Source organism: Pseudomonas sp. SWRI111, from assembly GCF_014268555.1.
GTDB classification, from domain to species: domain Bacteria; phylum Pseudomonadota; class Gammaproteobacteria; order Pseudomonadales; family Pseudomonadaceae; genus Aquipseudomonas; species Aquipseudomonas hamedanensis.
Genome location: NZ_JABWQQ010000010.1, coordinates 1 through 57,671, shown reverse-complemented (window position 1 = coordinate 57,671; position 57,671 = coordinate 1). Strand labels below are relative to the sequence as shown.

42 protein-coding genes and 1 other RNA gene (1 of these 43 running past the window's edge) are annotated in these 57,671 nt (G+C 60.8%); 25 read left to right on the top strand and 18 right to left on the bottom strand.

Features of this window, described 5'->3' with window-relative positions; translation table 11 throughout:
• Positions 1 to 634, top strand: the final stretch of a protein-coding gene (gene prpD / locus HU755_RS13710; protein ID WP_186633421.1) for a 2-methylcitrate dehydratase. It extends 851 nt beyond the left edge of the window; the window shows 634 of its 1,485 coding nt (coding positions 852–1,485); its start codon lies off the left edge, out of view; the stop codon is at positions 632 to 634.
• On the opposite strand, the gene HU755_RS13705 is transcribed toward prpD, so the two are convergent.
• Positions 612 to 1,556: a DMT family transporter gene (locus HU755_RS13705; protein WP_186633418.1), complete on the bottom strand. Its 945-nt coding sequence runs from the start codon at positions 1,554 to 1,556 to the stop codon at positions 612 to 614. The two genes, prpD and HU755_RS13705, sit on opposite strands and share 23 nt — an antisense overlap.
• Before the next feature lie 90 nt (positions 1,557 to 1,646).
• Between HU755_RS13705 and HU755_RS13700 the strand changes: the two genes are divergently transcribed.
• Complete coding sequence (locus HU755_RS13700; RefSeq protein WP_186633415.1) at positions 1,647 to 3,056, top strand: PLP-dependent aminotransferase family protein; 1,410 nt, start codon at positions 1,647 to 1,649, stop codon at positions 3,054 to 3,056.
• A gap of 121 nt (positions 3,057 to 3,177) precedes the next feature.
• Here HU755_RS13700 and HU755_RS13695 read toward each other — a convergent pair whose 3' ends face one another.
• On the bottom strand, positions 3,178 to 3,996 hold the full coding sequence (locus tag HU755_RS13695; protein WP_016773826.1) for a pyruvate, water dikinase regulatory protein: 819 nt from the start codon (positions 3,994 to 3,996) through the stop codon (positions 3,178 to 3,180).
• Between the two features lie 174 nt (positions 3,997 to 4,170).
• Here HU755_RS13695 and ppsA point away from each other — a divergent pair, with 174 nt between their 5' ends.
• The 8 genes from ppsA (at position 4,171) to HU755_RS13655 (ending at position 12,413) form a co-directional block, all read left to right on the top strand.
• Positions 4,171 to 6,546 (top strand): phosphoenolpyruvate synthase, encoded by a 2,376-nt coding sequence (gene ppsA, locus HU755_RS13690; protein ID WP_186551575.1) that lies wholly within the window; start codon positions 4,171 to 4,173, stop codon positions 6,544 to 6,546.
• A gap of 185 nt (positions 6,547 to 6,731) precedes the next feature.
• Complete coding sequence (locus HU755_RS13685; protein ID WP_186633412.1) at positions 6,732 to 7,721, top strand: alpha/beta fold hydrolase; 990 nt, start codon at positions 6,732 to 6,734, stop codon at positions 7,719 to 7,721.
• Between the two features lie 221 nt (positions 7,722 to 7,942).
• Positions 7,943 to 8,434: a ribonuclease E activity regulator RraA gene (gene rraA / locus HU755_RS13680; RefSeq protein WP_186551573.1), complete on the top strand. Its 492-nt coding sequence runs from the start codon at positions 7,943 to 7,945 to the stop codon at positions 8,432 to 8,434.
• Positions 8,435 to 8,455: 21 nt separating this feature from the next.
• Positions 8,456 to 9,451, top strand: coding sequence for a zinc transporter ZntB (locus tag HU755_RS13675; protein ID WP_186551572.1), 996 nt, complete (start codon positions 8,456 to 8,458; stop codon positions 9,449 to 9,451).
• 63 nt (positions 9,452 to 9,514) lie between these two features.
• A complete protein-coding gene (locus tag HU755_RS13670; protein WP_008076827.1) occupies positions 9,515 to 9,763 on the top strand; it encodes a hypothetical protein in 249 nt (82 codons plus the stop codon).
• 2 nt (positions 9,764 to 9,765) lie between these two features.
• On the top strand, positions 9,766 to 10,590 hold the full coding sequence (locus tag HU755_RS13665) for a mechanosensitive ion channel domain-containing protein (protein WP_095138641.1): 825 nt from the start codon (positions 9,766 to 9,768) through the stop codon (positions 10,588 to 10,590).
• Between the two features lie 90 nt (positions 10,591 to 10,680).
• The gene (gene sigX, locus HU755_RS13660) at positions 10,681 to 11,271 is read left to right on the top strand and encodes an RNA polymerase sigma factor SigX (RefSeq protein ID WP_016773832.1); all 591 of its coding nucleotides are present in this window, start codon (positions 10,681 to 10,683) and stop codon (positions 11,269 to 11,271) included.
• Between the two features lie 107 nt (positions 11,272 to 11,378).
• Positions 11,379 to 12,413, top strand: a complete 1,035-nt coding sequence (locus tag HU755_RS13655) for an OmpA family protein (protein WP_126361745.1) — start codon at positions 11,379 to 11,381, stop codon at positions 12,411 to 12,413.
• Positions 12,414 to 12,482: 69 nt separating this feature from the next.
• Here HU755_RS13655 and cobA read toward each other — a convergent pair whose 3' ends face one another.
• The 8 genes from cobA to HU755_RS13615 all read right to left on the bottom strand — a co-directional run bounded on the left by cobA (position 12,483) and on the right by HU755_RS13615 (position 24,176).
• The gene (gene cobA, locus HU755_RS13650; RefSeq protein ID WP_186633408.1) at positions 12,483 to 13,253 is read right to left on the bottom strand and encodes a uroporphyrinogen-III C-methyltransferase; all 771 of its coding nucleotides are present in this window, start codon (positions 13,251 to 13,253) and stop codon (positions 12,483 to 12,485) included.
• A gap of 13 nt (positions 13,254 to 13,266) precedes the next feature.
• The gene (locus tag HU755_RS13645) at positions 13,267 to 15,978 is read right to left on the bottom strand and encodes a nitrate reductase (protein ID WP_186633405.1); all 2,712 of its coding nucleotides are present in this window, start codon (positions 15,976 to 15,978) and stop codon (positions 13,267 to 13,269) included.
• A complete protein-coding gene (gene nirD / locus HU755_RS13640) occupies positions 15,978 to 16,295 on the bottom strand; it encodes a nitrite reductase small subunit NirD (protein ID WP_186551569.1) in 318 nt (105 codons plus the stop codon). Before nirD ends, HU755_RS13645 begins: the two co-directional genes overlap by 1 nt.
• Positions 16,292 to 18,745 carry a nitrite reductase large subunit NirB gene (gene nirB / locus HU755_RS13635; RefSeq protein WP_186633402.1) on the bottom strand — a complete coding sequence of 818 codons (2,454 nt, stop codon included), beginning with the start codon at positions 18,743 to 18,745 and terminating at the stop codon, positions 16,292 to 16,294. Before nirB ends, nirD begins: the two co-directional genes overlap by 4 nt.
• A 413-nt stretch (positions 18,746 to 19,158) precedes the next feature.
• Entirely contained in the window at positions 19,159 to 20,829 is a 1,671-nt protein-coding gene (locus HU755_RS13630; RefSeq protein ID WP_186633399.1) for a bifunctional protein-serine/threonine kinase/phosphatase, read from the bottom strand.
• A 7-nt stretch (positions 20,830 to 20,836) separates the two neighbouring features.
• Positions 20,837 to 22,048, bottom strand: a complete 1,212-nt coding sequence (locus tag HU755_RS13625; RefSeq protein ID WP_186551566.1) for a NarK/NasA family nitrate transporter — start codon at positions 22,046 to 22,048, stop codon at positions 20,837 to 20,839.
• Between the two features lie 325 nt (positions 22,049 to 22,373).
• Entirely contained in the window at positions 22,374 to 22,949 is a 576-nt protein-coding gene (locus HU755_RS13620) for an ANTAR domain-containing response regulator (protein ID WP_007916390.1), read from the bottom strand.
• A gap of 15 nt (positions 22,950 to 22,964) precedes the next feature.
• On the bottom strand, positions 22,965 to 24,176 hold the full coding sequence (locus HU755_RS13615) for a CmpA/NrtA family ABC transporter substrate-binding protein (RefSeq protein ID WP_186633397.1): 1,212 nt from the start codon (positions 24,174 to 24,176) through the stop codon (positions 22,965 to 22,967).
• Between the two features lie 219 nt (positions 24,177 to 24,395).
• Here HU755_RS13615 and HU755_RS13610 point away from each other — a divergent pair, with 219 nt between their 5' ends.
• On the top strand, positions 24,396 to 25,415 hold the full coding sequence (locus HU755_RS13610) for a quinone-dependent dihydroorotate dehydrogenase (protein ID WP_186551564.1): 1,020 nt from the start codon (positions 24,396 to 24,398) through the stop codon (positions 25,413 to 25,415).
• Between the two features lie 300 nt (positions 25,416 to 25,715).
• Here HU755_RS13610 and HU755_RS13605 read toward each other — a convergent pair whose 3' ends face one another.
• Complete coding sequence (locus HU755_RS13605) at positions 25,716 to 25,931, bottom strand: ribosome modulation factor (RefSeq protein WP_003223300.1); 216 nt, start codon at positions 25,929 to 25,931, stop codon at positions 25,716 to 25,718.
• Positions 25,932 to 26,463: 532 nt separating this feature from the next.
• Here HU755_RS13605 and rlmKL point away from each other — a divergent pair.
• Together rlmKL and HU755_RS13595 are read left to right on the top strand one after the other, a co-directional pair.
• Complete coding sequence (rlmKL, locus tag HU755_RS13600; protein WP_186633394.1) at positions 26,464 to 28,734, top strand: bifunctional 23S rRNA (guanine(2069)-N(7))-methyltransferase RlmK/23S rRNA (guanine(2445)-N(2))-methyltransferase RlmL; 2,271 nt, start codon at positions 26,464 to 26,466, stop codon at positions 28,732 to 28,734.
• A 146-nt stretch (positions 28,735 to 28,880) separates the two neighbouring features.
• The gene (locus HU755_RS13595; protein WP_186633391.1) at positions 28,881 to 31,265 is read left to right on the top strand and encodes a GGDEF domain-containing protein; all 2,385 of its coding nucleotides are present in this window, start codon (positions 28,881 to 28,883) and stop codon (positions 31,263 to 31,265) included.
• A gap of 167 nt (positions 31,266 to 31,432) precedes the next feature.
• Here HU755_RS13595 and dacB read toward each other — a convergent pair whose 3' ends face one another.
• Positions 31,433 to 32,893 (bottom strand): D-alanyl-D-alanine carboxypeptidase/D-alanyl-D-alanine-endopeptidase, encoded by a 1,461-nt coding sequence (gene dacB, locus HU755_RS13590; protein WP_186551561.1) that lies wholly within the window; start codon positions 32,891 to 32,893, stop codon positions 31,433 to 31,435.
• A 234-nt stretch (positions 32,894 to 33,127) separates the two neighbouring features.
• Here dacB and HU755_RS13585 point away from each other — a divergent pair, with 234 nt between their 5' ends.
• Positions 33,128 to 33,472 carry a YggL family protein gene (locus HU755_RS13585; RefSeq protein WP_016773843.1) on the top strand — a complete coding sequence of 115 codons (345 nt, stop codon included), beginning with the start codon at positions 33,128 to 33,130 and terminating at the stop codon, positions 33,470 to 33,472.
• A 163-nt stretch (positions 33,473 to 33,635) separates the two neighbouring features.
• Here the strand turns inward: HU755_RS13585 and HU755_RS13580 are convergent, their stop codons facing one another.
• Entirely contained in the window at positions 33,636 to 34,826 is a 1,191-nt protein-coding gene (locus HU755_RS13580; protein ID WP_186633388.1) for a benzoate/H(+) symporter BenE family transporter, read from the bottom strand.
• Between the two features lie 358 nt (positions 34,827 to 35,184).
• On the opposite strand from HU755_RS13580, the gene HU755_RS13575 reads away from it, so the two are divergent.
• Complete coding sequence (locus HU755_RS13575; RefSeq protein WP_186623074.1) at positions 35,185 to 35,949, top strand: GntR family transcriptional regulator; 765 nt, start codon at positions 35,185 to 35,187, stop codon at positions 35,947 to 35,949.
• A gap of 155 nt (positions 35,950 to 36,104) precedes the next feature.
• Here HU755_RS13575 and guaD read toward each other — a convergent pair whose 3' ends face one another.
• The 4 genes from guaD to xdhA all read right to left on the bottom strand — a co-directional run bounded on the left by guaD (position 36,105) and on the right by xdhA (position 42,274).
• On the bottom strand, positions 36,105 to 37,409 hold the full coding sequence (gene guaD / locus HU755_RS13570; protein ID WP_186633386.1) for a guanine deaminase: 1,305 nt from the start codon (positions 37,407 to 37,409) through the stop codon (positions 36,105 to 36,107).
• 13 nt (positions 37,410 to 37,422) lie between these two features.
• Complete coding sequence (gene xdhC / locus HU755_RS13565) at positions 37,423 to 38,280, bottom strand: xanthine dehydrogenase accessory protein XdhC (protein WP_186633382.1); 858 nt, start codon at positions 38,278 to 38,280, stop codon at positions 37,423 to 37,425.
• Positions 38,281 to 38,427: 147 nt separating this feature from the next.
• A complete protein-coding gene (xdhB, locus tag HU755_RS13560) occupies positions 38,428 to 40,827 on the bottom strand; it encodes a xanthine dehydrogenase molybdopterin binding subunit (RefSeq protein ID WP_186633379.1) in 2,400 nt (799 codons plus the stop codon).
• Positions 40,820 to 42,274 carry a xanthine dehydrogenase small subunit gene (xdhA, locus tag HU755_RS13555; protein WP_186633377.1) on the bottom strand — a complete coding sequence of 485 codons (1,455 nt, stop codon included), beginning with the start codon at positions 42,272 to 42,274 and terminating at the stop codon, positions 40,820 to 40,822. The genes xdhB and xdhA overlap by 8 nt, the downstream gene beginning before the upstream one ends.
• A gap of 268 nt (positions 42,275 to 42,542) precedes the next feature.
• On the opposite strand from xdhA, the gene HU755_RS13550 reads away from it, so the two are divergent.
• The 6 genes from HU755_RS13550 (at position 42,543) to ffs (ending at position 51,955) form a co-directional block, all read left to right on the top strand.
• The gene (locus HU755_RS13550; protein ID WP_186623084.1) at positions 42,543 to 43,202 is read left to right on the top strand and encodes a GntR family transcriptional regulator; all 660 of its coding nucleotides are present in this window, start codon (positions 42,543 to 42,545) and stop codon (positions 43,200 to 43,202) included.
• A gap of 2 nt (positions 43,203 to 43,204) precedes the next feature.
• The gene (smc, locus tag HU755_RS13545) at positions 43,205 to 46,693 is read left to right on the top strand and encodes a chromosome segregation protein SMC (protein ID WP_186633374.1); all 3,489 of its coding nucleotides are present in this window, start codon (positions 43,205 to 43,207) and stop codon (positions 46,691 to 46,693) included.
• A 258-nt stretch (positions 46,694 to 46,951) separates the two neighbouring features.
• On the top strand, positions 46,952 to 47,815 hold the full coding sequence (gene zipA, locus HU755_RS13540; RefSeq protein ID WP_186552533.1) for a cell division protein ZipA: 864 nt from the start codon (positions 46,952 to 46,954) through the stop codon (positions 47,813 to 47,815).
• Positions 47,816 to 47,985: 170 nt separating this feature from the next.
• The gene (gene ligA / locus HU755_RS13535; protein WP_186633371.1) at positions 47,986 to 50,343 is read left to right on the top strand and encodes an NAD-dependent DNA ligase LigA; all 2,358 of its coding nucleotides are present in this window, start codon (positions 47,986 to 47,988) and stop codon (positions 50,341 to 50,343) included.
• A 230-nt stretch (positions 50,344 to 50,573) separates the two neighbouring features.
• Positions 50,574 to 51,737, top strand: a complete 1,164-nt coding sequence (locus HU755_RS13530; protein ID WP_186633368.1) for a putative zinc-binding metallopeptidase — start codon at positions 50,574 to 50,576, stop codon at positions 51,735 to 51,737.
• 121 nt (positions 51,738 to 51,858) lie between these two features.
• Positions 51,859 to 51,955: signal recognition particle sRNA small type (ffs, locus tag HU755_RS13525), an RNA gene on the top strand.
• Positions 51,956 to 52,151: 196 nt separating this feature from the next.
• On the opposite strand, the gene HU755_RS13520 is transcribed toward ffs, so the two are convergent.
• The gene (locus tag HU755_RS13520; RefSeq protein ID WP_186633365.1) at positions 52,152 to 52,901 is read right to left on the bottom strand and encodes an ABC transporter substrate-binding protein; all 750 of its coding nucleotides are present in this window, start codon (positions 52,899 to 52,901) and stop codon (positions 52,152 to 52,154) included.
• Between the two features lie 145 nt (positions 52,902 to 53,046).
• On the opposite strand from HU755_RS13520, the gene dnaX reads away from it, so the two are divergent.
• From dnaX to recR, 4 genes are all read left to right on the top strand, one after another.
• On the top strand, positions 53,047 to 55,149 hold the full coding sequence (dnaX, locus tag HU755_RS13515; protein WP_186633362.1) for a DNA polymerase III subunit gamma/tau: 2,103 nt from the start codon (positions 53,047 to 53,049) through the stop codon (positions 55,147 to 55,149).
• A 68-nt stretch (positions 55,150 to 55,217) separates the two neighbouring features.
• Positions 55,218 to 55,556: a YbaB/EbfC family nucleoid-associated protein gene (locus tag HU755_RS13510; RefSeq protein ID WP_003223337.1), complete on the top strand. Its 339-nt coding sequence runs from the start codon at positions 55,218 to 55,220 to the stop codon at positions 55,554 to 55,556.
• A 312-nt stretch (positions 55,557 to 55,868) separates the two neighbouring features.
• Positions 55,869 to 56,903, top strand: coding sequence for an NADP-dependent oxidoreductase (locus HU755_RS13505; protein WP_186633359.1), 1,035 nt, complete (start codon positions 55,869 to 55,871; stop codon positions 56,901 to 56,903).
• Between the two features lie 66 nt (positions 56,904 to 56,969).
• Entirely contained in the window at positions 56,970 to 57,572 is a 603-nt protein-coding gene (recR, locus tag HU755_RS13500) for a recombination mediator RecR (protein WP_186623097.1), read from the top strand.
• Positions 57,573 to 57,671: the final 99 nt, after the last annotated feature.

Genomic DNA, 57,671 nt, shown 5'->3' with positions numbered 1-57,671 from the left:
ATCGTTCGGCAGCTACGTCATGGAAAACGTCCTGTTCAAGATCAGCTTCCCCGCAGAGTTTCACGCGCAAACGGCTTGCGAAGCGGCAGTGACGCTGCATCCCCAGGTGCGCAATCGCCTGCATGAGATCGACCGCATCGTCATCACCACGCACGAGTCGGCGATCCGCATCATTTCCAAGGCCGGGCCGCTGGCCAACGCCGCCGACCGTGACCACTGCCTGCAATACATGACCGCGGTACCGCTGGCGTTCGGTAATCTGATTGCTGAGCATTACGAAGATGATTTCCACAAGGCGCACCCGATCATTGATGTGCTGCGCGACAAAATGCTCATCGTCGAAGAGCCGCGTTTCACCCGCGAATACCTCGAGGCTGACAAGCGCTCGATTGCCAACGCCGTGCAGGTTTTCTTCAAGGACGGCAGCAGCACCGACAACGTCGTTGTGGAATACCCGATCGGCCACCGCCGTCGTCGTGCAGAGGGCATCCCCCTGCTTGAGGACAAGTTCAAAGCGAATCTGGCGACGCGCTTCAGCGCCCAGCGCAGCGGCGAAATATTCGATTTGTGCAAGGACCAGACGCGGCTTGGGGCGACGCCGGTCAATCGCTTTATCGATCTGTGGGTTGTCTGAACCATTTTTCAAACGGCAACTTGGTGATCGCAAAACCGCTCAACAGGATCGCCGAATAGATCATCAGCTCCTTCGAGAGCGCCTGGCCCTCATACCAGGCGCCGATGATCACGGCGAACACCGGAAAAATGATAAACACGAATGACAGAATGATCGGGCTCAAGCGTTTAAGCAGCAGAAAATAAACGATGAACCCACCCACCGACGCCACCAGTCCGAGATAGAGCAGGGCGCCCCATGAGCGCGCGGTTACATTATGAAATTGCGGCGCTTCGAAGCTCAGCCCGACAATTAATAACAGCAGCCCGGCGATGCCGATCGGCAAGGTGTTATAGGTGATCACGCTGATCGCAGTGCCATGTTTTTTGGTCACCACGTAGCACAGCGCGTGCAGCACCGCTGCACCAAGAATCGCCAGCACGCCGAGCCATTCGGCTTTATCCACATGCAAACCCTGGCTGCGGATAATCATGAACAGGCTGCCAAAACCAATGGCAATGCCGAGCATTTGCGAAGGGTAGATTTTCTCGCGCAGAAATAACGCAGAGAACACCAGAATGAACACCGGCATGCAGCTGAACAGCAGCGCCGTCAGGCCCGACGACACATGGATTTCGCCGTAGTTGAGCAGGTAATAGGGCACGCTGAAATACGACAGCGTGACGAACACAAAGAACCAGCGACTTTGCCGAGGGAACAGCAAAGGCTCCTTTCGCAACAGCGCGAAACTCAGGAACAGCGGGAAGGCAATCAAAAAGCGCAGGCCTGCAGCAGTGAGTGGCGGCACGCTCTCAACCGCGATCTTGATCCCCAGCCATGTGGTGCCCCAGCTCAGACAAACGATGAGAAACAACAGGCTGGTGATAAATCCGGCGAGCCAGGGCTTGTTGATGCTGATCGGTGTGCTGACAGTGGTCGACATGGCGCGTGCTCCCGGCGTGCGGATTGACCGCTTCGTTGAAAAGGTCTATCTCTGATTGAACCTTTTTTCAGCACGCTATTCGGGGCGCTAATGACTGTCAAAGCAAGTATTGCCATGGTGTCAATCCTGCGGGACGGGCTCGCCAACCGCGCGGGCGTGAAATACAAACGCCTCGCCGACGCCGTCGCACAGGCGATCGAGGAGGGCATTATCGACGCCGGCAGCAAGCTGCCACCGCACCGGCTATTGGCCGACAGTCTCGGCGTCACCATCGGAACGGTCAGCCGTGCTTATGGCGAGCTTGAGCGTGTCGGCTTGGTCGTGGCCCGTGTAGGAGATGGCACGTATGTGCGTCAGCGCGGGATGGAGCGGCCCCAGGACAAAGGCTTTCGCAACGTCAGCGACGAGCCGCTGGCGTATTTCGACATGAGCCGGAACCAACCGATACCGGGTCAGGAAGCGGCGTTCATGAGCCAGTCGCTGAAGGATCTGGCTACCGATCCGGACGTGTTGCGGCAATTGACCGGCTACACCGCCGAAAGTGGTTTGGCGCGGCATCGGTTGGCAGGCGCTGTCTGGTTGCGTCATGGCGATTTTGTGCCGCACGCCGATCAGGTGCTGTGCGTCAACGGCGGTCAACATGGCTTGTTGTGCACGCTGATGGGCTTGCTCAAGGCAGGCGACACGCTGGTCACCGAGCATTTGTCCTACCCCGGATTGATCAGCGTCACACGTCAGCTCGGGATAAAGCTTATCGGCGTCGCGATGGACGACGAAGGACTTCTGCCCTCGGCATTGGAGGACATTTGCCGTCAGCACCGGGTTAGCGCGCTGTATTGCACGCCGACGATCCAGAATCCTACGGCCGCCGTGATGTCGGTCCCACGGCGTAAGGCGATCGCCGGGCTCTGTCGCGAACACAATCTGCTGATCATCGAAGACGAAGCGCACGCCGTGCTCGACCGCCAGCGGCCGCTGCCGCTGAGTGATTTCGCAGCGGAACGCTCAGTGCTGATCGGCAGCTTGAGCAAAGCGGTGTCGGCCGGGTTGCGCGTGGGTTATCTGCACGCGCCACAGGCGCTGATCGGGCGGCTGAGCGCAGCCATTCGCGCCACGTGCTGGATGGCCAATCCGCTCTCGATGGAGGTGGCGAGCCTATGGATCGAAAGCGGCATGGCCGAGCGCTTGCTGGATGAACAGATCCGCGAAATCGCTCGGCGCAAGGCTTTGGTGGCGCCAGTCATGCAGGATTTGAATTACAACACTCACCCTTACAGTCCGCATTTCTGGGTGCAAGTGCCTGAGCTGTGGCGCGCGTCGCAGATTGCGGCGGAACTGAAAGAGAACAACTATCTGGTGGCCACCGCCGAGGCGTTTGCGGTCGGGCATGGGGCGGTGCCGCAATGCATTCGGGTGAGTGTGTGCAACCCGGTGGGGGATGACCAGTTGTTGCTTGCAGGCTTCGAAGCCCTGGCCAAGGCATTGACGGAAACCGTGTGATCGTTCTTCGCGAGCAAGCCCGCTCCCACAGGGTTCGGGTGTGTCTGCAAATTTTGCATTCACCCCAAAACCCTGTGGGAGCGAGCCTGCTCGCGAAGGCGCCAGGCCAGGCAATGCAGAACTACTTGAACCGCCGCTCGACGCCTTTCTCGACCAGGATCTTCGCCGAGATCTCTTCCACGGAGAAATGCGTCGAGTTGATGTGCGGGATGTTCTCGCGACGGAACAGGTTTTCCACTTCGCGCACTTCGAATTCGCACTGGGCGTAGCTCGAATAACGGCTGTTGGGCTTGCGCTCGTTGCGGATCGCGGTGAGGCGGTCCGGGTCGATGGTCAGGCCGAACAGCTTGTGCTGGTGGGCGCGCAGGGCGGTGGGCAGGGTCAGGCGTTCCATGTCGTCTTCGGTCAGCGGATAGTTGGCCGCGCGGATGCCGAACTGCATCGCCATGTACAGACACGTCGGGGTTTTGCCGCATCGCGACACGCCTACTAGTATCAGATCGGCTTTGTCGTAATAGTGGGTGCGTGCGCCGTCATCGTTGTCGAGGGCGAAGTTCACCGCCTCGATGCGCTCCATGTAATTGGAGTTGTGCCCGATGGAGTGCGACTTGCCGACGGTGTAGGACGAATGCTCGGTCAGCTCCTGTTCGAGCGGCGCGAGAAAGGTCGAGAAAATGTCGATCATGAAACCATTGGACGTTGCGAGAATCTCACGAATGTCCTGATTGACGATGGTGTCGAAGATGATCGGACGAAAGCCGTCGGTTTCAGCGGCTTTGTTGATTTGTTGTACCATGGCTCGCGCTTTTTCCACGCTGTCGATGTACGGACGCGTGAACTTGCTGAAGGTAATGTTTTCGAACTGCGCCAAGAGGCTTTGACCCAGGGTTTCGGCGGTAATGCCGGTGCCATCGGAGATGAAGAAAGCAGATCGTTTCATTTGCACCTTGGGCCTTAAGTTAATTGACACTCTTGGATATGATAGGCGCGATTTGCCGGTCGCCATTGGCCCGCATTCTCACTTATTTTCCAGGTCCAGGCCATACAACCGGCCGAGGCTCCCCCGGGCCGCCGGTTTCTGAGCTTTTCCAACACAGTTAGTGGAGAGATCACCTTGGTAGAGTACGTAGTTTCCCTCGATAAGCTCGGCAAACACGATGTTGAGCATGTGGGGGGCAAGAACGCATCCCTGGGCGAGATGATCAGTAACCTGGCAGGCGCCGGTGTTTCGGTCCCCGGCGGCTTCGCCACGACGGCTCAGGCCTATCGTGATTTCCTCGAACTGAGCGGCCTGAACGAGCAGATCCACAAGGCCCTCGACGCGCTCGACGTCGACGACGTCAATGCCCTGGCCAAGACCGGCGCGCAGATCCGCCAATGGATCATGGACGCCGAATTCCCGGAAAAACTCAACGCCGAGATCCGCACCGCGTTCGCCGCGCTGTCGGCTGGCAACCCTGACGTGGCCGTGGCCGTGCGTTCCTCCGCCACCGCCGAAGACCTGCCGGACGCTTCGTTCGCCGGTCAGCAGGAAACCTTCCTGAATATCCGTGGCGTGGACAACGTGATCCGCGCCGCCAAAGAGGTGTTCGCCTCGCTGTTCAACGACCGCGCCATTTCCTACCGCGTGCACCAGGGCTTCGACCACAAACTGGTCGCCCTGTCGGCCGGCGTGCAGCGCATGGTGCGTTCGGAAACCGGCACCGCCGGCGTCATGTTCACCCTCGATACCGAATCGGGTTTCCGTGATGTGGTGTTTATCACCGGCGCTTACGGCCTGGGTGAAACCGTGGTTCAAGGCGCGGTCAACCCGGATGAGTTCTACGTCCACAAAGGCACGCTGGAAGCCGGTCGTCCGGCGATCCTGCGCCGCAACCTGGGCAGCAAAGCGATCAAGATGATCTACGGCGACGAGGCCAAGGCCGGTCGTTCGGTCAAGACCGTCGAGGTCGACAAGGCCGAACGCGCGCGTTTCTGCCTGACCGACGCCGAAGTCAGCGAGCTGGCCAAACAGGCGATGATCATCGAGAAGCACTACGGCTGCCCGATGGACATCGAGTGGGCCAAAGATGGTGACGACGGCAAGCTGTACATCGTGCAGGCGCGTCCGGAAACCGTAAAAAGCCGCACCCAGGCCAACGTCATGGAACGTTACCTGCTGAAAGAAACCGGCACGGTGCTGGTGGAAGGCCGTGCGATTGGTCAGCGCATCGGCGCCGGCAAGGTACGCATCATCAAGGACGTCTCCGAGATGGACAAAGTCCAGCCGGGCGACGTACTGGTCTCCGACATGACCGACCCGGATTGGGAACCGGTCATGAAGCGCGCCAGCGCCATCGTTACCAACCGTGGCGGGCGTACCTGCCACGCGGCGATCATCGCTCGCGAGCTGGGCATTCCGGCGGTGGTCGGTTGCGGCAACGCCACCCAACTGCTCAAGGACGGCCAGGGCGTGACCGTGTCCTGCGCCGAAGGTGACACCGGTTACATCTTCGAAGGCGAACTGGGCTTCGACATCAAGAAAAACTCCGTCGACGCCATGCCGGAGCTGCCGTTCAAGATCATGATGAACGTCGGCAACCCGGACCGCGCCTTCGATTTCGCACAACTGCCGAACGCCGGTGTGGGCCTGGCCCGTCTCGAGTTCATCATCAACCGCATGATCGGCGTGCACCCCAAGGCGCTGTTGAACTACGACGGTCTGCCGCCGGAGATCAAGGAAAGCGTCGACAAGCGCATCGCCGGTTACGACGATCCGGTTGGTTTCTACGTCGAGAAACTGGTCGAAGGCATCAGCACCCTCGCTGCAGCGTTCGCACCGAAGAAGGTCATCGTGCGTCTGTCGGACTTCAAGTCCAACGAATACGCCAACCTGATCGGCGGCAAGCTGTACGAGCCGGAAGAAGAAAACCCGATGCTGGGCTTCCGTGGCGCTTCGCGTTACATCAGCGAATCGTTCCGCGACTGCTTTGAACTCGAATGCCGTGCGCTGAAACGTGTGCGCAACGAGATGGGCCTGACCAACGTCGAAATCATGGTGCCGTTCGTCCGTACCCTGGGCGAAGCCAGTCAGGTGGTCGATCTGCTCGCCGAAAACGGCCTGGCCCGTGGCGACAACGGTCTGCGCGTGATCATGATGTGCGAACTGCCATCCAACGCGATTCTGGCCGAAGAATTTCTGGAATTCTTCGACGGTTTCTCGATCGGCTCCAACGACCTGACTCAACTGACGCTGGGTCTGGATCGCGATTCCGGGATCATCGCGCACTTGTTCGACGAACGTAATCCAGCGGTCAAGAAGTTGCTGTCGAACGCGATTCAGGCGTGCAACAAGGCCGGCAAGTACATCGGTATCTGCGGTCAGGGCCCTTCCGATCACCCGGATCTGGCCCGTTGGTTGATGGAGCAGGGCATCGAAAGCGTGTCGCTGAACCCGGACACCGTGCTGGAAACCTGGTTCTTCCTCGCCGAAGGCCAGGCGCAGGCTTGATCAACATGTGAACGACGGCCTGACCCTGTAGGAGCGAGCCTGCTCGCGAAGACGGAGCAACATCCGCCATGGATGTTGGCTGATACACCGCTTTCGCGAGCAGGCTCGCTCCCACATGGACCGGGCCTTGAGATTGAAGTAGGGCGGGCTCCATTGGATGCCGCCCTTTTTTGTGCAAGAGCATTATGCAAAGCAGCAGCAACCTGTTTCCTGTCGCCCTGATCAGCGCCGAGCGGCGCGGCGATCTGAGCGAAGACGTCTATCGATTGAAACCCGGCAACAGCCGTGACTGGTCCGTCGAGATCGCGGTGACCCGCCTGGGCATGGCCGACGAGGCGGTGCCACGTGGCGTGCCGGTGATTCTGCTGCACGGCAGTTTTTCCAATCGGCGCTTCTGGTTTTCACCCAAAGGCCTGGGTTTGGGCGCGTATCTGGCGCGGCTGGGCTTTGATGTGTGGATTGCGGAAATGCGCGGCCATGGCTTGTCGCAACGCAACGAGGACTATCGGCGCAACTGCGTCGCCGACTATGCCCGTTACGATTTGCCGGCGATCGCTGCGTTCGTCCGCGAGCAAAGCGGGCAGATCCCGCACTGGATCGGCCATTCTCTGGGCGGCATCACCCTGGCAGCCGCGCTCGGCGGTGAATATCTCGGCGAGCCGGCGGTGGCCTCGGCGGCGTTTTTCGGCACCCAGGTCAGCCGCACGTACTGGCCGCTGAAAATTCCACCGGTGGAGTGGGGCGGGCGCTTTATTCTCAAGCGTTTTGCACAGTTGTCCGGCTCCCGGCTCAAACGCGGTCCTGAAGACGAGCCGATCGGCCTGGCCATCGAAAGCATGCGCTGGTACGGCTTGTTCGGCCGGTTTGGCGACAAGGACAAGGATTGGTGGGCGGGTCTGGCGGATGTGCAGGTCCCGGTGCTTGCGGTGAGCGCAGCGGGGGATCACCAGGACCCGGTCTGGGCCTGCCGCAAGCTGTTCGATCAGATAGGTTCCGAGCACAAGCAATTCATCAACCTGGGCCGCGAGCAGGGCTTCTCGGATAATTTCGGTCATGTCGAGATGCTGGTCAGCAAAGCGGCGCAGGCTGAAGTGTGGCCGCTGGTGGCGCGCTGGTTGAACGATCAGCAGACGCCGTTGCTGGCGCGGAAGGCGGATCTGGCGGCTGCGGGATGAACCGGCAGGGCTGAAAAGGGCGTTCCGTTCAGCGGGGGTTGCGGCTAAGATATGACGCGTTGTGCGGTTCTGGTCATATTTCGTGGCTGTTTAGCGATTACGTTTCAGCGTTTGTTCAGGTTCGCTCAGCGACCATGGCATGAACTAAGGTAAACAGCGACCGCCGGAACTCGTCTCATCAGAATGCGGCATCCTTGATCCCCTGCTACAGGAGTTTTTCGATGGAACATTACCTTACGCCTGACCTGTGCGACGCCTATCCGGAACTGGTGCAGGTGCTGGAACCGATGTTCAGCAATTTCGGCGGTCGTGACTCGTTCGGTGGCGAGATCGTGACCGTCAAATGCTTCGAGGACAACTCGCTGGTCAAGGCTCAGGCCGAGCTCAACGGCAAAGGCAAGGTGCTGGTCGTCGATGGCGGGGGCTCTCTGCGCCGCGCGCTGCTCGGCGACATGATTGCCGAGAAGGCTGCGAAAAACGGTTGGGAGGGGATGGTGATCTACGGCTGCATCCGTGACGTCGACGTCATCGCCCAGACCGATCTTGGCGTGCAGGCGCTGGCCAGCCACCCGATGAAGACTGACAAGCGCGGCATCGGTGACCTTAACGTTGCCGTGACGTTCGCCGGTGTCACCTTCCACCCGGGCCACTACGTTTATGCGGACAACAACGGCGTGATCGTCTCGCCGAGCCCGCTGAAAATGCCTGAATAAGCTTTCGATAAAGGGATGCGGATGTTCGAGGAAGAAAACGCGCAGTGGGGGCTGGTGCATGCCCTGGTGCTGGACGGTAAAGGCGGTGCGCGTTCGATAGCCCGGACTGAACTCGACGACTTGCAGTTGCAGGCTCATGAAAGCCTGTGGCTGCATTGGGATCGCAGTCATCCACAGACCCAGACCTGGCTGCGTAAATCCAGCGGACTCAACGAATTTACTTGCGACCTGCTGCTGGAAGAAAACACTCGACCGCGGCTGCTGCCGTTGCCGGACGCCGAGCTGCTGCTGTTTCTGCGTGGCGTCAACCTCAATCCGGGGGCCGAGCCGGAAGACATGGTCTCGGTGCGGATTTTTGCGTCCGCCCAACGGGTGATTTCCCTGCGTTTGCGTCCGTTGCGCGCCACCGATGAATTGCTGGCGATTCTGAGTGAGGGCAAAGGCCCGAAAACCTCTTCCGAATTGATGCTGTACCTGGCGCAGTTCCTCACCAACAAGGTTCAGGATCTGGTCGCTTGCCTGTCGGAAGTGGTCGATGAAGAGGAAGAAAAACTCGATGCCGACGAACGGTATACTCCGGAACATGGAGCCATTTTGCACATCCGCCGCCGGGCCGCCGGACTGAAACGTTTTCTTGCACCGCAGCGGGATATTTTCGGACAACTGACGCGGATAAAACTGCCCTGGTTTGTCGAAGACGATGCCGACTACTGGAACGAACTGAACAACAGCCTGACCCGTTATCTGGAAGAGCTGGAATTGACCCGAGAGCGCGTGGGGCTTGTGCTTGAGGCCGAAGACCGACGCTTGAGCGTGCGCATGAATCGCACCATGTACCGCTTCGGCATCATCACCTGCATCTTTTTGCCGATGAGTTTCATCACCGGTCTGCTGGGCATCAATGTCGGCGGTATTCCGTTCGCCAGCAGCCCTTACGGTTTCCTGATCGCCTGCTCCACGGTACTCGCCCTGGCACTGGGCCAGTGGTGGTTGTTTCGCCGTTTGCGCTGGGTGTGAACATGGCGCATGTGACCCGAGCAAATTTGCCCGCGTCTTTCACAGACATCACGAGAGGTGCGTATGCACGATCCGTTTGAACAGTCTTTGCGCGACATGCTCAACGCTTCGCCGTCCAGCCGCGACGACGATGCCTGCCTGGGCCGCGTACTCAAAACCGCCAACCGCCAGGTCGGCGCCGGTGATCTGTTCAGCCTGCTGGGCCGCTGGCTGCCCGCGCTGATGATCGCCCTGAATAACGGATCGGCCCATGTCTCGCCGGTTTCCCGTCTGCGTAAACCTACCGCTCGCACTGCTGATAAGGCTGATTGAATATGGAACTTGATCTCTGGACCCAGAGCCTCGTCACTGCAATGACTGCGTTGTGGACCAAAGTCGCTAATTTCATCCCGAACCTGTTCGGCGCACTGGTCGTGCTGCTGTTGGGTTTCGTCGTGGCCAAACTGCTCGACACCTTGTTGTCCAAACTGCTCGCCAAACTGGGCCTCGACCGCCTGATGGGCGGCACCGGACTGACCAAGCTGATGTCGCGCGCCGGGCTGCAAGTGCCGATCTCGACACTGATCGGTAAAATCGTTTATTGGTTCGTTCTGCTGATTTTCCTGGTTTCTGCGGCAGAATCCCTTGGCCTTGAGCGAGTTTCAGCTACGCTGGACATGCTGGCGTTGTATTTGCCGAAAGTATTCGGCGCCGCGCTGGTGTTGCTGGTAGGGGTTTTGCTCGCGCAACTGGCCAACGGGCTGGTGCGCGGGGCGGCAGAAGGCGTAGGCCTGGACTACGCTTCCGGGCTGGGGCGGATTGCCCAGGGGCTGGTAATCATCATCAGCATCTCGGTCGCCATCAGTCAGCTGGAAGTCAAGACTGACCTGCTGAACCATGTGATTGTCATTGTATTGATTACCGTTGGTCTGGCAGTTGCGCTGGCCATGGGGTTGGGAAGCCGGGAAATTGCCGGTCAGATTCTTGCGGGAATCTATGTGCGTGAGCTGTATCAGGTTGGGCAACAAGTGCGTGTAGGCGAGGTCGAAGGCCAGATCGAGGAAATCGGTACGGTTAAAACCACCGTGCTGACCGATGAAGGTGAGCTAGTCTCTCTTTCCAATCGGATCCTGCTGGAACAGCATGTGAGTAGCCGCTAATCCGGCAAACCCTGCTAATGTATGCCGCCGCAAAATGCCAGCTGAGGCTGGTTGCGGCGGACATTGACCTGACTGTCGGCACGACTTGTTTTGAATAAAGCCCAACCGCTATCTACGCGCTACGACCCCCGCGAGCTCTCTGATGAGGAGTTGGTCGCGCGCTCGCATACCGAGCTGTTTCACGTAACGCGCGCCTATGAAGAGTTGATGCGGCGTTACCAGCGAACATTATTTAACGTCTGCGCGAGATATCTTGGGAACGATCGCGACGCAGACGATGTCTGTCAGGAAGTGATGCTGAAGGTGCTGTATGGCCTGAAGAACTTCGAGGGGAAATCGAAGTTCAAAACCTGGCTGTACAGCATCACTTACAACGAATGCATCACGCAGTATCGGAAGGAACGGCGTAAGCGTCGCTTGATGGACGCTCTCAGCCTGGACCCTCTTGAAGAAGCGTCTGAAGAAAAGGCGCCGAAGCCGGAGGAGAAGGGTGGGCTTGATCGCTGGCTGGTGTATGTGAATCCGATCGACCGCGAAATTCTGGTGCTACGATTTGTCGCAGAGCTGGAATTTCAGGAGATCGCAGACATCATGCACATGGGTTTGAGTGCGACAAAAATGCGTTACAAACGTGCTCTAGATAAATTGCGTGAGAAATTTGCAGGCATTGCTGAAACTTAGTTCAGCGCAAATATCTCTTACGTGTAGGCAAGTTCTGATAGACTTGCCGCCGAGTTGTCCCCCGGTTTGCGGGACTGCTTCACAATCACCAGATGGGGATTTAACGGATGAAACTGAAAAACACCTTGGGCTTGGCCATTGGTTCTCTGATTGCCGCCACTTCGTTCGGCGCTCTGGCACAAGGCCAAGGCGCAGTTGAAATCGAAGGCTTCGCTAAGAAAGAACAATTCGACAGCGCTCGTAACTTCAAGAACAACGGCAACCTGTTCGGCGGTTCGATCGGTTACTTCCTGACCGACGACGTAGAACTGCGTCTGGGCTACGACGAAGTTCACAACGTACGTGCCGACGATGGCAAGAACGTCAAAGGCGCTAACACCGCTCTGGACGCTCTGTACCACTTCAACAACCCAGGCGACATGCTGCGTCCATACGTCTCGGCCGGTTTCTCCGACCAGAGCATCGACCAGAACGGCTCGAACGGTCGTAACCGTTCCACCTTCGCCAACGTTGGCGGCGGTGCCAAGCTGTACTTCACCGAGAACTTCTACGCCCGTGCTGGCGTTGAAGCTCAATACAACATCGACCAGGGCGACACCGAGTGGGCTCCTAGCGTCGGTATCGGTGTGAACTTCGGTGGCGGTTCCAAGCCTGCTGCTGCTCCAGTTCCAGCACCAGCTGAAGTCTGCTCCGACAGCGACAACGATGGCGTTTGCGACAACGTTGACAAGTGCCCGGACACCCCAGCCAACGTAACCGTTGACGCTGATGGCTGCCCAGCAGTTGCTGAAGTTGTTCGTGTTGAGCTGGACGTGAAATTCGACTTCGACAAGTCGGTAGTCAAGCCTAACAGCTACGGCGACATCAAGAACCTGGCTGACTTCATGAAGCAGTACCCATCCACCACCACTACTGTTGAAGGTCATACTGACTCCGTCGGTCCTGACGCTTACAACCAGAAACTGTCCGAGCGTCGTGCAAACGCCGTTAAGCAAGTTCTGACCAACCAGTACGGTGTTGAATCGTCCCGCGTTCAGTCTGTTGGCTACGGCGAATCCCGCCCAGTTGCTGACAACAAAACTGACGCTGGCCGCGCTGTAAACCGTCGCGTAGAAGCGCAGGTTGAAGCTCAAGCTAAGTAATTAGCTGCCGCTCTGAGAAAAGCCCGGCTTAGGCCGGGCTTTTCTTTGTCTGCGATTTGGCTCTGGGATCTAAAGCGCTTGCAGGCCTTGCGCAGTGTTGGAGCTGCCGCAGGCTGCGATCTTTTGCTCTTCAACAGCAGCAGCCACGGCGCCAATCACCAGAATCGCCGGGCTCTTCAATTCAAACGCACACGCATCCTCAGCCATCGCAGTCAAATCGCTGCGACATTCGCGCTGATGCGGCAACGAGGCGTTTTCAATCATCGCCACCGGCGTATCCGCCGCCATGCCGCCCGCCAACAGCTGATCGCGAATCTCGCCCAGCTTGGCCACGCCCATGTAAACCACCAACGTCGTCCCGCCTTGGGCCAGAGCCTGCCAATTCAGCTGGCTGTCGTCCTGCGTGTGGGCAGTGACCAGCGTCACCCCACGGGCGACACCGCGCAGGGTCAACGGAATATCGCATTGTGTTGCCCCGGCCAGTCCGGCAGTAATGCCGTTAACCAACTCCACCTCGACCCCGCGCTCGCGCAGCCATTGCGCCTCTTCACCGCCGCGGCCGAAGATGCACGGATCGCCGCCCTTGAGCCGCACCACGCACTTGCCGTGACGGGCGTAACGCAACATCAGCCGGTGAATGAATGCCTGCGGCGTCGAACGGCAGCCACCGCGCTTGCCCACGGCGATCACCCGCGCCGTGGGGCAATGCTCCAGCACCGCGCCATTGACCAGATCATCGATCATCACCACATCTGCCTCGCGCAGTGCGCGCACGGCCTTGAGCGTCAGCAGCTCGGGATCGCCAGGGCCTGCGCCCACCAGCCAGACTTTCGCATTCATGGTGTTGTCCTCATTAAATGACCGCGACCGGCCGCGTTTCGGCAGCCAGCAGACGCTTGATTTCCGGCACGCAGGAGCCGCATTGCGTACCGCATCGGAGATTGGTTTTCAGGGCTTGCAAGTCCATGCCTTGGCGAATGCCCGCGCAGACTGCGTTCAGGCTGACGTTTTCGCAATTGCACAACGTCTTGTCAGTCGCGATGGCCCCGGCACCGCCCGGTGGTGCGCTCATCGGGGCCAGCAGCCAGCGCCGCAGTTGTTCGTCTGCACGACCTTCGAGCCACAGGCTTTGCAGCCAATGTTGCGCAAGGGTTTCGCCGGCGAGGCGAATCGCTGTGATTCGGCCGTTTTCGATGCGCACGCGTTTACCGATGGCACGACGCGGGTCGTCGTAGGCCAGAACCGGGCCCTCAATCAGCGCCAGGCACTGATCGATCTCGCCAAGCAGCTGTGGATCCGGCGCGACGGTGCTGGCGGCGCGTATCAGCAATGCCGGACGTTCACGTCCTACAAGGCTGATACTGACGTAGGAAAATGCCTCACAGAGCGGTCGTAGAGTTTCCAGGTGCCGTTGGACATCTCCCTCGATCAAGGCAAACAGTTGCCACGGCAGGTTCACCGGTTCCAGACGGACGCCGCTGTGCTTGAGTTCTGGTTGTTTGGACAACGGATCGAAGGCCGGCAAGGTCAGGCTGTTGACGCCGCCCTTGAGGAAACGATCGCCCCAGTGCATCGGCAGAAACGCTTGCCCCGGACGCACGCTGTCATCGCTGCCAACCGCGACAATCACCGCGCCGCGACGGCTTTTCAAATTGACCAGATCCCCGGATTGCAAACGATGCCGGCGCATCTCGTCCGGGTGCAGGCTCAAGACCGCTTCGCTGACATGGCCGAACAATTGCGCGGCGGTGCCGGTACGGCTCATGCCGTGCCACTGGTCACGCAAGCGGCCGGTGAGCAAGGTCAGCGGGAACCGCGCATCGCGCTGCTCTTTGGCGGCGCGGTAGGGATCGGCAATGAACTGCGCGCGGCCATTGCTCGTAGGAAAAATTCCGTCGCTGTACAAGCGCGCCGTGCCCTGGCGGGCGCCAGCCGGGAAGGGCCACTGCTGCGGCCCGATCTCGTCGATCAGTGCGTGACTGATTCCGGACAAATCCAGATCACGCCCGCGGGTCAGCAGTTTGAATTCATCGAACAACTGCGAAGGCTGATCAAAGCTGAACAGGCTCGCGTGCAGCGGCCGCAGACGTTTCTCCAGACGCTGTGCGAAATCTACCGTGATCGCCCAGTCCGGCCGTGCTTCGCCCGGAGCGACAACGGCTTTGCGTACGTGGGAAATGCGTCGCTCGGAATTGGTCACCGAGCCTTCCTTCTCGCCCCAACTGGCGGCGGGCAAGAGCAGGTCGGCAAACGCAGCGGTTTCGGTGGTGCGAAAAGCTTCCTGCAACACCACAAACGGGCAGGCCTCAAGCGCTGCGCGTACTGCGCTTTGATCCGGCATTGACTGTGCGGGGTTGGTACAGGCAATCCACAGCGCCTTGATCTTGCCGCTGCGCACCTGCTCGAACAATTCGATGGCACTCAGGCCAGGCGCTTCCGGCAAGCTTTCTACGCCCCAATACTCCGCCACCTCGGCGCGGTGCTCAGGGTTTGCGGCGTCACGATGGCCGGGCAGCAAGTTCGACAAACTACCGGTTTCCCGCCCACCCATGGCGTTCGGCTGACCGGTCAGCGAGAAAGGTCCTGCACCAGGACGACCGATTTGCCCGGTAGCCAAGTGCAGATTGATCAGTGCGCTGTTTTTCGCGCTGCCAGCCGTGGACTGGTTCAGGCCCATGCACCACAGCGACAGAAAGCTTGGCGACGTGCCGACCCATTCCGCGCATTGCTGCAACTGCTCGATGCTGATGCCGCACAGTTGCGAAACCATCTGCGGGGTGTAATCGCGCACCAGCGTTTTCAGCGCGGCGAGGCCTTCGGTATGCGCGCTGATGAAATCGCGATCGACCCAGTCTTCCCACAGCAGCAGGTGCAAAATCCCATGGAACAAAGCGACATCAGTGCCCGGAAGAATCGCCAGATGCAGGTCAGCCAGATCGCAGGTGTCGGTACGACGAGGGTCGATAACGATGACTTTCATCTGCGGACGTCGGGATTTTGCTTCTTCCAGCCGGCGAAAGAGTACCGGGTGGGCGTAGGCCATGTTACTGCCGACGATCATCACGCAGTCACTGAGTTCCAGATCCTCGTAGCTGCACGGTGGTGCATCGGCGCCGAGGCTGCGCTTGTAGCCAACCACCGCTGAAGACATGCACAGCCGCGAGTTGCTGTCGATGTTGTTGGTGCCTACCAGTGCCCGCGCAAGCTTGTTGAACGCGTAGTAGTCCTCGGTGAGCAATTGCCCGGAGATGTAGAACGCCACGCTGTCCGGGCCGTGTTCGGCGATGGTCGCGGCGAACACATTGGCGGCGTGCTCCAGCGCGGTGTCCCAGTCAGTGCGGCTGCGCGCCAGGCCTTTGCCCAGACGCAGTTCCGGGTACAAGGCACGGGCGGCGAGGTCGCCGGTCAAGTGCAGCGTCGAGCCTTTGCTGCACAGTTTGCCGAAGTTGGCCGGGTGCGTCGGATCGCCGCTGACGCCGAGGATGCGCTCGCCGTCATGCTCGATCAGCACGCCGCAGCCGACTCCGCAGTAACAGCAGGTCGAGGCGGTCGTCTGGCGGTTCATCAGATGGCGTCCCGCAGGGCCAATTGCACCCGGCCGTTCTCAACCCGTGCCGGATGGTGATGGGCGCAACCGACATCCGGCGCCTGAGCTTCGCCCGACTCGAGGTCGATCTGCCAATTGTGCAGCGGGCAGGCCACACGCTTGCCGTAGATCAGGCCTTGGGACAGCGGCCCGCCCTTATGTGGGCAGCGGTCGTCGAGGGCGAAAACCTCGTCGTCGCTTGTACGAAAAATCGCGATGTCGCCTTTGGGGCCGGCGATGATCCGCGAACCGAGGGCATTGATCTCTTCCAGGGCACAGATATCGAGCCAGTTCATGCCGGCACCTCCAGATTTTTCACAGGGATCACGTCGAATTCTTTTTTCAGTTGCGGCTGCGCCAGACGTTCTTTCCACGGGTCCTGCTCGAATGACAGGGAGAATTGCAGGCGCTCGTTCAAGGCTTTGCGCCGCTCGGCGTCCTCCAGCACGTTCTTCTTGATGTGCTCCATGCCAACCCGTTGCAGGTAGTGCACGGTGCGCTCCAGATAGAAGGCTTCTTCGCGGTACAGCTGCAGGAAAGCGCCGTTGTATTCGCGAACCTCCTCGGCGGTTTTCAGCTTGACGAAGAACTCGGCGACTTCGGTCTTGATCCCGCCGTTACCGCCGATGTACATCTCCCAGCCAGAGTCGACGCCGATAATTCCCACATCCTTGATGCCCGCTTCCGAGCAGTTGCGTGGGCAACCGGACACGGCAAGCTTCACTTTGTGCGGCGACCACATGTTGAACAAGTCATGCTCAAGGTCGATGCCCAGTTGCGTCGAATTCTGCGTGCCGAAGCGGCAGAACTCGCTGCCAACGCAGGTTTTTACCGTGCGGATGGATTTGCCGTAGGCGTGGCCGGACGGCATGTCGAGGTCTTTCCAGACACCTGGCAAGTCTTGCTTTTTGATCCCCAGCAAATCGATGCGCTGCCCGCCGGTGACCTTGACCATCGGCACGTTGTACTTGTCCGCCACGTCGGCAATCCGCCGCAGTTCCGATGGATTGGTCACGCCGCCCCACATGCGTGGCACTACGGAGTACGTGCCGTCCTTCTGGATGTTGGCGTGGGCGCGTTCGTTGATCAGACGCGATTGCGGGTCGTCCTTGGCCTCGCCCGGCCAGGTGGAAATCAGGTAATAGTTGAGGGCCGGCCGGCATGTCGCACAGCCATTTGGCGTGCGCCAGTTAAGGTAGCTCATGGTGCCGGCGATGGTCAGCAGGTGCTGTTCGCGGATGGCCTGGCGGATTTGCCCGTGGTTGAGGTCGCTGCAACCGCAGATGGCCTTTTCGCTTTTCGGTTTGACGTCAGCCGCGCCGCCCACGGTGTTGATCAGGATCTGCTCGACCAGCCCGGCGCAGGAACCGCAGGAGCTGGCGGCCTTGGTGTGTTTTTTCACTTCGTCAACGCTGAACAGGCCGTGTTCCTGAATCGCTTTGACGATGGTGCCTTTGCACACGCCGTTGCAGCCGCAGACTTCGGCGCTGTCGGCCATGACCATGGCTTTGTCCTGGCCCTGATGTCCTACGTCACCCAAGGCGTTTTCACCGAACATCAGATGATCGCGGATCTCGCCGATGGCGTGGTTCTCACGAATCTGGCGGAAATACCAACCGCCATCTGCCGTATCGCCGTACAGACAGGCGCCGACCAGTACGTCATCCTTGATCACCAGTTTTTTGTACACGCCGCCGATCGGGTCGGAGAGGGTGATGGTCTCGGTGCCTTCACCGCCCATGAAATCGCCGGCAGAAAACAGATCGATGCCGGTGACTTTCAGCTTGGTCGAGGTCACCGAACCCTGATAACGGGCGAAGCCAAGCTGGGCGAGGTGATTGGCGCAAACCTTGGCCTGTTCGAACAGCGGTGCGACCAGGCCATAGGCGATGCCGCGGTGGCTGGCGCATTCGCCAATCGCGTAGATGCGCGGGTCGTAGGTTTGCAGGGTGTCGTTGACCAGAATCCCGCGATTGCACGGGATGCCGGCCTTTTCCGCGAGTTCGGTGTTGGGGCGGATACCGGCCGCCATCACCACCAGGTCGGCAGGAATGATGTCGCCGTTCTTGAATTGCACCGAGCCGACCCGGCCATTGCCGGCGTCGTGCAGGGCCTGGGTCTGTTCACACAGGCGGAAGTGCAGGCCGCGGGACTCAAGGGCGCTTTGCAGCAACTGGCCGCTGGTTTTGTCCAGCTGACGCTCGAGCAGCCATTCACCAAGGTGCACGACGGTGACGTGCATGCCGCGCAGCATCAGACCATTGGCCGCTTCAAGGCCGAGCAGGCCGCCGCCGATGACCACGGCATGTTTATGGGTTTTGGCGGTGTCGATCATCGCCTGGGTGTCGGCGATGTCGCGGTATCCGATCACGCCCTGCAAGGTGTTGCCGGGGATCGGCAGGATGAACGGCGTCGAGCCGGTGGCGATCAGCAGCCGGTCGTATTCGGCTTCGGTGCCGTCCTCGGCGATCACCCGGCGCTTGACCCGGTCGATCTCCACCACTTTGCGGTTGAGCAGCAACTTGATGTTGTTTTCCAGGTACCAGTCGAGGTCGTTGAGCACGATCTCTTCGAACGTTTGCTCGCCGGCCAGCACCGGCGACAGCAGGATGCGGTTGTAGTTGGTGTGCGGTTCGGCACCGAAGACCGTGATGTCGTAGAGCTCGTCGCTCAGCTTGAGCAATTCTTCCAGGGTGCGGACCCCGGCCATGCCATTGCCGATCATCACCAGTTTGAGTTTTTTCATCAGGTTCTCCGGGGAGCTGCGGCTGGCCTCTGGTGGGCCGTCGGGCCTTGCTCGACAAATTTTGCGCCAACAAAAAAAGGCGTCCCGCTAGTTGCCTAGCGAGGACGCCTTTGTCCTGGTCCCGTTCTCTCGGGAAGCGCAGCCTTCATCGTTGAAGGTTGGGCTTTTATGTATGGTGAGAAGAGTAATGCAGTGGTTGTGCCAACTTGGATGAGGGCGGGTTTATTGGGCATTGGGGATGGAGTGGGTGATTTTTTTGCACCGAATCGAGGCGTGTTGCTCGTTCGTGGCGCGTTAATTCCTGGAAGAACTGTGGGGTCAGGCCTGGCCTCATCGCGAGCAGGCTCACTCCTACAGGGGAACGCATTTCAAGTTGTAGGAGTGAGCCTGCTCGCGATAGCCGCACTTCGGTCTCAGCCATGAAACAACAAAACCAGCAGCACAACATTCCCAAGCAGCGCCACCAACGCCATGGTCCGCCAAACCTTCAACGGCTCCCGCTCCAATAAAGGCCGCGGCCTGACACTCAAACTGCGCCGCTCGCCCTGTTCCAGTATCAGCAACCACTCTTCGGCCGTTTCGAACCGTTGTTGCGGGTCAGCGGCCACGCCGCGCTCAAGACTCTGCGCCAGCCATTCCGGCAAGTCCGGCCGATAGCGACTGGCGCTGACAGGCACGCCAAATCGGGGGCGCTGGAACGCTTCGATCTCACCGTAGGGAAAGTGCCCGGTCAGCAGGTAATAGAGGGTGGTGCCGACCGCATACAAATCCTGTTGTGCACTCGGCGGATCCCCGCGAAACGCTTCCGGGGCGATAAAGCTTGGCGTTCCCGGCAGCGTTGACGGCGTGTCTTCGGACAACCCCGGGCAATACGCCAGGCCGAAATCCAGCACCCGCAGCTCGCCGTCATCGGCCAATAACAGGTTTTCCGGTTTGATATCGCGATGAAAAATCTGCCGCCGATGCAGCAACCCGACCGCACGTAACAGCCGTTCGGCGATGTCCTGCCACTGCGCCATCGGCAACGGGCCGCTCTGCTGGAAGCGCTGCGCCAGAGTCATGCCGGAATATTCACGCATCACGTAGTACAAATGCTGACGCTGATGGCACGCATGGACTTCGGGAAAGTGGCGGCCGGCCACGCGTTTGAGAAACCATTCCTCAGACAGCAGCGCTTGCCCGGCCTGAGCATCATCGCTTGAACGCGAAGGCAGGGTTTTCAGCAGCCATGGCTGGTCCTGCCCGTCCGTGACCCGATACAACAGCGATTGCTGACTCTGCGCGGCAATGCCCTGCACTTGCCAGCCTTCAAAAGCCTGGCCGGGTTTCAGCGCTGGCGGCAAGGGCCATTGCTGCAAATGAATCAGCGCATCGCCAAGGTTCGCCTCGCCGACATGATCGACCCGAACGAGCAAGGCACTGGCATTGTCCTGACTCCCGGCCAGATGCGCGGCGTTGACCAAGGTGCGTGCGGCGCTGTGCAGGTCGGGCTGATCGCGCAAGATCGCGGCGATCGCGGTATCGCCCAGGGTCGACCACACGCCGTCGCTGAGCAGCACAAAACGCTCGCCGTCACGCAGCTCGCCGTCGAGAAAGTCCAGCACCAGATGTTGATCCAGCCCCAGCGCCCGCTTGAGCACATGCTGCATGCCCGGTTGCTCCCAGACGTGATCCTCGGAGATCCGTTGCAGGCTGTCGGCGTGCCAGCGATAGACCCGGCAGTCGCCGACATGGGCGAGGGTGAACCGCCGGCCACGCATGACCAGCGCGCTGACGGTGGTGAGCAGCGGCTGCCCACCGCCATTGGCCTGCAGCCAGCGGTTCTGCGCGAGCAACAGGCGATCCAGTGCCTGGGCCACGCTCCAGGTTTCCGGGGTGGCGTAATAGTCCAGTGCCAGGGCCTGCAAGGTCGAGCGCGCGGCGAGGCCGCCGTCGGCACATTGACTGACGCCATCGGCGATGGCGAACAGATAACCCTTGCTCGCGGCCAGCGCCGGCGCCGGTGTCACCGAACGCAAAGCGTCCTGGTTTTCCGCACGCGGGCCGGTGGCGCTGGCTTCGGCAAAGCTCAATTGCAGGGCCATTGAAGCCTCAGACCCGTGCCGCCGTGACGGCCGCCGAACCCCAGGTGGTTCTCCAGCGGCGTTTCACCCCGTGCAGACCAAACCAGGCGAGGATGCCCAGGCTGGCGAACAACCACAGGGCGAGCTGATAACTGCCGGTGCTCTGCTTGATCGCGCCCATGCCGGCGGCCAAGGCGAAACCACCGATCCCGCCGGCCATGCCGATCAGTCCGGTCATCACGCCGATCTCCAGACGAAAGCGCTGGGGCACCAACTGGAACACCGCGCCATTACCGGCGCCGAGACCGAGCATGGTGCAGACGAACAGTGCCAGCGCCGCGTAGGAACTTGGCAGGTTGAAGCCCACGGCCGCGATGCAGATGGCCGCCACGGTGTACATCGCCAGCAGCGTGCGAATGCCGCCGAAGCGATCCGCCAGTGCGCCACCCAGCGGCCGCATCAGGCTGCCGCCGAACACGCAGGCTGCGGTGTAGTAGCCGGCGGTCACCGGGCTCAGGCCGTATTGGTCGTTGAAGTAGCCGGGCAGGGCGCTGGCCAGACCGATGAAGCCACCGAAGGTGACGCTGTAGAAAAACATGAACCACCAGCTGTCACGATCACCCAGGGCCTTGAAGTAGTCGGCCATGGCTTTCGGTTTCGGCCGCTGTGGGGCGTTTTTCGCCAGCCACGCAAATAGCACCAAGGTGAGGATCAGCGGGATCAGAGCGAAACCGAACACGTTGCTCCAGCCGAACGCGGCGGCAATCACCGGGGCGAGCAGGGCGGCGAACACGGTGCCGGAGTTGCCCGCACCGGCAATGCCCATGGCTTTGCCCTGATGTTCTGGCGGATACCACTGCGAGGCCAGCGGCAGGGCTACGGCGAACGAGGCGCCGGCCATGCCGAGGAACAGACCGAGGATCAGCGCCTGTTCATAACTGTGGATGCCGAGCTTCCACGCGCCGAACAGCGCGCAAATGACGATGACCTGGCCGATCAGTCCGGCCGTCTTCGGCGACAAGCGATCGGCCAGCATGCCCATGGCGAAGCGCAACACCGCACCGGCCAGGATCGGCGTGGCGACGACGAGGCCGCGCTGTTGCGTGGTCAGGTGCAAATCGGCGGCAATCTGCACCGCCAGCGGGCCGAGCAGGTACCAGACCATGAAGCTCAGGTCGAAATACAGGAAGGCCGCGAACAGGGTCGGGGTATGGCCGGATTTCCAGAAGCTTGAATTCATCGCGCACCTCGGCTGAAAAGAGTCTCGAAAGGAGTCATGTACAGCAGGTGGAGCGCCGCACGGCCGCACCACCGGCCCCGGTCTGTGGGGCCAAAACGCAAAAACGCCGCTACCTGATTCGCCGAAGGGCGAACGGGGTGAGCGACGTCTTTGTCGTAGGTGGGGCAACCGCCGTTGGTTACCTGTACTGAATGCTTAGCCAGATCTGTGCCAACAGTTCCGGACCGAGGCGCGGCCATTCGCGAGCAGGCTCGCTCCCACAGGGGGACCGCATTCCAATGTGGGAGCGAGCCTGCTCGCGAAGGGCCCTGACCATCAACACGACTTAGCCCAGCAACTCACTCATGGCAATGATCTGCTCCGCCACCTGAATCAGCTTCTGCTGACGGCTCATGGCCTGGCGGCGCATCAGGGTGTAGGCCTCTTCCTCGTTGCAATCCTTCATTTTCATCAACAAGCCCTTGGCCAGCTCGATGCGCTTGCGCTCGGCCAGTTGTTGGTCGCGCGCCTGCAACTGCGCGCGCAGGGCCTGATCGCTTTCGAAGCGGGCCATCGCCACATCGAGAATCGGCTGCAAGCGCTGTGCGTGAATGCCTTCGACGATGTAGGCACTGACCCCTGACTTGATCGCCTGACGCATCACCCCCGGATCATGCTCGTCGGTAAACATCACGATCGGCCGTGGCTGGTCGCGGCTGACCAGCACCACTTGCTCCATGACGTCACGGCTCGGTGACTCGGTATCGATCAGGATCACGTCCGGGCGCACCGTTTCGACGCGCGCGGGCAGGTCGATGGTCAGGCCGGACTCGTCGATCACCTCGAAACCGGCTTCGGTCAGCGCGGCTTTCAGGCGGCCGACTTTTTTCGCGGTGTCGTTGATCAGCAGAATGCGCAACATGTTCGCGGTCTCCTGTCAGCGGCGGGCAAGAAGGGGAGCGTCGTCGCTCAGGGCGTGCAGCCGAAAGCTGCGCGCGTAGCCGGCCGGGTCGCTGCCATCCCAGATTTTGCCGTCGAGCAACTGGCTGCTGCGCATGTCCGTGCTCCCGGCAGCGACTCCGACGGCGCTGGCTGCTGACCGATAAACGTCCAGTTGTTGAACCTGACGCGCCACGGCCAGGTAATCCGGGTCTTCGCGCAGCAGGCCCCAGCGGCGAAATTGCGTCATGAACCACATGCCGTCGGAGAGGTACGGCAGATTGACCTCGCCCTGAGCGTGAAAGCGCAGCGCATGCGGGTCCTGCCAGCGATTGCCGAGGCCGTCGGCGTAGTCTCCGAGAAAGCGTGGCTCGATACAGGCGGCGGGCGCGTCGAGGTATTCGGCGGCACTGAGCAGATGTGCCGTGCTGCGCCGGTTCTCCGCGCTTTCTTCGATGAAGCGACTGGCTTCAAGAATTGCCATGACCAGGGCCCGCGCGGTGTTCGGGTACTGTTCGACGAATTCGCGGGTGCAGCCGAGGACTTTTTCCGGGTGGTCGGGCCAGATGGTCTGGCTGGTGGCGAGGGTGAAGCCCAGATCCTGCTGCACAGCGCTGGCGGCCCACGGTTCGCCGACGCAGAAACCGTCGATGCGGCCGGCTTGCAGGTGCGCGACCATTTGCGGCGGCGGCACGACCACGCTGTCGACATCCTGCAATGGATGGATGCCCTGGCTCGCCAGCCAGTAATACAGCCACATTGCGTGAGTGCCGGTGGGGAAGGTCTGGGCAAAGGTCAGTTTTGCGCGGCTTTGGTGCACGTGCCGATCCAGCGCTTCAGGACTGGTCACGCCGAGGGTTTGCAGGCCGTGCGAAAGGTTGAGGCTTTGCCCGTTCTGGTTCAGGCCCATCAGCACCGCCATGTCGGTCGCAGCGACACCGCCAATGCCCAGGTGCACCGCGTAAATCAAGCCGTACAGGCTGTGCGCGGCATCGAGCTCGCCGCTGACCAGGTTGTCGCGCAGATTCGCCCATGAGGCCTGGCGCTTGAGATTCAACGTCAGACCGTAAGGCTGGGCGAAACCCTGTGTCGCGGCGACGACCACCGAGGCGCAATCGCTCAGGGCCATGAAACCCAGGTTGATCGCGGTTTTTTCCGGGGCATCGCTGCCATTGACCCAGGCCAGCGGCCCTGGCGAAAGTTCATTCATACAACCCACCTCAAAAAAAACGCCGTCCCGGATGTTGCGCTGCAACCCCGGAAACGACGCCATTGTCCTTGCCCGCCTGCCGCCATTGGTCTGCGCGCTGATAACTGCATCGGTGCAAGGCATATGCCAGTGCCAGCGATTTGTCCGTGCGCCTCGCGCGGTGGGGCGATGCCCGGCTATAATCGCCGCCTCTTTTCGCCGCCCGAGTCATCACCGCCCATGTACACCCTGGCCCGTCAGCTGTTGTTCAAACTTTCCCCGGAAACCTCCCACGATCTGTCGCTGGACCTGATCGGCGCGGGCGGGCGTTTGGGCCTTAACGGCTTGCTGTGCAAGGCGCCGGCAAAAGTGCCGGTGACGGTCATGGGTCTGGAATTTCCCAACCCGGTGGGCCTGGCCGCCGGTCTGGACAAGAACGGCGCGGCCATCGATGGCTTTGCCCAACTGGGCTTCGGGTTTGTCGAAATCGGCACCGTGACGCCGCGTCCGCAGCCGGGCAATCCGAAGCCGCGAATCTTCCGCCTGCCGGAAGCCGAGGCGATCATCAACCGCATGGGTTTCAATAACCTGGGCGTGGATAACCTGCTGGCGCGAGTGGCTGCGGCTAAATACAAGGGCGTGCTGGGTATCAATATCGGCAAGAACTTCGACACCCCGGTCGAGCGTGCAGTCGACGATTACTTGATTTGCCTGGACAAGGTCTACGCCCACGCCAGCTATGTGACAGTCAACGTCAGCTCGCCCAATACCCCGGGCCTGCGCAGCCTGCAGTTCGGTGACTCGCTCAAGCAACTGCTCGCCGACCTGGCCACCCGTCGCGCCGAACTGGCCTTGCGCCACGGCAAGCACGTGCCCCTGGCGATTAAGATCGCACCGGACATGACCGACGAAGAAACCGCTCAGGTCGCACAGGCACTGATCGAAACCGGCATGGACGCGGTGATTGCCACCAACACCACTCTCAGCCGTGTCGGGGTTGAAGGCATGGAGCATGGCGACGAGGCGGGCGGCCTGTCCGGTGCACCGGTGCGCGACAAGAGCACGAACACCGTGAAGGTGCTGGCCGCCGAGCTGGCGGGACGCTTGCCAATCATCGCCGCAGGCGGGATTACCGAGGGCAAGCATGCGGCAGAGAAGATCGAGGCGGGTGCAAGCCTGGTGCAGATTTATTCGGGCTTCATCTATAAAGGCCCGGCGCTGATTCGCGAATCGGTGGATGCCATCGCCGCGTTGCGTTGAGGATTGCCGAGGGCTTGTGGGAGCTTTTGTGGCGAGGGGATTTATCCCCGTTGGGCTGCGCAGCAGCCCCAAATCCTTCAACCGCGATGTATCGGGTAAGTTGAGGATTCAGACTTCGCGACCGCTGCGCAGCCGAGCGGGGATAAATCCCCTCGCCACAGGGATCTCTGTAAACCTTGTTTTCGAGCATAAAAAAGGGCTCCTCAAAGGAGCCCCTGGGCCGTAGCCCGCCGTCCGGGAAGGACGTGCGTGGTTAATTCGTTGCTAGTCAGATTGTCGTGTCGGAATAAATGCCCTGTGTCAGCCGACGGCGTGAAGTTCGTTGAGTCTGTGGATTCCCGCAGTGCCGGTCATACCGTCCCAGTTGTCGCCGCGTCCTTCTCGCCAGCCGTTGATCCAGGCTTGGCGTACCGACGGTAGAGTAAATGGGCAAAGCTCACGGGATTTGCCACCAACGCCATATTGATATCCGCGCAAAAATGCTCTTTCCAACGGATCACGCTTAAGTCTTCTCATAGGGTGTTTCCCTCACTTGTTGACTGTTTGTGTCGCGTCGACCTCAACCGAGGCCTGGCAGAAAGAAACCTGCCATGATGCGGCTCGCTGCCGGCGTGGCGAGCCAAGGTGTTGACGCCGTTGCGACGTCAACCTGTGCTCAGTTCTAACCAATGAGTCACACCGAGGGAATGATCGTTTTGTCATAAGCACGTAACGAAAGTAGTGCTACAGCCATAAGTAAAGATGTGTTTCATCGACGTTTTTTCGGCAAACCCCGGTATGATCGGCGCTGCGCTGGATGATGGGGTTAATGCTTAAGTGAGAATGACCTACGTTCGCGCTGGGGTACTAAGCGACGAAGGGTCGCTTTAAGACTTTTTATTTCGCCAACTTTTTTATCTGTCCTGGCATCTAAGCTCTTTTAACCCGAGCAGCGGGGACGGAACGGCACACCTTCGTGCCACGCGGGCGTTCTTTTAGAAAAGCGCCTGATTGAAAACCGGGTCGGCAATGCGTTGCCGATTCACTAGCCAAAGGCTCTGGAAATACCATGTCCGACCGTTTCGAACTCTTCCTCACTTGCCCAAAAGGCCTCGAAGGCCTGCTCATCGAGGAAGCCGTCGGGCTTGGCCTTGAAGACGCGCGCGAGCACACCTCCGCCGTGCGTGGCATGGCAACCATGGAAACCGCGTATCGCCTGTGCCTCTGGTCACGTCTGGCCAACCGCGTGTTGCTGGTGCTCAAGCGTTTCCCGATGAAGGACGCCGAAGACCTGTACCACGGCGTTCTCGATATCGAGTGGCAGGACCACATGCTCAGCGACGGCACCCTGGCCGTTGAGTTCAGCGGTCACGGCTCGGGCATCGACAACACGCACTTCGGCGCCCTCAAAGTCAAAGACGCCATCGTCGACAAACTGCGCACCCCGCAAGGCGACCGTCCGTCGATCGACAAGCTCAACCCGGACCTGCGCATTCACCTGCGTCTGGATCGCGGCGAAGCCATTCTCTCCCTTGACCTCTCCGGCCACAGCCTGCACCAGCGTGGTTATCGCTTGCAGCAGGGCGCCGCGCCGCTGAAGGAAAACCTCGCGGCAGCGATCTTGATCCGTTCCGGCTGGCCGCGCATTGCCGCCGAAGGCGGCGCACTGGCGGACCCGATGTGCGGTGTCGGTACCTTCCTGGTTGAAGCGGGGATGATTGCCGCCGACATGGCGCCGAACCTGCGTCGCGAGCAGTGGGGTTTTACCGCCTGGCTCGGTCACGTACCGGCGCTGTGGAAAAAACTTCACGAAGAGGCCGTCGAACGTGCTGCGGCCGGCCTGGCCAAGCCACCGCTGTGGATTCGCGGTTACGAAGCCGACCCACGCCTGATTCAACCGGGCCGCAACAACGTCGAGCGCGCCGGTCTGAGCGAGTGGATCAAGATCTATCAGGGCGAAGTCGCGACCTTCGAGCCGCGTCCGGATCAGAACCAGAAAGGTCTGGTGATCTGCAACCCGCCGTACGGCGAGCGTCTCGGCGATGAAGCCAGCCTGTTGTACCTCTACCAGAACCTCGGCGAGCGCCTGCGTCAGGCCTGCCTGAACTGGGAGGCCGCGGTGTTCACCGGCGCGCCTGATCTGGGCAAGCGCATGGGCATCCGCAGCCACAAACAGTATTCGTTCTGGAATGGCGCGTTGCCGTGCAAGCTGCTGTTGATCAAGGTGTTGCCGGATCAGTTCGTCACTGGCGAGCGCCGCACTCCGGAACAGCGTCAGGCCGAGCGCGAGCAAGCGGCCTACGATCAGACCCCGGACGAGCCGCAAGAACGCAAGTTCAACAAGAACGGCAACCCTATCAAACCGACACCCGCGCCGGCACCCGTGATCGAACAACCGCGCTTGAGCGAAGGCGGGCAGATGTTTGCCAACCGCCTGCAAAAGAACCTCAAGGCGATGAGCAAGTGGGTCAAGCGCGAAGGCATCGATTGCTACCGCGTTTATGATGCCGACATGCCGGAATACGCGATGGCGATCGACCTGTACCACGATTGGGTGCACGTCCAGGAATACGCCGCGCCAAAATCCATCGACCCGGAAAAAGCTTCGGCACGGATGTTCGACGCCCTGGCCGCGATCCCGCAGGCACTGAACGTCGACAAGAACCGCGTAGTGGTCAAGCGCCGCGAGCGCCAGAGCGGCACCAAGCAGTACGAGCGTCAGGCTGCGCAGGGCAAGTTCGTCGAGGTGAATGAAGGCGGTGTGAAGTTGCTGGTCAACCTTACCGATTACCTCGACACCGGCCTGTTCCTCGATCACCGGCCGATGCGCATGCGCATTCAGAAAGAGGCCGCCGGCAAGCGCTTCCTCAATCTGTTCTGCTACACCGCGACCGCCAGCGTGCACGCGGCCAAGGGCGGGGCGCGCAGTACCACCAGCGTCGACCTGTCGAAAACCTATCTGGACTGGGCACGTCGCAACCTGTCGCTGAACGGCTTCTCGGACAAGAACCGTCTGGAGCAGGGCGACGTGATGGCGTGGCTGGAAAGCTGCCGTGACGAGTACGACCTGATCTTTATCGATCCGCCAACGTTCTCCAACTCCAAGCGCATGGAAGGCATCTTCGACGTGCAGCGCGATCAGGTGCAGTTGATCGACCTGGCCATGGCGCGCCTGGCACCGGGCGGCGTGCTGTACTTCTCCAACAACTTCCGAAAGTTCCAGTTGGAGGACAACCTCGCCGAGCGATACGCGGTCGAGGAAATCAGCGCGCAGACCATTGATCCGGATTTTGCCCGTAACACCAAGATCCACCGCGCCTGGAAAATCACGGCCCGTTGACGCTGCCGCTGGCTGGATTCACAGAGCCTTGATTTTTAAAGGCTCCGTGGATCCCCCGGCGCTAGCTAAATTAGTGGCTAATAGCTATAACTCACACACGGTCAATGGGGTTTTTCCCATGAATGCTGGCGTAGTGAGTTGTCTTTATGTCGTTGCACCCCGTGCGCCCCAAAATTCTGGGTTTCATCAGCGAAGACGTCTCGGCCTGGCTGGTCGCGCTGCTGGTATTGCTTGCCGGCGGGATACTCACGGGGCTGCTCGCGTGGGGCACCTTCAACCAGTTTGAGCAACAATCGCGTCAGCGCTTTCAACTGCTGGCCAATGAACGTTACAGCCGCATCGAAGAGCGTTTCCAGGACCAGGAACAGCGTCTGGACAGCCTGCGCCGTTTCTTCGCCAATTCCGAATCGGTGACCCGCGCTGAATTCGACGGTTACGCCCAACCTTTGTTGCTACGCACCCAGGCCTACTCGTTTGCGCTACGGGTCAGTGACGCCGAACGATCGGCGTTTGAGCAGCGTGTGCGCGAGGAAGGCCTGAGCGCGTTCACTGTTCGCGAACTCAACGAACACGGTGAACTGGAACTGGCGGCACGTCGCGACGAGTACGTGGCGGTGTTGTACAGCCAGACGCAGAGCCGTCTCCCCGCACCGTTCGGATACGATCTGCTGGCGCAACCGCTGCGTCGTGACGCCCTCGATCGGGCAGACAGACTCGGCGGTCTGGTGGTATCGCAACCTATGCATCTGGTGGGTATCGAGCCGTCCTACGCACGCGGTGTGCTGCTGCTGGCGCCGGTGAGCCGCGCGGATCAGCCGCGGCCGTTTGGCTATGTCATGGCGGTGATCAGCATGCGCCAGTTGCTGGCGGACGGCTTGCCCGATGCGCTCCACGATTACCTCTCGGTGCGCATCCTCGACCTGTCAACCCATGATCAGCACGAAGTATTGTTCGAGTCGACCAATGAGGCGATACCCGGTGATTTGTCGGCGACCCGGCTGGTGCGCATGGCCGATCATGATTATCAGGTCGATATCCTGCCCAGCTACGCCTTTATGCAGGCCAACCATTCGTCGGTTGGCAGCGTGATCGTTCTCGGCGGGTTGCTCAGCGTGCTGCTCAGTGCCTTGTTGTATGTGCTGGTCAGTCAGCGCCAGCGCGCGTTGCGTCTGGTTCAGTTGCGCACCCAGGAGCTGCACGCGCGTGAGCAGGAACTGCGCGGCACCCACGGCCAGTTACGCGGAGTATTGAATGCCGCCACCCAAGTGGCAATCATCGCTACCGATCTGCGTGGCGTGATCAGCACGTTCAACCCCGGCGCCGAACAGATGCTCGGCTACAGCAGTGCCGATGTGGTCGGGCGCATGACCCTGGAAAACCTGCACCTGCCCCGCGAGCTGTCGGCGCGGGCGGCGGAGTTGAGTGTGCGTTACGGCAAAAGCATCCCCACCTGCCACGCGATGTTGGTCGAGGGCGGCGAAGTCGGCGGTCACGAAGCCCGTGAATGGACGCTGGTGCGCAGCGATGGCAGCCATTTGCCGGTGAACATGCTCGCCACGCCGGTGCTGGATGAGCAGGGCTTGTGGGTCGGGCATCTGGCGATTTGCATCGACATCACCGAGCGCAAACGCGTGCACGAAGTCCTGGCCGCCCGCGATGTGCTGCTCAAGAAGCTGAGTGCCCATGTACCCGGTGGCATCTATCAATTCAAAATGGAATTCGACGGGCGTTTCAGCGTGATCTATGCCAGCGATGGCATCCGCGAGATCTACGAGCTGGAGCCCGACGTGCTGTTGTTCGACGCTGAGGCGATTTTCACGCGGATCCATCCTCAGGACGTCACGCGCGTGCGCACCTCCATCCGCACTTCGGCGGAGAGTCTCAGTCCGTGGCGCGAGGAGTACCGTGTGCAATTACCTGAGCGAGGCCTGCGCTGGGTACGTGGCGAGGCAACGCCGGAAGAGCTGCCGGGCGGTGGCGTCCTCTGGCATGGCTACATTTCGGATATTTCCGACCTCAAGCGCGTGGAGGAAGAGTTGCGCGCGTTGTCGGTGACCGACTCATTGACCGGCATTTACAACCGTCGCTATTTCCAGGAGCGCCTGACCACCGAGATGGCCCGGGTCGAGCGTGGCGGCGGCGAGTTATCGGTGATCATGCTCGACATCGACCATTTCAAACGCATCAACGACCACTACGGCCACGCGGTCGGAGACCGGGTGCTGCAAGCGGTGTGCGAACGCATCGGCCATCGCCTGCGCCGAACTGACGTGTTCTGCCGGTTGGGCGGTGAAGAATTCATGGTGCTGTGCCCGGACATCGACGCCGAGCACGCTTACGTGCTCGCGATGGAACTGTGGGAGGGCTTGCGCAGTGCACCGGTAGATGTCGTCGGCGTAGTCACCGCCAGCTTCGGCATCGCCAGTTGGCACCCGGGAGAGGGCGCGGACGCCTTGTTACTGCGTGCGGACTCGGGGGTATACGCAGCGAAGCAGAATGGCCGGGATCGGGTTGAGCGGCCGATGAATTGATTCAAACCTGACACCTGACCCTATGGGACAGGTGGGCAGATGGGGCTTGGCGCTGGCTTCCTGTGGGAGCGAGCCTGCTCGCGAAAGCGGTGTGTCAGTCACTGAACAAGCTGACTGAACCGACGCCTTCGCGAGCAGGCTCGCTCCCACAATTGAATCTGCTGCGCTTACAGGGCCGAAGCGGTCTGTGGCAGTTTCGGCTGTTTATACAAGTCCAGCAGGACCTGATCGAGCACCGACGAGGCGCCAAACGGTGCCTTGTCGTTGAGGATCGCCACCACCGCCCAGGTGTTGCCGTTCACATCACGGCTGAAACCGGCAATCGCCCGCACGGTGTTCAGGGTGCCGGTCTTGACGTGCGCTTCACCGCGCATCGCCGTGGTTTTCAGGCGCTTGCGCATCGTGCCGTCGGTACCGGCGATTGGCAGCGAGCTGATGTATTCGGCGGCGTACGGGCTGTGCCAGGCGGCTTGCAGCATGTTCGCCATCTCGCGTGCGCTGACCCGCTCGGCGCGCGACAGGCCGGAGCCGTTTTCCATCACCAGATGCGGTGCGGTGATGCCTTTCTTCGCCAGCCACTGACGCACCACGCGCTGCGCTGCCCTGGCGTCATCACCGTCGGCTTCGTTGCGGAAACGCTGGCCGAGGCTGAGGAACAGCTGCTGGGCCATGGTGTTGTTACTGTATTTGTTGATGTCGCGGATGATCTCCGCCAGGTCCGGCGAGTAGGCGCGGGCGAGCAGCTTGGCGCTGCTCGGTGTCGGCGCCAGACGATCCTTGCCCTGGATGCTGCCACCCAGTTCTTTCCAGATCGCGCGAACGGCGCCGGCGGTGTAAGTCGCGTGGTCGAGCAGTGACAGGTAAGTCTGCGAGCTGCAGCCTTCGCCCAATTGCCCACCGACGGTTACGGTCACGCTGCCATCGGCCTGCGCCACCGGGTTGTAACGCACGCCGCCGGTGCATTGTTTGGACGGCAGCGCCTTTACGGTGTTCTCGATGCGGATGCTGGCGATCGGCGGCTCTACCGAAATCAATACGCGGCCACCGTCGTTGCGCGCGACAAAGCGCAGCGCCTTGAGGTTGACCAGCAGCGAGTCGGGCTTGACCAGAAACGGCTTGTTGTCGTCGTTGCCGTCATCGTTGAACTCCGGCAGTTGCGGCTGCACGAAGAAGTTGCGGTCAAGGATCAGGTCGCCGGTGATCTGCGTCACGCCATTGGCACGCAGGTCGCGCATCAGCAGCCAGAGTTTCTCCATGTTCAGCTTCGGATCGCCGCCGCCCTTGAGGTAGAGGTTACCGTTGAGAATGCCGCCGCTCAGGTCGCCGTCGGTGTAGAACTCGGTTTTCCACTGATGGTTGGGGCCGAGCATTTCCAGCGCCGCATAGGTGGTGACCAATTTCATGGTCGAGGCCGGGTTGACCGACACATCGGCGTTGAACACGGTCGGCGTGCCCGGACCGTCGAGCGGCACCATGACCAATGACAGTGCGCTGGGTTGCAGCTTGCTGGCCTTGAGGGCTTTTTCGACGTTCGGAGTGAGAGAGGTGTTGATGGTGGCAGCGCAAACGGGTAGGGCCAGGGGCAGAAGAAGGCCGGCGAGAAGCAGTGGACGCAACGATTTGATCATATGAAATAAAACCCTGCTGAAGAGGGGGAAAAAGACGAGGACATGGATGAAAAGGTCCTCAGTGGTCATGAAAGTGTCGGCATTATGCCCCAAGCTGTTACAGCTTGTGCCGTGTCAGGGGCGGCCAATACGTTATTTTTTTACAGGCGGTCGGCCACAGCGGCCAGAGAGTCGGGCAATCGCTGGCTTAAACTGGTAAAGTGCCGGCCGTTATTACTTAAGAGGATTGTTCCAATGGCGACTAACCGTTCCCAGCGTCTGCGCAAAAAACTGTGCGTTGATGAATTTCAAGAGCTGGGTTTCGAACTGAACCTGGACTTCAAAGAAGACTTGTCCGAAGAAGCCATTGACGCTTTCCTCGAAGCATTCATCAAAGAAGCCATGGAAGCCAACGGTCTGGGTTATGTTGGCGGCGACGACTTCGGTCTGGTGTGCCTGCAGAAGCGTGGCTCGGTCAACGAAGAGCAGCGCGCTGCCGTTGAAGCCTGGCTGAAAAACCGCTCCGAGCTGACCAAGTACGAAGTCAGCCCGTTGCTGGACGTTTGGTATCCGGAAAAGCCGATCAACGCGGCGAAGTGATACTGAAAAAAACGGCGACCTGAGGGTCGCCGTTTTTTTATGCCTGCCTGCCAGGGTTGTCGTCCTGCAGGACGCATTCGCGAGCAGGCTCGCTCCCACACGATTCACCTGAGCGACTCGAATTACCTGTGGGAGCGAGCCTGCTCGCGAAGCCTTTATACAGTCAACGCTTGTTCCAGTTCAGAATCACCAGCGTCAACACCCCCGCAACAATCCCCCAAAATGCCGAACCAATGGAAAACAGCGTCAGCCCCGACGCCGTGACCATAAAGGTGATCAACGCCGCTTCCCGTTCCTTCGCCTCGCTCATGGCAACGCTCAAACCGTTGATGATCGAGCCGAACAGCGCCAGCGCGGCAATCGACAGCACCAGTTCTTTGGGTAACGCGGCAAACAACGCCGCCAGCGTCGCGCCGAAGACACCGGCAATCCCGTAGAAAACCCCACACCACACCGCCGCGGTGTAGCGCTTGTTGCGATCTTCGTGGGCGTGTGGGCCGGTGCAGATCGCCGCGCTGATGGCCGCGAGGTTGATGCCGTGGGAGCCGAACGGCGCCAGCAGCAGCGAAGCGATGCCGGTGGTGGTGATCAGCGGCGAGGCGGGCACGGTGTAGCCATCGGCACGTAATACGGCGATTCCTGGCATGTTCTGCGATGTCATTGCCACGACGAACAACGGGATGCCGATGCTGATGGTTGCGGCCAGGGAAAAATGTGGCGTGGTCCATACCGGTGTCGCGATTTCCAGATGAAAACCACTGAAATCCAGCAGCCCCATGAAGCCTGACAACGCGGTGCCGATCAGCAGTGCGGCGAGTACCGCATAGCGCGGCGACAGGCGCTTGACTATTAAATAGGTAAAGAACATCCCCAGCACCAGCGCGGTGCGGTGTTGCGCGGCGACGAAGATTTCGCTGCCGATCTTGAACAGGATCCCTGCGAGCAACGCCGCCGCCAGCGAGGCCGGAATCTTTTTCACCAGCCGTTCGAAGCTGCCGGTCAGCCCGCAGATCGTCACCAGCACCGCGCAGGTGATATAGGCGCCGATGGCCTCGCCATAACTCACGCCGCCCAGACTGGTGATCAGCAGGGCCGCGCCGGGCGTTGACCAGGCGATGGTGATCGGCGTGCGATAGCGCAGCGACAGGCCGATCGAGCACACCGCCATGCCAATCGAAATCGCCCAGATCCAAGAGGAAATCTGCCCGCTGGTCAGGCCGGCCGCTTGCCCGGCCTGGAACATCAGCACCAGGGAACTGGTGTAGCCGGTCATCATCGCGATGAAGCCGGCGACGATGGCGGAAGGCGAAGTGTCAGCGAGGGGGCGCAGTCGGGTGTGGGTGGCGTCGGTCATGACGGCGGTGTTCCTTATACCAATGAAGATGTCCGCCACAACACAGAACCCTTGTGGGAGCGGGCTTGCTCGCGAAAGCGGTGGATCAGCAAAGCAGATGCCGACTGGCACACCGCATTCGCGAGCAAGCCCGCTCCCACAGGGGGATTGCGTAAAAGCAGCGGATTCTGCGATCAAGCCTAAACTCAAACCTGACAAACCGTTGCAATACAGCCGAAGTCGCAAACAGCCGTACAGTCGTGTTGCCACCATTCATTGTGTACAATCGCGCTGTTTTTTACGCGATACTTGCCAGCGACCTACTGTGCCGTATTACAGTCACGGTCTATTCGCCGCAGTTTTCCCGACTCGAGTGCCCATGAACGAACAGTTGCAACCCCTCAAGAAACAACCGCGAGCAGGCAAAGCCGGCCGCAGCGGAACCCAGGACGATATTGTCTACGCGCATATCTTCGAGGCGATCCTCGAACAGCGCCTGGCGCCCGGCACCAAATTGAGCGAAGAAGCGCTGGGGGAAATCTTCGGGGTCAGCCGCACCATCATTCGCCGCGCGCTGTCGCGTCTGGCCCATGAAGGCGTGGTGCTGTTGCGGCCCAACCGTGGCGCGGTGGTTGCCAGCCCGAGCGTTGAAGAAGCCCGTCAGGTGTTCATGGCCCGTCGTCTGGTCGAGCGCGCGATCACCGAACTGGCGGTGCAACACGCCACCGCCGAGCAGATCGCCGAACTGCGGCAGATGGTCAATGACGAGCGCGACAGTTTCTCCCGTGGTGATCGCGGCGCCGGCATTCGTCTGTCGGGCGAATTTCACCTGAAACTGGCCGAAGCGGCAAAAAATGCACCGTTGGTGAGCTTCCAGCGCAGCCTGGTCTCGCAGACCTCGCTGATCATTGCCCAATATGAAAGCGGCAACCGCTCGCACTGCTCGTACGACGAACACACCCAGTTGATCGACGCGATCGAGAAGCGCGACGCTGAGCTGGCGGTGAATCTGATGATGCACCACATGGACCACATCGACAGCAAGCTCAACCTCGACGAGGAAGGCGCGTCGGATGACCTGCATGCGGTGTTTTCGCATTTGTTGCAGACCAAGAAGCCGGGACGGTCGAGCGCCAAGCTCTGACCTGAAACCGAGTCGCTTCCTTCGCGAGCAAGCCCGCTCCCACATTCGACCGCGTTTCCACAGGGGAATGCATCTCAAATGTGGGAGCGGGCTTGCTCGCGAAGACGTCCTGACAGGCAATAAAAATCCCCTGGGAACGATCAGTGCGAAGAGGTTTAGCGCTGATGCACCAAAGCCCCCGCTGCATATGTCTGCGCCACTGTCCGGTCATCCCCCAGCGTCATCAACACAAACAACGTCTCGGCAATGTTGTTGGCTTGCTTCAAGCGATAGCTGAGCAACGGCGTGGCGTTGTAATCCAGCACCAGGAAGTCGGCATCACTGCCCGGTTGCAGGTTGCCGATCCGGTCTTCCAGCCGCAGCGCCCGCGCGCCGCCCAGGGTCGCCAGGTACAGTGACTTGAACGGACTCAAGCGTGCGCCTTGCAACTGCATCACTTTGTAGGCTTCGTTCAAGGTCTGCAGCAGCGAGAAACTGGTGCCACCGCCAACGTCAGTGCCCAGGCCGACATTCAGCTTGTGCTTCTCGGCCATCGGCAGGTTGAACAGACCGCTGCCGAGGAACAGGTTCGAAGTCGGGCAGAACGAGACCGCCGAACCGGTTTGCGCCAGCCGCGCGCATTCTTCATCGCACAGATGAACGCCGTGGGCGAACACCGAGCGTTCACCGAGCAGTTGGTAGTGATCGTAAACGTCGAGGTAGCCCTTGCGCTCCGGGAACAGCTCTTTGACCCATTCGATTTCCTTGAGGTTTTCGCTGATGTGGGTCTGCATGTACAGATCCGGGTATTCGCTCAGCAACTGCCCGGCGAGGGTCAGTTGTTCCGGGGTGCTGGTCGGTGCGAAACGCGGCGTCACCGCATAGTGCAAACGCCCCTTGCCGTGCCAGCGCTCGATCAGCGCCTTGCTCTCGACGTAGCTGGATTCGGCAGTGTCAATCAGGTAGTCCGGGGCGTTGCGGTCCATCATCACCTTGCCGGCGATCATCCGCAGATCAAGCTTTTCGGCCGCTTCGAAAAACGAGTTCACCGATTGCGGGTGCACGCTGCCGAATACCAGCGCGGTGGTGGTGCCGTTGCGCAGCAGTTCCTTGATGAAAATGTCGGCCACTTCGTCGGCATGCGCCTTGTCGCCGAACTGGCTTTCGCACGGGAAAGTGTAGGTATTGAGCCAGTCGAGCAATTGCTCGCCGTAGGCACCGACCATGCCGGTTTGCGGCAGGTGGATATGCGTGTCGATGAAGCCCGGAGTGATCAGCGCATCCTGATAATGGTTGATCTCGATATCCGCCGGCAGGGTCGGCAGCAGGTCGCTGGCATGGCCGAGGGCGCTGATTTTGCCGTCATCGACCACCAGCAGGCCATCCTCGAAATATTCGTAGGAAGCTTCGATGCCGACCTCGGCGGGGTCGGCGATGCTGTGCAGGATGGCGGCGCGGTAGGCTTTGCGAGTCAGAGGCATGAGGGTTCTCTAATCAGTTTGAGGCTTTGAGTTTGGCGGCCTGATTGCGGCGCGAGGCCGGCAGCAGTCGGGCAATCGGTTCGGCGCGGGCGCTGTGCTGGCCGAAACTGGCGTTGTAGGTGGCGATGATTTCGCCGGCGATGGAAATGGCGATTTCCACAGGCAATTTGCCTTTGACTTCAGCGATGCCCATCGGGCAGCGCATGCGTTGCACGACGCTGGCGTCGAAGCCGCGATCACGCAGGCGATGTTCGAACCTGGCGCGTTTGGTTTTCGAGCCGATCAGGCCGAACCAGGTGAAGTCGTTGCGCTTGAGCAGCGCGGCTGTCAGCTCCAGATCGAGTTGATGGTTGTGGGTCATGACGACGCAATAGCTGCCGGCGGGCAGCTCATCGACTTCATCCACCGGCTCTTCGCTGACGATTTTATGCACGCCATGGGGGATGTGTTCGGGGAACTCGGCTTCGCGCGAGTCGATCCAGCGCACCCGGCAGGGCAGGCTGGCGAGCAACGGCACCAGGGCGCGGCCGACATGGCCGGCACCGAACACGGCAATTTGCGCCTGCACCTGGCCCATCGGTTCGAACAGCAACACCGTGGCGCCGCCGCAGCACTGGCCGAGGCTGGCGCCGAGGCTGAAGCGCTCCAGATGGGTGTCCTGCTTACCGCTGGCGAGCATCTCGCGGGCGATCTGCATGGCTTTGAATTCCAGATGGCCGCCACCGATGGTGTCGAACATGCGGTCAGCGCTGACGACCATTTTCGAGCCGGCGTTGCGTGGCGTCGAGCCGAGTTCTTCGATGATCGTCACCAACACACAGGGCTCGCCCTGGTTTTGCAGGTCGGCGAGGGCGTCGATCCAGTTGTACATAGTTCACCCCTACAACATCGTTGTCTGTTCGGGCCTCTTCGCGAGCAAGCCCGCTCCCACATTTTGATCTCTGTCATCCACAAAATTTGTGCCCACTGGAGATCTACTGTGGGAGCGGGCTTGCTCGCGAATGGCCGCGCCTCGGTCCTAGAGCGAAGCAACCTCGGTTTCAGCTTCGGCCGCTTTCACCGCCTTCAACTGGCGCATCTGCTCACACCCCCACAACACCCGCTCAGGCGTCGCCGGCGCATCGATTTTCGGCTGATGCCGATAATCACCGAGGCTCGCCACCGCGTCCTTGATCGCACACCACGCGGCGATGCCGAGCATGAACGGCGGTTCACCCACGGCTTTGGAATGGAACACGGTGTCTTCCGGGTTCTTGCGGTTTTCCACCAGCTTCACTCGCAGGTCGAGCGGCATGTCCGCCACCGCCGGGATCTTGTAGCTGGCCGGGCCGTTGGTCATCAGCTTGCCCTTGTTGTTCCAGACCAGTTCTTCCATGGTCAGCCAGCCCATGCCCTGGACGAAACCGCCTTCGACCTGACCGATGTCGATCGACGGGTTCAACGAGGCGCCGACGTCGTGAAGAATGTCAGTACGCAGCATCTTGTACTCGCCGGTCAGGGTGTCGACGATCACTTCGCAGCACGCCGCGCCGAAGGCGAAGTAATAGAACGGCCGGCCGCGCGCCTGGCTGCGGTCGTAATAGATTTTCGGGGTTTTGTAGAACCCGGTGCTCGACAGCGACACCTGATTGAAATACGCCTGCTGGACCAGCGCTTCAAAGGTCATGATCTGCTCGCGCACGCGCACATGACCGTTGCGGAATTCGACGTCTTCTTCGCTGACCTTGTAATGGCGCGCGGCGAACTCGACTAAGCGTTGCTTGATGGTTTGCGCCGCGTTCTGCGCGGCCTTGCCATTCAAATCCGCACCGCTGGACGCCGCCGTCGGCGAGGTGTTAGGCACCTTGTCGGTGTTGGTCGCGGTGATCTGCACGCGGTCGATTTCCACCTGGAATACCTCAGCCACGACCTGGGCGACTTTCGTGTTCAGGCCCTGGCCCATTTCTGTGCCGCCGTGGTTCAGGTGGATGCTGCCGTCGGTGTAGATGTGGATCAGCGCACCGGCCTGATTGAGGAAACTGGCAGTGAAGGAAATGCCAAATTTCACCGGGGTCAGCGCCAGGCCTTTTTTCAGGATCGGGCTGTTGGCGTTGTAGCGGCGGATCGCTTCGCGGCGTTCGGCGTACTGGCTGCTTTCTTCCAGTTCGGCGGTCATCTCTTCAAGCATGTTGTGCTCGACGGTCTGGTAGTAGTGAGTGACGTTGCGCTCGGTCTTGCCGTAGTAGTTGGCTTTGCGCACCGCCAGCGGATCAAGCTGCAAGTGACGGGCAATCGCGTCCATCACTTCCTCGATCGCGACCATACCCTGCGGGCCACCGAAGCCACGATAAGCGGTGTTCGACGCGGTGTTGGTCTTGCAGCGATGACCGTTGATGGTCGCATCGCCGAGGTAGTACGAATTGTCCGAGTGGAACATCGCCCGGTCGACGATCGACGCGGACAAGTCCGGCGAACAACCGCAGTTGCCGGCCAGGTCCATGTTGATGCCGTGCAGGCGCCCACTGCTGTCGAAGCCGACGTCGTACTCGACGTAGAACGGGTGACGCTTGCCGGTCATCAGCATGTCTTCAACGCGCGGCAGGCGCATCTTGGTCGGCTGGCCGGTGAGGTGCGCGACCACCGCGCACAGGCACGCCGGGCTGGCGGCCTGGGTTTCCTTGCCACCGAAACCACCGCCCATGCGCCGCATGTCGACGACGATTTTGTTCATCGACACGTCGAGCACTTCGGCGACCAGTTTCTGCACTTCAGTCGGGTTCTGCGTCGAGCAATAGACGATCATGCCGCCGTCTTCGGTGGGCATCACCGAAGAGATCTGCGTCTCCAGATAGAAGTGTTCCTGGCCGCCGATGTGCAGCGTGCCCTGAATGCGGTGTTCAGCCGTGGCCAGCGCCGAAGCCGAATCGCCACGCTGATGGGTGTGGCTGTCGAGCACGAAATGGCGTTTGCGCAGCGCTTCGACGACGTCGAGCACCGGTTCGAGATCTTCGTATTCGATGATCGCCGCCATCGCCGCTTTGCGTGCGGTTTCCAGATCTTTCGCCGCGACCGCCAGCACCGGTTGGCCGACGAACTGCACGTCATCGATCGCCAGCAGCGGGTCGCCCGGCATCAGCGGGCCGATGTCTTTCAGGCCCGGCACGTCTTCGTGGGTAATGACGATGCGCACGCCTTCGAAGGCGTAGCACGGCTGCGTGTCGATGCTGAGGATCTTCGCGTGGGCGCGGTCCGACAGGCGCGCGTACAGGTGCAGTTGATTGGGAAATTCCAGGCGATCATCGATGTACTGCGCTTCACCGGACACGTGCTTGGCGGCGCTGTCGTGCTTGACGCTGCGACCGACACCGGTGGTCAGATCCTTGGCGAACAGTTCGGCCAATTCAGCCTGAGTTTTCTCTACGGCGTGGTGGTTAGACATAAGCGGTCACCCGGGTCTCGATGTGCGGTGTTTGCAGTTCGATGAAGTATTTGCGCAGCAGATTCTGCGCGCTGAGCAGGCGGTATTCCTTGCTGGCGCGGAAGTCCGAGAGCGGCGTGAAATCTTCGGCCAGGGCGGCGCAGGCGCGTTCGATCACGGCGTTGTTGAAGGGCGCGCCATTGAGCACGGCTTCGCAATGCGCGGCGCGTTTCGGGATCGCGGCCATGCCACCGAAGGCCACGCGCGCGTCGCTGATCACGCCGTTTTCCACGCGCAGGTTGAACGCGGCGCACACGGCGGAAATGTCATCGTCGAGACGCTTGGAGACTTTATAGGCGCGGAACAATTGCTCGGTGCTGGCACGCGGGACGATGATCTTTTCGATGAACTCGCTTTCCTGACGCGCGGTGACTTTGTAGTCGATGAAGTAATCTTCCAGGTTCAGGGTGCGACGGGTTTCGCCCTTGCACAGCACGAGCTGCGCGCCGAGCGCGATCAGCAGCGGTGGCGAGTCACCGATCGGCGAGGCGTTGCCGATGTTGCCGCCGAGGGTGCCCTGATTGCGGATCTGCAACGAGGCGAAGCGGTGCAGCAGTTCGCCGAAGTCCGGGTACTCGGCGGTCAACGCTTCATAGCAGTCGGAGAGGGCGGTGGCGGCGCCGATTTCGATGCGGTCTTCAAAGGTTTCGATGCGCTTCATTTCGGCGACGTTGCCGACGTAGATCATCACCGGCAGGGTGCGGTGAAACTGGGTGACTTCCAGCGCCAGATCAGTGCCGCCAGCCAGCAGCCGCGCCTGTGGATACGCATCGTAGAGATCGGCCAGATCGGCCACGGTCAGCGGCACCAGGCAGCGCTTGTCGCCGCTGTTGAGTTCGCCGATATCGGTCGGCGCGATGGCTTTGAGGCGGGCGATGGTCTCGGCTTCGCGGGCGTCGAACTGATCCGCTGGTTTGCCGCAGCAGGATTGTTCGGCAGCCGCCAGAATCGGCCGGTAGCCGGTGCAGCGACAGAGGTTGCCGGCCAGCGCTTCGTGGGCCTTGGCCGGATCCGGCGCATCGCTATTCTTTTGCAGGGCGAACAGCGACATGACGAAACCGGGGGTGCAGAAACCGCATTGCGAGCCGTGGCACTCGACCATAGCCTTTTGCACGCTGTGCAGTTCGCCCTTGTGCTTGAGGTCTTCAACGCTGATCAGTTGTTTGCCGTGCAGCGACGACACGAAGGTCAGGCACGAATTGAGGCTGCGATAGCGAATGTGTTCACGACCCGCGTCATCTATCTGCAACTCGCCGACCACCACGGTGCAGGCGCCGCAGTCACCGCTGGCGCAACCTTCTTTGGTGCCGGGCTTGCCCACGTGTTCGCGCAGGTAATTGAGCACAGTCAGATTCGGGTCCAGGGCGTGCTCGCTACGGAGTTCCTGGTTTAGTAAAAACTGGATCACGGAAGGCCTCGCAGACTCATTATTGTTGTTAACCGACGTGAACCGAATTTAGCAGGTCTGACTTTTCGGTCAATGGTTTTCTGACTTAAAGGTCAGGAAAATCCGTTTCGTCGATCAACAGCGTGTCTATTCAGTATTGACCTTCATCGGTCACTGCGCTTTTTTGCGGGATTCGTGCCAAAAACCGCTGAGTGGGCACTCCGCCATGACCGTGCATTTGCGCTACACTGCGCCGCTTGTGCAGATCGATAGAGTTTGAAGGACAACCATGACGTTCAAGGCGCCGGACAGCCTCGCCGAGCAAATCGCTCACCACCTCGCCGAACGCATCATTCGTGGCGAAATGAAGCCAGGAGAGCGCATCCAGGAACAGAAGGTCACGCTGGCGCTCAACGTCAGTCGCGGTTCCGTCCGCGAAGCCTTGCTGATCCTCGAGCGCCGTCACCTGATCGCGATCCTGCCGCGTCGTGGCGCTCACGTCACCGAGCTGACGCCGCACAAGGTGCAGAGCCTGTGCACACTAATGAGCGAGCTGTACATCCTGCTCGGCAATGCGGTCGCCAACGGCTGGCAAGTTCAGTCGGACATGGCGCCGTTCGTACAGATTCAGCAGCGCCTGACCGCCAGCTACGAACGCGGCGATATCCGCACCTTCGTCGACGACAGCTTCGCGGTGATGCGCGCCGCCTATCCGTTTGCCAATAACCCGTACCTGCAGGAAACCGTCGAGAACCTGCAACCGGCGATGAGCCGCGCGTATTTCCTGGCGCTCGAACAGCGCAAGGCAGAAATGAGCGAATTCCTCGAACTGTTCGAACGCTTGCTCGCCGCCGTACTCGCCCGTGATTTGCCGCAGATCCGCATCGTGCTGACGGCGTACGCCCAGCGCAGTTGTGATCTGGTGGTGTCTGCGCTGACGGTTGCTTAAGCGTGCGGCTAAAGTGCATCAAACTGGCGGGGTTCAAATCCTTCGTCGACCCGACCACGGTGAACTTCCCCAGTAACATGGCCGCGGTCGTCGGGCCGAACGGTTGCGGCAAGTCGAACATCATCGACGCCGTACGTTGGGTGATGGGCGAAAGTTCGGCGAAGAACCTCCGTGGCGAGTCGATGACCGACGTCATCTTCAACGGCTCGACCAGCCGCAAACCGGTAAGCCAGGCGAGCATCGAACTGGTGTTCGACAACTCCGACGGCACGCTGCTTGGCGAATACGCCGCCTATGCGGAAATTTCCATCCGCCGTAAAGTTACCCGCGACAGCCAGACCACCTATTACCTCAACGGCACCAAATGCCGTCGGCGCGACATCACCGATATTTTCCTCGGCACCGGCCTCGGCCCGCGCAGCTACTCGATCATCGAACAGGGGATGATCTCCAAGCTGATCGAATCCAAGCCGGAAGACCTGCGCAACTTCATTGAAGAAGCTGCCGGTATTTCCAAGTACAAGGAGCGCCGGCGCGAGACCGAAAACCGCATTCGTCGCACCCACGAGAACCTCGCCCGCCTGACCGACTTGCGCGAAGAGCTGGAGCGCCAGCTCGAACGCCTGCACCGTCAGGCCGAGGCGGCGAAAAAGTATCAGGAACTCAAGGCCGAAGAGCGTCAGCTCAAGGCGCAACTGTCGGCCCTGCGCTGGCAGGATCTCAACGAGCAGGTCGGCCAGCGCGAGTCGATCATCGGCAACCAGGAAGTCAGCTTCGAAGCATTGGTCGCCGAGCAGCGTAATGCCGATGCGGCCATCGAACGCCTGCGCGACGGCCATCACGAGCTGTCCGAGCGCTTCAATCTGGTGCAGGGACGCTTCTATTCGGTCGGCGGCGACATCGCCCGGGTCGAGCAGAGCATTCAGCACGGGCAGCAGCGTCTGCGCCAGTTGCAGGACGATCTGAAAGAAGCCGAACGCGCGCGACTGGAAACCGAATCGCACCTGGGCCACGACCGCACGCTGTTGCTGACCCTCGGCGAAGAGCTGGACATGCTCACCCCCGAGCAGGAAGTCACCAGCGCCGCCGCCGAGGAAGCCGCCGCTGCCCTGGAAGAAGCCGAAACCACCATGCACGGCTGGCAGGAGCAGTGGGACACCTTCAACCTGACCGCCGCCGAACCGCGCCGTCAGGCCGAAGTGCAGCAGTCGCGCATTCAGCAGCTGGAAAGCAGCATGGAGCGTCTGGCCGATCGGCAGAAGCGCCTCGCTGAGGAGCGCGCGTTGCTCTCTGCCGACCCGGAAGACGCGGCGATCATGGCGCTCAACGAGCAGCTCGCCGAGTCCGAAGCAACCCTGGAAGATTTGCAGACCAGCGAAGAAGCGCAGGTCGAAAAACTTGAACAATTGCGTCAGGAGTTGCAGCAGGCGTTGACCGCGCAGCAACAGGCGCAGGGTGATTTGCAGCGGCTTAACGGACGTCTGGCGTCGCTGGAAGCCTTGCAGCAGGCCGCACTCGATCCGGGCACCGGCACCGCTGAATGGCTGAAAGAACACAACCTCGCCGAGCGTCCGCGTCTGGCCGAGGGCTTGAAGGTCGAGGCCGGTTGGGAACTGGCGGTGGAAACCGTGCTCGGCGCCGACCTGCAAGCGGTGCTGGTCGATGATTTCAGCGGCTTCGATTTGTCCGGTTTCACTCAGGGCGATCTGCGCCTGCTCAGCCCGGCCAGCGATGGCGTGCGCGTGGCGGGCAGTCTGCTGGATAAAGTCGAGGCGCAGATCGATCTGTCGCCATGGCTCGGCCAGGTCAAACCGGTCGACAGCCTTGAGCAGGCGCTGGTCTTGCGCAGTCAGTTGAGCGACGGCCAAAGCCTGATCAGCCGCGATGGCTATTGGGTCGGTCGGCACTTCCTGCGCGTGCGCCGGGCCAGCGAAGCGGAAAGCGGCATGCTCGCCCGGGGCCAGGAAATCGAAGATTTGCAGCTGGAACGCGAAGAGCGCGAAGCCACGGTCGAGGCCATGGAAACCCGTCTGCAAACCCTGCGCGCACAACAGCGTCAGCAGGAAAACGGTCGCGAACATCTGCGCCGTTTGCTGCAAGACGAAGCGCGCCAGCAAGGTGAACTGAAAGCGCAATTGTCGGCCGGAAAAGCCAAGGCTGAACAGCTCACCTTGCGCCGCACTCGTCTCGATGAAGAGCTGGTCGAGCTTGGCGAGCAGCGCGAGCTTGAGCATGAGCAAGTCGGCGAAGCACGCATGCAATTACAGGAAGCGCTGGATGCCATGGCGCTGGACACCGAGCAGCGCGAGTTGCTGCTGGCCCAGCGCGACAGCCTGCGCGAACGCCTCGATCGCGTGCGTCAGGAAGCGCGGCAGCACAAGGATCACGCCCATCAACTGGCCGTGCGTCTTGGCTCGTTGCGCGCCCAGCACGACTCCACGCGTCAGGCGCTGGAGCGTCTGGAAATGCAGGCCGAGCGCCTCACCGAAAAGCGCGAGCAGTTGAGCCTGAATCTGGAGGAGGGCGAGGCGCCGCTGGAAGAGCTACGCCTGAAGCTCGAAGAACTGCTCGACAAGCGCATGACTGTCGATGAAGAACTCAAGACCGCGCAGATCGCCCTGGAAGACGCCGACCGCGAACTGCGCGACGCGGAAAAACGCCGCACCCAGGCCGAGCAGCAATCGCAGTTGATTCGCGGCCAGCTCGAACAACAGCGCATGGAATGGCAAGCCCTGACCGTGCGCCGCAAGGCCTTGCAGGATCAACTGCTCGAAGATGGCTACGACCTCAACGGCGTCCTCGCGACCTTGACGGCGCAAGCCAGTGAACGCGAAGCCGAAGAAGAACTCGAACGCATCAATGCGCGGATTCAGCGCCTGGGCGCGATCAACCTCGCGGCCATCGACGAATACACGCAACAATCGGAGCGTAAACGTTATCTGGACGCACAGGACGCCGATCTGGTCGAAGCCCTGGACACCCTGGAAAACGTCATCCGCAAGATCGACAAGGAAACCCGTAACCGATTCAAGGATACCTTTGATCAGATCAATGGCGGTTTACAGGCGCTTTTCCCAAAAGTTTTCGGTGGCGGGCGCGCGTATTTGGAACTGACGGGCGAAGATCTACTCGATACAGGGGTGACGATCATGGCGCAGCCACCCGGGAAGAAGAACAGCACCATCCATTTGCTCTCCGGCGGGGAAAAAGCCCTGACCGCGCTGGCACTGGTTTTTGCCATCTTCAAGCTGAACCCGGCGCCGTTCTGCATGCTCGATGAGGTTGACGCGCCGCTGGATGACGCTAACGTTGGACGCTACGCGCGCCTGGTCAAAGAAATGTCCCAGACCGTGCAGTTCATCTACATCACCCACAACAAGATCGCCATGGAAATGGCCGAACAGTTGATGGGCGTGACGATGCATGAACCGGGTTGCTCACGGCTGGTGGCGGTGGATGTCGAGGAGGCGATGGCGATGGTGGACGCCTGAATCGGCGCGATGTCGGAATAGTTTTGGAGGTCTGTAGGACCTTTTACTGACATCGGCTGGATGCCAATCGACATATTCGCGCAAGCCAAATGAGACAGACGGTGTAAAGTTGCCTTTGGTCGTGCTAGTTTAATGTCAATTTTTCGTATACGTGGGCAAAACGCCTGTCAGAACATAGAGTTGGCGCCACGTTTTAAAGCGGTTTACGCAGTGTAAACCCCTTATTTTTCAGCATTTTTTATAGAGGCACGGGATTACATGGAAATCGGTCTGCGCGAGTGGCTGATCGTCATCGGCATCATTGTGATAGCCGGTATTCTTTTCGATGGCTGGCGCCGTATGCGCGGCGGCAAGGGAAAACTGAAATTCCGTCTTGACCGAAGTCTGTCCAACCTGCCCGACGAGGACACCAGCGCCGAGCTGTTGGGCCCGGCCCGTGTACTGGACACACACAAGGAACCGCAACTGGACGAGCACGATCTGCCGTCGGTGAGCATGCCCAACCGCGAAGCCCGCGAGCCGCGCGAATCCGGCTCCAAGCGTGGCAAGCGCGGCAGTAACGGTCCGGCCCAGGGCGACCTGAACCTCGACCTGGATCTGGACGGCGGCCCGAGCTTCAGCAGCCGGGACGACGATTTTGCCGACGACAGCAAACCTGCAGCGGCCGTGGCGGAAAAAGATCAGCCGCAAGCCGAAGAAGTCTTGGTCATCAGCGTGATCTGCCGTGACCCGGCCGGCTTCAAAGGCCCGGCGCTGTTGCAGAACATCCTCGAAAGCGGCCTGCGTTTCGGCGAAATGGATATCTTCCACCGCCACGAAAGCATGGCGGGCAACGGTGAAGTGCTGTTCTCCATGGCCAACGCGGTCAAGCCGGGCATTTTCGATCTGGACGACATTGACCATTTCAGCACCCCGGCGGTGAGCTTCTTCCTCGGCCTGCCCGGCCCGCGTCATCCGAAGCAGGCTTTCGACGTGATGGTCGCGGCAGCGCGCAAGCTCTCGCAGGAACTGAACGGCGAACTGAAAGATGACCAGCGCAGCGTCCTGACCGCGCAGACCATCGAACACTACCGTCAGCGCATCGTCGAATTCGAACGCCGCGCCCTGACCCAGAAGCGCTAAGGCTGTGGCGAGGGAGCTTGCTCCCGCCGGGTTGCGAAGCGACCCCGAATTTGCGGCGGCTTCGCCACCGAGCGGGAGCAAGCTCCCTCGCCACAGGGTCTACAGCCTTGAGCGATTTGATTAGAAATTGAGCAGCCTCGGCTGCTCTTTTGCTTTATGAGAGAACACCCATGACCGCCGCGAAAAACCGCATTCTAGAGCTGCGCGCTGAACTCGATCAGCACAACTACCGTTACCACGTCCTCGATGAGCCGAGCATTCCGGATGCCGAGTACGACCGGTTGTTTCACGAGCTCAAGGCGCTGGAAGCGGCCAACCCGGAACTGATCACCAGCGACTCGCCGACCCAGCGCGTCGGCAGCATGGCGCTGACCGCGTTCACCCAGGTGCGTCACGAAATCCCGATGCTCAGCCTCGGCAACGCGTTCGAAGAATCCGACATGCGCGAGTTTGATCGCCGCGTCAATGAAGGCCTCGATGTGCCGGCCGGCGATCTCTTCGGTGGCGGCGCGGCGGTGGAGTACAGCTGCGAGCCGAAGCTCGATGGCCTGGCGGTCAGCCTGCTGTATCAGGACGGTCTGCTGGTGCGCGGCGCTACTCGTGGCGATGGCACCACCGGCGAGGACATCAGCGTCAACGTGCGCACCGTGCGCAACATTCCTCTGAAGCTGCACGGCGAGGGCTGGCCGGCGACCCTGGAAGTGCGCGGTGAAGTGTTCATGTCCAAGGCCGGTTTCGAACGCCTCAACGCTTCGCAATTGGAGGTCGGCGGCAAGACCTTCGCCAATCCGCGCAACGCGGCGGCGGGCAGTCTGCGTCAGTTGGATTCGAAGATCACTGCCAACCGGCCGCTGGAATTTTGCTGCTATGGCATTGGCCAGGTCTCCCACGATATTGCCGACACCCACATTGGCAACCTCAAGCAATTGCAACAGTGGGGCATGCCGATCAGCCACGAGCTGAAGCTGGCCAAAGGCATCGACGAATGCCTCGAGTACTACCGCGACATCGGCGCACGGCGTAATGCGCTGGCCTATGAAATCGATGGCGTGGTGTTCAAGGTCAACAGCATTGCCGACCAGCGTGAGCTGGGCTTTCGCGCCCGCGAACCGCGCTGGGCAATTGCGCATAAGTTTCCGGCGATGGAAGAACTCACTGAATTGCTCGATGTGGAATTTCAGGTCGGTCGCACGGGCGCGGTGACGCCGGTGGCGCGTCTGAAGCCGGTGAAAGTCGCCGGCGTCACTGTGGCCAACGCCACGCTGCACAATATGGACGAAGTCGCGCGTCTGGGCTTGATGATCGGTGACACCGTGATCATCCGCCGCGCCGGTGACGTGATTCCGCAGGTGGTGCAAGTGGTCACCGAGCGCCGACCTGAGCATGCCCGTCCAGTCGCGATTCCGCAAAATTGCCCGGTGTGCGGCTCCCATGTCGAGCGCACACAACTGATCAAACGCAGCAAGGGCAAGGAAACCGTCAGCGAGGGCGCGGTGTATCGCTGTGTTGGGCGGCTGGCCTGTGGCGCGCAACTGAAGCAGGCGATCATTCACTTCGTCTCGCGCCGCGCGATGGACATCGAAGGGCTGGGCGACAAGAGCGTCGAGCAACTGGTCGATGAAGGTCTGGTCAACTCGCCGGCCGATCTGTATGCGTTGAAATTCGATGACATCGTCGATCTGGAAGGCTTCGCCGAGGTCTCCAGCAACAAGCTTTTGAAGGCCATTGAAGACAGCAAGCAACCGGGGCTGGCACGCTTCATCTACGCCCTCGGGATTCCCGATGTTGGCGAAGAAACGGCCAAGGTGCTAGCGCGCTCGCTGGGATCGCTGGAACGCGTGCAACAGGCCTTGCCGCACGTGCTGACCTACCTGCCGGACGTCGGCCTGGAAGTGGCGCATGAGATTCACAGCTTCTTCGAAGACGCGCACAACCAGCAGGTGATCACCCAATTGCTGGGCCACGGCCTGCAAATTCAGGATCAGGGCGAACTGGGCGCCGAGTTCGCCGCCAGCACCACGCTGGGCGGCTTGCTCGACAAGCTGCATATTCCTTTCGTCGGTCCCGGTGGCGCGCAAAAACTGGCAGACAAGTTCGGTTCGCTCGAAGCGGTGATGAACGCTGACTGGCTGGACATGCGCCAGGCGCTGCCGGAGAAACAGGCCAACTCGGTGCGCGAATTTTTTGCCGTGCCTGAGCATCGCCAACTGGCCGAGCAAACCGAGCAACAGCTGCGTGATTTTGGCATGCACTGGCAGAGCGAGAAGAAGGTCGTCGAAGGCCTGCCGTTAGCCGGGGAAACCTGGGTGCTGACCGGCAAGGTCGAGCTGATGAGCCGGGATGTGGCTAAAGATCACCTCGAAAGCCTTGGCGCCAAGGTCGCCGGCTCAGTCTCGGCGAAAACCCACTGTGTGGTCGCCGGTCCAGGTGCCGGGTCGAAATTGACCAAGGCCAACGAGCTGGGCGTGAAGGTCATGGATGAAGAGGCGTTTATTGCCTTTCTCAAAACCCATGGCATCGCTGTCTGACAGGATGAACACCTGTGGCGAGGGGATTTATCCCCGTTGGGTTGCGCAGCGACCCCAAAACCCTGCGACCGATCATTTCGCCTCTGTCGGGTTTTTGCGACTGCTGCGCAGTCGAGCGGGGATAAATCCCCTCGCCACAATGGCGGTGTCACTCAGGAGCGACGCTATATTCGGGAACGATGTTGTCGTGGGAATGATCTAGTCTTGGCCAGTCCCAGGGAGAGATCGCCATGCACCGTTTTTTCGAGCAGCTCAGTTCCCGCATCATCGCGCCGTTTGCGGGCGGATCTTCACGCAACAGCAAAGTCTGGCCGTGCCGTTGCGGGCAGTCGCTGTTCTTTCGCAACAGTCAGTGCCTGGCCTGTAACGCGTTACTCGGCTACCAGCCGGAAGAAAGTCGCCTGACCTCATTGCAGCCAGGGCCACAGGAAGGCACCTGGACGCTCGACGTCGATCCCGCTGCCGGTCTGTTCCGCCGCTGTGCCAATCTCGACACGCCCGCCGCGTGCAACTGGCTGCTGCCGGCCAACGACCACGACAGTCTGTGTGTCGCCTGCAACCTCAATCGCACCATCCCAGACCTGTCGGTCCCGGAAAACCACGAGCGCTGGCGCAAGGTCGAGATCGCCAAACGTCGTCTGGTCGCGCAATTGATCACCCTCGGCCTGCCGGTCATTGCGAAAACCGTGGACGACGAGACCGGGCTGGCCTTTGATTTCATCGGCGTCGACCTTGAAGGCAACGCGCCCATGACCGGCCACGCCAACGGCCTGATCACCCTCGACATCAAGGAGGCCGACGACGCCCACCGAGAGCGGGTGAGGGCGCAGATGCACGAGCCCTATCGCACACTGCTTGGGCATTTTCGCCATGAAGTCGGCCACTATTATTGGGATCGACTGATCGCCAACGGCCCTTGGCTCGATGCGTTCCGCCATCTGTTCGGCGACGAACGTGCCAGCTACGTCGAGGCGCTTGATCGTCATTATCAGCAGGGCGCGCCACTGGACTGGCCGCAACAGTACGTGAGCGCCTACGCGACCATGCACCCGTGGGAAGACTGGGCGGAAACCTGGGCGCATTACCTGCACATGATGGACGCGGTGGACACCGCGCTGGGCTTCGGCATGAGTGCGCGGGAAATGGACTTCGACTACCAGCCGTTTCCGACCAGCACCCTGTACGACCCGCAGCATCCCGGCGGTGAAGCGTTCCTGTCATTCGTCAACGCCTGGATCGAACTGGCCGGCATGCTCAACGAGTTGTCGCGCAGCATGGGCCAGCCGGATTTCTACCCGTTCGTGTTGCCGGCGCCCGCGATTGCCAAGCTGCACTTTATCCATCTGGTGATCCAGCAGGCCGGCGGCAAGGCCGACGAGGTGCTGGCGCTGTAGCCGCGATGTTTATGTCCTTGAAGCCGTTCAGGTTTTTTATCTGCAACCAACGGTTGTAACTTCACCTCAGATAGGTACAATGGCGCGGCTCGCCGACAGGCAAGCGTCGTTATGGTGACCCCATCGGTCCCCCCGCAACGATTACCCGTGAACCTGGTCAGATCCGGAAGGAAGCAGCCACAGCGGGAACATTGTGTGCCGGGGTGTGGCTGGTGGGGGCACCACCTTAACGAACAACTGAATGCTTCAATCAGAACTGCATGGGTTTCGCCCACTGCGGTTTTTTTGTGTCTGCGATTTGTCGGATTGACGTAAGTCCCCCTGTAGGAGTGAGCCTGCTCGCGATAGCGGAGTATCAGTCACATATCAATGGCAAACAGACCGCCATCGCGAGCAGGCTCACTCCTACAGGGGTTATGGGGTGTTTCCGGAATTGCCGGTATACAACCGGATAATCTGATCAATCTCCCCGGACATCTTCATCCGCAACAACGTGCGCAAGATGCGCTGTACCGGCACTTGCGAATCGTTCCTCACATAGCAACCGACTTCCTGCTCCTGCAGCACCGTGACGCCTTGCAGTTGCTGCTCCGGCATCAGACGCTGGTTGACCCAGTCCAGCGTCCACTGATTGCTCACCGCATAGCGATAACGCCCGGCCAGCAGTTTTTCCAGCACCTGCTCCTGATTGCGCGCGTCTTCGCGTTGCAGTTGGTCAGCGTCAAACAGCGGTTGCAGGGTGGGGTAGCTGTAACCGAGGACGGTGCCGATGGCCTGGCGGGGCAGGGTGGCGGGATCAGTGGTTGCAGGTTGGTTCTTGCGACTGATCAACAGATCGCGTTGGAAAAACAGCGGCACGCTCCAGAGGTAGTCGCCGGACTGGTTTGGCAGCCACGATTGCGCGGCATAGCAGCGCACGTCGATTTCGCCGTGTTCCATAGCGCTCTGTATTCGAGCGCGCGGCAGTACGATGAATTGCGCCGGTACGCCGACCTGCGTCGCCAGGCTGAGCATGATGTCGTGGAGGATGCCTTGGGTCGGGCGACCGCCTTCGAACTGCACCATCGGCATGGCCCAGCTGTCGGGCATGGCGAAGCGCAGGGGGGGTGGTGCTGCCGTAACGTTCAGGCTGATTCCCAGCAATGCCCCTGACGTCCACCGCATTAACGCTCTGGTCATTGCCCGTCCCGAGCCGATAAAAGCCTTTGTCCATGCAGCTTAGCCACATTAGACGAGGACACCGGATGCAATTTTGCCCTTGCTCCGCTAGCATTAGCCGCTTCAGCTTCCTTCGTTGCGACGGTTTTCGATGAGTTATCAGGTTCTTGCACGTAAATGGCGTCCGCGCTCGTTCCGCGAAATGGTCGGCCAGACCCATGTGCTCAAGGCTCTGATCAATGCCTTGGACAGCCAGCGGCTGCACCACGCCTACCTGTTTACCGGTACGCGCGGGGTGGGTAAGACCACGATTGCGCGGATCATTGCCAAATGCCTGAACTGTGAGACAGGTATCACTTCCAGCCCCTGTGGCGAATGTTCGGTGTGCCGCGAAATCGACGAGGGCCGTTTCGTCGACCTGATCGAGATCGACGCCGCGAGCCGCACCAAGGTCGAAGACACCCGCGAACTGCTCGATAACGTGCAGTACGCGCCAAGCCGTGGGCGCTTCAAGGTCTACCTGATCGACGAAGTGCACATGCTGTCCAGCCATTCTTTCAATGCGCTGTTGAAAACCCTCGAAGAGCCACCGCCCTACGTCAAGTTCATCCTGGCGACTACCGATCCGCAGAAACTTCCGGCAACGATTTTGTCGCGCTGCTTGCAGTTCTCGCTGAAGAACATGACGCCGGAGCGCGTAGTCGAGCATTTGACCCACGTGCTTAGCGCCGAGAACGTGCCGTTCGAAGACGATGCCCTGTGGCTGCTCGGTCGCGCCGCCGATGGCTCGATGCGTGACGCCATGAGCCTGACCGATCAGGCGATCGCCTTCGGTGAGGGCAAAGTGCTGGCCGCCGATGTGCGGGCGATGCTCGGCACGCTGGATCACGGCCAGGTCTTTGACGTCCTGCATTCGCTGATCGAAGGTGATGCCAAGGCACTGCTCGAAGCGGTGCGGCATCTGGCCGAGCAGGGGCCGGACTGGAACGGCGTGCTCTCGGAAATTCTCAATGTGCTGCACCGCGTGGCGATTGCCCAGGCCTTGCCGGAAGGTGTCGACAATGGCCATGGCGACCGCGATCGCGTGTTGGCGCTGGCCCAGGCGTTGCCCGCCGAAGACGTGCAGTTTTATTACCAGATGGGCCTGATCGGTCGCCGCGACTTGCCGCTGGCGCCGGACCCGCGCGGTGGCTTCGAGATGGTCTTGCTGCGGATGCTGGCGTTCCGACCGGCAGATACCGCGGACGCCCCGAGGCAACCGCTAAAGCCAGTGGGGATCAGCCAGGCCACAGTTGATTCCGCGAACGCAGTGGCTGCCGCGCCCAAGCCTGCCCCGGTCGTCGCTGCGGCGGTTGCGCCGGCACCTGCGCCCGTGACGCCGGCTGCACCGATAACCGCGCCGACGCCTCAGCCAGTAGCGGTTGCGCCGGTTGCTGAACCTGTACCGGAACCTGAGCCCGAGCCGGTTGCTGTCGAAGCTGCCGTCGATCTGCCGTGGAACGACCCGGTAGAAGCCGAGCCTGAGCCGGCGCCGGTGCAGCAACCGGCCGTCGAACCGGTGCTGGAAACCGCCGCCGAGCAACCCGAGTTGCCGCCGATGCCGCTGCCGACCCCGGACAGCGTCGTCCCCGACGCGCCGGAGTGGGCTGCCGCGCCGATTCCCGAGCCGTCGGTCGCCGACGTCGATGCCGCCACACCGGGCATGGACATGGACGACGAACCACCGCTGGACGAAGACTACATCGAGCCGGACATGGATTCGGCCTACAGCTATCTCGACGAACTGGCCAGCGAACACGCCGCCGAGCCGACACCTGCGCCCGAGCCGGAACCGGCCGCCGCGCCGGCCACCGGTCTGGCCCTGCAATGGCTGGAAATGTTTCCGAAACTGCCGATTTCCGGCATGACCGGCAGCATCGCCGCCAACTGCACCTTGATCGCGGTCGATGGCGATCATTGGCTGATGCACCTCGATCCGGCTCACAGCGCGTTATTCAACGCCACGCAACAGCGCCGCCTGAATGATGCATTGAACCAGTTCCACGGGCGCACGCTGACCCTGACCATCGAGCTGATCAAGCCCGAGCAGGAAACCCCCGCCCAGGCCGCGTCTCGCCGGCGCGCCAACCGACAGCGCGAGGCGGAAGAATCGATCCACGGTGATCCGTTCATCCAGCAGATGGTCCAGCAGTTCGGTGCAGTGGTGCGACACGATACTATTGAACCTGTCGACGCCCTGGTGACTCAGGGCTAATAACTGAAGGCGTTCGGCTTCGCTGGCCGGGCGCTGTTTTGATCCAAGTACTTTTTGAGGTGATTCCCATGATGAAAGGTGGCATGGCCGGCCTGATGAAGCAGGCGCAGCAGATGCAGGAAAAAATGGCCAAGATGCAGGAAGAACTGGCCAACGCCGAAGTCACCGGCAAGGCCGGCGGCGATATGGTCACCGTGGTGATGACCGGGCGTCACGACGTCAAAAGCGTCAGCATCGACCCAAGCCTGGTCGAAGGCCTGAGCGAAGACGACAAAGAGATGCTCGAAGCTGTGGTCGCTGCCGCCGTCAATGACGCCGTGCGCAAGATCGAAGCCAATAGCCAGGAAAAAATGGGCAGCATGACCGCCGGCATGAACCTGCCAGCGGGGATGAAACTGCCGTTCTGATTCGCCATCCGGCGACAGATGAGCTACACAAAATGCCAGGCCTTGCGCCTGGCATTTTTGTTTCTGCGCGACGCTGGTCGTTCCCATGCTCTGCGTGGGAATGCAGCCCGGGACGCTCCGCGTCCCAATCGCAAGCTGGAACGCGGAGCGTCCCTTGAGGCATTCCCACGCAGAGCGTAGGAACGATCAGTGGGAGCGAGCCTGCTCGCGAAGGGGGGCGCCTCGGTCACAGCTGAAGAAAACATCGAACACAGCACCGCTGCAAAGGTCTGCTCCCTATACCGCCCAATTCCCATTACAGGAGACGCTGACATGTCCGACCCTCTCACCCTCAACCAACGCTTCGTCCTCGCCTCGCGCCCGACCGGCGCGCCGACGCCGGAAAACTTTCGCCTGGAGCGCGAAGCTTTGCCGGACCTGCAGGACGGTCAGGTGCTGCTGAAAACCCTGTACCTGTCGCTCGATCCGTACATGCGCGGGCGCATGAGCGACGCACCGTCCTACGCGGCTCCGGTGCAAATCGGCGAAGTCATGACCGGTGGTGCGGTCAGCCGGGTAGAACGCTCCAATCATCCGAAATTCCATGCCGGTGACCTGGTGGTTGGCGCGACCGGCTGGCAAAGCCACAGCATCAGCGACGGACGCAACATCATGCCGATCCCGGCCGGCCTGCCGAGCCCGTCGATGGCCCTCGGCGTCCTGGGTATGCCGGGCATGACCGCCTATATGGGCCTGATGGACATCGGCCAGCCAAAAGAAGGCGAAACGCTGGTGGTGGCCGCAGCGTCCGGTGCTGTCGGCTCGGTGGTCGGTCAGGTGGCGAAGATCAAGGGTTTGCGCGTCGTCGGTGTGGCCGGCGGTGCCGAGAAATGCAAATACGTGGTTGAAGAGCTGGGTTTCGACGCGTGCATCGATCACAAGGCGGCAGACTTTGCCGAACAACTGGCCAAGGCCTGCCCCGAGGGCATCGATATCTATTTTGAAAATGTCGGTGGTCATGTCTTCGACGCTGTCGTGCCGCTGCTCAATCCCAAGGCGCGCGTTCCGCTGTGTGGTCTGATTGCCGGTTACAACGCCTCGGAAACTCCCAAAGGCCCGGATCGCCTTCCGTTGCTGCAACGCACGCTGTTGACCAAGCGGGTGCGCATCCAGGGCTTTATCGTGTTCGATGACTACGGCGATCGCCAGCCGGAATTCATCAGCCACATGGTGCCGTGGGTGCGCGATGGCAAGGTCAAATTCCGCGAGGACGTGGTCGAAGGCCTGGAGCAGGCGCCTGAAGCGTTTATCGGTCTGCTGGAGGGACGCAACTTCGGCAAACTGGTGGTCCGGGTCGCCCAGGACTGAGGATTTGACGCTGGCCGGAGGCGCGGGTATAAACCGCGTCTCGTTGTTTAGTCGGACTGTTTACCCATGAGCTTCAGCCCTTTGATTCGCCAACTGATCGACGCCCTGCGCACCTTGCCGGGCGTGGGTCAGAAAACCGCCCAGCGCATGGCGTTGCAGTTGCTCGAGCGCGACCGCAGCGGCGGCACGCGCCTGGCCCAGGCCCTGAGCCAGGCGATGGAAGGGGTCGGCCACTGCCGCCAGTGCCGCACGCTGACCGAAGACGACCTCTGCCCGCAATGCGCCGACAGCCGGCGCGACGACACGCTGCTGTGCGTGGTCGAAGGGCCGATGGATGTTTACGCGGTCGAGCAGACCGGGTTCCGTGGCCGCTATTTTGTGCTCAAGGGGCATTTGTCGCCGCTTGATGGATTGGGGCCCGAAGCAATCGGCATTCCGCAACTGATGGCGCGGATTGAAGAGGCAGGGACGTTTACCGAGGTCATCCTCGCGACCAACCCGACCGTGGAAGGCGAGGCGACAGCGCACTACATCGCGCAGTTGCTCAGCAATAAAGGCTTGATCGCTTCGCGCATTGCCCATGGCGTGCCGTTGGGCGGAGAGCTGGAGCTGGTCGACGGCGGGACGCTGGCGCATTCGTTTGCCGGGCGCAAGCCGATTTCCTTGTAAATCTCTATCGCCTGTTCTGGCCCTATCGCGAGCAGGCTGTAGTGGTTCAGTTTTTTCAAACCATTGCGTAGGAGCATTAGGCCGCCTGCTGCTCAAATA

What these genes read in the sequence shown, in the direction of transcription:
- HU755_RS13705 (WP_186633418.1), bottom strand. Translation starts at nt 1,556, where the DNA reads ATGTCGACCACTGTCAGCACACCGATCAGCATCAACAAGCCCTGGCTC.
- HU755_RS13700 (WP_186633415.1), top strand. Translation starts at nt 1,647, where the DNA reads ATGACTGTCAAAGCAAGTATTGCCATGGTGTCAATCCTGCGGGACGGG.
- HU755_RS13695 (WP_016773826.1), bottom strand. Translation starts at nt 3,996, where the DNA reads ATGAAACGATCTGCTTTCTTCATCTCCGATGGCACCGGCATTACCGCC.
- HU755_RS13685 (WP_186633412.1), top strand. Translation starts at nt 6,732, where the DNA reads ATGCAAAGCAGCAGCAACCTGTTTCCTGTCGCCCTGATCAGCGCCGAG.
- rraA (WP_186551573.1), top strand. Translation starts at nt 7,943, where the DNA reads ATGGAACATTACCTTACGCCTGACCTGTGCGACGCCTATCCGGAACTG.
- HU755_RS13675 (WP_186551572.1), top strand. Translation starts at nt 8,456, where the DNA reads ATGTTCGAGGAAGAAAACGCGCAGTGGGGGCTGGTGCATGCCCTGGTG.
- HU755_RS13670 (WP_008076827.1), top strand. Translation starts at nt 9,515, where the DNA reads ATGCACGATCCGTTTGAACAGTCTTTGCGCGACATGCTCAACGCTTCG.
- HU755_RS13665 (WP_095138641.1), top strand. Translation starts at nt 9,766, where the DNA reads ATGGAACTTGATCTCTGGACCCAGAGCCTCGTCACTGCAATGACTGCG.
- HU755_RS13655 (WP_126361745.1), top strand. Translation starts at nt 11,379, where the DNA reads ATGAAACTGAAAAACACCTTGGGCTTGGCCATTGGTTCTCTGATTGCC.
- cobA (WP_186633408.1), bottom strand. Translation starts at nt 13,253, where the DNA reads ATGAATGCGAAAGTCTGGCTGGTGGGCGCAGGCCCTGGCGATCCCGAG.
- HU755_RS13645 (WP_186633405.1), bottom strand. Translation starts at nt 15,978, where the DNA reads ATGAACCGCCAGACGACCGCCTCGACCTGCTGTTACTGCGGAGTCGGC.
- nirD (WP_186551569.1), bottom strand. Translation starts at nt 16,295, where the DNA reads ATGAACTGGCTCGATATCTGTGCCCTGGAAGAGATCAATGCCCTCGGT.
- nirB (WP_186633402.1), bottom strand. Translation starts at nt 18,745, where the DNA reads ATGAAAAAACTCAAACTGGTGATGATCGGCAATGGCATGGCCGGGGTC.
- HU755_RS13630 (WP_186633399.1), bottom strand. Translation starts at nt 20,829, where the DNA reads ATGGCCCTGCAATTGAGCTTTGCCGAAGCCAGCGCCACCGGCCCGCGT.
- HU755_RS13625 (WP_186551566.1), bottom strand. Translation starts at nt 22,048, where the DNA reads ATGAATTCAAGCTTCTGGAAATCCGGCCATACCCCGACCCTGTTCGCG.
- HU755_RS13620 (WP_007916390.1), bottom strand. Translation starts at nt 22,949, where the DNA reads ATGTTGCGCATTCTGCTGATCAACGACACCGCGAAAAAAGTCGGCCGC.
- HU755_RS13615 (WP_186633397.1), bottom strand. Translation starts at nt 24,176, where the DNA reads ATGAATGAACTTTCGCCAGGGCCGCTGGCCTGGGTCAATGGCAGCGAT.
- HU755_RS13610 (WP_186551564.1), top strand. Translation starts at nt 24,396, where the DNA reads ATGTACACCCTGGCCCGTCAGCTGTTGTTCAAACTTTCCCCGGAAACC.
- HU755_RS13605 (WP_003223300.1), bottom strand. Translation starts at nt 25,931, where the DNA reads ATGAGAAGACTTAAGCGTGATCCGTTGGAAAGAGCATTTTTGCGCGGA.
- rlmKL (WP_186633394.1), top strand. Translation starts at nt 26,464, where the DNA reads ATGTCCGACCGTTTCGAACTCTTCCTCACTTGCCCAAAAGGCCTCGAA.
- HU755_RS13595 (WP_186633391.1), top strand. Translation starts at nt 28,881, where the DNA reads ATGTCGTTGCACCCCGTGCGCCCCAAAATTCTGGGTTTCATCAGCGAA.
- dacB (WP_186551561.1), bottom strand. Translation starts at nt 32,893, where the DNA reads ATGATCAAATCGTTGCGTCCACTGCTTCTCGCCGGCCTTCTTCTGCCC.
- HU755_RS13585 (WP_016773843.1), top strand. Translation starts at nt 33,128, where the DNA reads ATGGCGACTAACCGTTCCCAGCGTCTGCGCAAAAAACTGTGCGTTGAT.
- HU755_RS13580 (WP_186633388.1), bottom strand. Translation starts at nt 34,826, where the DNA reads ATGACCGACGCCACCCACACCCGACTGCGCCCCCTCGCTGACACTTCG.
- HU755_RS13575 (WP_186623074.1), top strand. Translation starts at nt 35,185, where the DNA reads ATGAACGAACAGTTGCAACCCCTCAAGAAACAACCGCGAGCAGGCAAA.
- guaD (WP_186633386.1), bottom strand. Translation starts at nt 37,409, where the DNA reads ATGCCTCTGACTCGCAAAGCCTACCGCGCCGCCATCCTGCACAGCATC.
- xdhC (WP_186633382.1), bottom strand. Translation starts at nt 38,280, where the DNA reads ATGTACAACTGGATCGACGCCCTCGCCGACCTGCAAAACCAGGGCGAG.
- xdhB (WP_186633379.1), bottom strand. Translation starts at nt 40,827, where the DNA reads ATGTCTAACCACCACGCCGTAGAGAAAACTCAGGCTGAATTGGCCGAA.
- HU755_RS13550 (WP_186623084.1), top strand. Translation starts at nt 42,543, where the DNA reads ATGACGTTCAAGGCGCCGGACAGCCTCGCCGAGCAAATCGCTCACCAC.
- zipA (WP_186552533.1), top strand. Translation starts at nt 46,952, where the DNA reads ATGGAAATCGGTCTGCGCGAGTGGCTGATCGTCATCGGCATCATTGTG.
- ligA (WP_186633371.1), top strand. Translation starts at nt 47,986, where the DNA reads ATGACCGCCGCGAAAAACCGCATTCTAGAGCTGCGCGCTGAACTCGAT.
- HU755_RS13530 (WP_186633368.1), top strand. Translation starts at nt 50,574, where the DNA reads ATGCACCGTTTTTTCGAGCAGCTCAGTTCCCGCATCATCGCGCCGTTT.
- HU755_RS13520 (WP_186633365.1), bottom strand. Translation starts at nt 52,901, where the DNA reads ATGCGGTGGACGTCAGGGGCATTGCTGGGAATCAGCCTGAACGTTACG.
- dnaX (WP_186633362.1), top strand. Translation starts at nt 53,047, where the DNA reads ATGAGTTATCAGGTTCTTGCACGTAAATGGCGTCCGCGCTCGTTCCGC.
- HU755_RS13510 (WP_003223337.1), top strand. Translation starts at nt 55,218, where the DNA reads ATGATGAAAGGTGGCATGGCCGGCCTGATGAAGCAGGCGCAGCAGATG.
- HU755_RS13505 (WP_186633359.1), top strand. Translation starts at nt 55,869, where the DNA reads ATGTCCGACCCTCTCACCCTCAACCAACGCTTCGTCCTCGCCTCGCGC.
- recR (WP_186623097.1), top strand. Translation starts at nt 56,970, where the DNA reads ATGAGCTTCAGCCCTTTGATTCGCCAACTGATCGACGCCCTGCGCACC.